Genomic DNA, 43,681 nt, shown 5'->3' with positions numbered 1-43,681 from the left:
CATTCTGTCGGATCGATCCCCCTCAACGCCCGAAAGTGCACAGGCGATGCGAAGGATTCGAGATCGACGTGCGCGATCGAATCCGGAGGCCACCCGCAGACGCGGGGCGGCGCAACTTCGCGTGTTAACGCGAAATGGCCACCCAGCGTTGGGTGGCCATTTCTCGAAAGAAGTCCGGCGGTGTCCTACTCTCCCACAGGGTCCCCCCTGCAGTACCATCGGCGCTGAGAGGCTTAGCTTCCGGGTTCGGAATGTGACCGGGCGTTTCCCTCTCGCTATGGCCGCCGAAACACTATTGATGTTTCATCGTTCATTAGCATGAGTGCCACACGCAAGTGTGGCGGTTGCTACATAGAGATGTAGCTCATGCGGTTCTCGACCGTACATCGAGAACCACTCAGTGGACGCAAGCACCAGAAACGGTGTGTTATCAAGTCATCGGCTTATTAGTACCAGTCAGCTGCACGTGTTACCACGCTTCCACATCTGGCCTATCAACCCAGTAATCTGGCTGGGAGCCTCTCGCCCGAAGGCATGGAAATCTCATCTTGAGGCCGGCTTCCCGCTTAGATGCTTTCAGCGGTTATCCATCCCGAACGTAGCTAATCAGCGGTGCTCCTGGCGGAACAACTGACACACCAGAGGTTCGTCCAACCCGGTCCTCTCGTACTAGGGTCAGATCCTCTCAAATTTCCTGCGCGCGCAGCGGATAGGGACCGAACTGTCTCACGACGTTCTAAACCCAGCTCGCGTACCGCTTTAATGGGCGAACAGCCCAACCCTTGGGACCTACTCCAGCCCCAGGATGCGACGAGCCGACATCGAGGTGCCAAACCATGCCGTCGATATGGACTCTTGGGCAAGATCAGCCTGTTATCCCCGAGGTACCTTTTATCCGTTGAGCGACAGCGCTTCCACAAGCCACTGCCGGATCACTAGTCCCGACTTTCGTCCCTGCTCGACCTGTCAGTCTCACAGTCAAGCTCCCTTGTGCACTTACACTCGACACCTGATTACCAACCAGGTTGAGGGAACCTTTGGGCGCCTCCGTTACTTTTTGGGAGGCAACCGCCCCAGTTAAACTACCCACCATGCACTGTTCCTGAACCGGATTACGGTTCGAAGTTAGATATCCAGAGTGACCAGAGTGGTATTTCAACAATGACTCCACCCGAACTAGCGTCCGAGCTTCACAGTCTCCCACCTATCCTACACAAGCCACACCGAACACCAATACAAAGCTATAGTAAAGGTCACGGGGTCTTTCCGTCCTGCTGCGCGTAACGAGCATCTTTACTCGTAATGCAATTTCGCCGAGTTCGCGGTTGAGACAGTTGGGAAGTCGTTACGCCATTCGTGCAGGTCGGAACTTACCCGACAAGGAATTTCGCTACCTTAGGATGGTTATAGTTACCACCGCCGTTTACTGGGGCTTAAATTCTCAGCTTCGCCTTGCGGCTAACCGGTCCTCTTAACCTTCCAGCACCGGGCAGGCGTCAGTCCGTATACATCGTCTTGCGACTTGGCACGGACCTGTGTTTTTAGTAAACAGTCGCTACCCACTAGTCTCTGCGGCCTCCAAACGCTTTCGGGAGTAAATCCCTATACGCCGAAGGCCCCCCTTCTCCCGAAGTTACGGGGGCATTTTGCCGAGTTCCTTAACCACGATTCTCTCGATCTCCTTGGTATTCTCTACCTGACCACCTGAGTCGGTTTGGGGTACGGGCGGCTTGAACCTCGCGTCGATGCTTTTCTTGGCAGCATAGGATCACCCACTTTTTATCCGCATCGTGTCTCAGCCTATGTGAGCGACGGATTTGCCTATCGCTCGGCCTACGCACTTGCACCAGGACTACCATCGCCTGGCTTGGGCTACCTTCCTGCGTCACACCTGTTAATACGCTAACCGCACCAGAATGGGGTCGTACGCTAGGCCCAGAGCGTCACCCCGAAGGGATCAGTCACTGGGATTCAGATACTTAGCACTACTGGATTAGCTTGGGCGGTTCTTCGCCGGTACGGGAATATCAACCCGTTGTCCATCGACTACGCCTGTCGGCCTCGCCTTAGGTCCCGACTTACCCAGGGAAGATTAGCTTGACCCTGGAACCCTTGGTCTTTCGGAGGACATGTTTCTCACATGTCTTTCGCTACTCATGCCTGCATTCTCACTCGTGTGGCCTCCACGGCTGGTTCACACCGCCGCTTCGCTGGCCACACGACGCTCTCCTACCCATCAATACGGCTGGACCACGAAGGCCTACCAATAATATCAATGCCACAACTTCGGTGGCGTGCTTGAGCCCCGTTACATTGTCGGCGCGGAATCACTTGACCAGTGAGCTATTACGCACTCTTTCAAGGGTGGCTGCTTCTAAGCCAACCTCCTGGTTGTCAAAGCAACTCCACATCCTTTCCCACTTAGCACGCGCTTAGGGACCTTAGATGGTGGTCTGGGTTGTTTCCCTCTCGACTATGAAGCTTATCCCCCACAGTCTCACTGCTGCGCTCTCACTTACCGGCATTCGGAGTTTGGCTGACGTCAGTAACCTTGTAGGGCCCATCGGCCATCCAGTAGCTCTACCTCCGGCAAGAAACACGCAACGCTGCACCTAAATGCATTTCGGAGAGAACCAGCTATCACGAAGTTTGATTGGCCTTTCACCCCTATCCACAGCTCATCCCCTCAGTTTTCAACCTAAGTGGGTTCGGTCCTCCACGACGTCTTACCGTCGCTTCAACCTGGCCATGGATAGATCACTTCGCTTCGGGTCTAGGACATGCGACTGAATCGCCCTATTCAGACTCGCTTTCGCTACGGCTACCCCACTCGGGTTAACCTCGCCACATATCGCTAACTCGCAGGCTCATTCTTCAAAAGGCACGCTGTCACCCCTACTAAGGAGGCTCCAACGGTTTGTAAGCAAACGGTTTCAGGTACTATTTCACTCCCCTCCCGGGGTACTTTTCACCTTTCCCTCACGGTACTTGTCCGCTATCGGTCATCTGGGAGTATTTAGGCTTATCAGGTGGTCCTGACAGATTCACACGGGATTTCTCGGGCCCCGTGCTACTTGGGATACTCTTCGCGTCAAGAGAGGCATTTCGACTACGGGGTTCGCACCCTCTATGACCGGCCATTCAAAGCCGTTCGTCTATACCTTCTTGTAACGCCGACAGATCGGCAGAACTGTCTGAAAAGTCCCACAACCCCGAATACGCAACTCCTGCCGGATATCACACGTACTCGGTTTAGCCTGTTCCGGTTTCGCTCGCCACTACTAACGGAATCGCGGTTGCTTTCTCTTCCTGTGGGTACTGAGATGTTTCACTTCCCCACGTTCCCTCTACCCGCCCTATATATTCAGGCGGGAGTCACTGGGTCGGCACGCCGCCCAGCGGGGTTTCCCCATTCGGACACCCTCGGATCAAAGTGTGCTTATCCACTCCCCGAGGCTTATCGCAGATTGCTACGTCCTTCTTCGGCTCCAGATGCCAAGGCATTCACCGTTTGCTCTTAAAGACTTGATTTCACATGAGTTTCATCAAAGAATCGGATCGGACAATAAAGTCCGTCTCGAAATTGATAATGATCTTTAAGATCATCTATTACGAGATGACCAAAAGGTCATCTCGAAGATGCTCGCGTCCACTGTGTAGTTCTCAAAGTACGGGCGGTACCCTCCCCCACCACCAGCACACGGCCGGCAACAGAAAAAGGTCCAGAGGTTCGTCTGTGCTCACCCCGTAGGGCAAGCGCATCCGGTCCCTCAGGACCCAACAGCGTGCATGTGCCACCAGTTCGAACAAGACTCTTCCAGCTGCAAGCAGCGTACTAAGCCCGGAACGTTCCAGACGGCACCTTGTCTAATGTTCCACCCATGAGCTACCAGTCGAGAACATACGTCTCGAATCTGGCGCCTGGACACTCCGAAGAGTGCCAGATGCTCCTTAGAAAGGAGGTGATCCAGCCGCACCTTCCGGTACGGCTACCTTGTTACGACTTAGTCCTAATTACCGATCCCACCTTCGACGGCTCCCTCCCACAAGGGGTTGGGCCACCGGCTTCAGGTGTTACCGACTTTCATGACTTGACGGGCGGTGTGTACAAGACCCGGGAACGTATTCACCGCAGCGTTGCTGATCTGCGATTACTAGCGACTCCGACTTCATGAGGTCGAGTTGCAGACCTCAATCCGAACTGGGACCGGCTTTTTGGGATTCGCTCCACCTTACGGTATTGCAGCCCTTTGTACCGGCCATTGTAGCATGCGTGAAGCCCAAGACATAAGGGGCATGATGATTTGACGTCATCCCCACCTTCCTCCGAGTTGACCCCGGCAGTATCCCATGAGTTCCCACCATTACGTGCTGGCAACATAGAACGAGGGTTGCGCTCGTTGCGGGACTTAACCCAACATCTCACGACACGAGCTGACGACAACCATGCACCACCTGTTTACGAGTGTCCAAAGAGTTGACTATTTCTAGCCCGTTCTCGTATATGTCAAGCCTTGGTAAGGTTCTTCGCGTTGCATCGAATTAATCCGCATGCTCCGCCGCTTGTGCGGGTCCCCGTCAATTCCTTTGAGTTTTAGCCTTGCGGCCGTACTCCCCAGGCGGGGAACTTAATGCGTTAGCTGCGTCACGGAGACCGTGGAATGGCCCCCACAACTAGTTCCCAACGTTTACGGGGTGGACTACCAGGGTATCTAAGCCTGTTTGCTCCCCACCCTTTCGCTCCTCAGCGTCAGTTACGGCCCAGAGATCTGCCTTCGCCATCGGTGTTCCTCCTGATATCTGCGCATTCCACCGCTACACCAGGAATTCCAATCTCCCCTACCGCACTCTAGTCTGCCCGTACCCACTGCAGGCCCGAGGTTGAGCCTCGGGGTTTCACAGCAGACGCGACAAACCGCCTACGAGCTCTTTACGCCCAATAATTCCGGATAACGCTTGCACCCTACGTATTACCGCGGCTGCTGGCACGTAGTTAGCCGGTGCTTTTTCTGCAGGTACCGTCACTTTCGCTTCTTCCCTGCTAAAAGAGGTTTACAACCCGAAGGCCGTCGTCCCTCACGCGGCGTTGCTGCATCAGGCTTGCGCCCATTGTGCAATATTCCCCACTGCTGCCTCCCGTAGGAGTCTGGGCCGTGTCTCAGTCCCAGTGTGGCCGGTCACCCTCTCAGGCCGGCTACCCGTCGACGCCTTGGTGAGCCATTACCTCACCAACAAGCTGATAGGCCGCGAGCTCATCCCTGACCGAAATTCTTTCCAACTGCCGACCATGCGGTCGCAGCTCATATCCGGTATTAGCAGCTGTTTCCAACTGTTATCCCAGAGTCAGGGGCAGATTGCTCACGTGTTACTCACCCGTTCGCCACTGATCCAGAAAGCAAGCTTTCCTTCACCGTTCGACTTGCATGTGTTAAGCACGCCGCCAGCGTTCATCCTGAGCCAGGATCAAACTCTCCGTGAAAGAATTTTGCTGCGAGAAGACCGGAATAGGTCAACCCGAGCGAGTTTGATCTGACGATCGGATGTCATTGCTGACATCTCGTTTAATCTCAAAGAAATCTCACCAGCCAACCGAAGCTGACTGCGAGGTTTTTTGGCATTTGACAAGTGCACGCTGTTGAGTTCTCAAGGATCGGATGCTCCTGCTGTTCGGCTTCTCAGCTCCACCCGCAGGGCAACTTCTCTATCTTAGCCCCNTTTTTGGCATTTGACAAGTGCACGCTGTTGAGTTCTCAAGGATCGGATGCTCCTGCTGTTCGGCTTCTCAGCTCCACCCGCAGGGCAACTTCTCTATCTTAGCCCCGCTGTCCGTGCCCGTCAAATCGACGAAACCCGAACCGAAACGCTCCAGACCGAAGTCCGGAACCGCTCCGAGGAGGCAGTCCTCCACCGCGACCCGAGGGCCGCAGACCTTCCGCGTCTCAGCCGAAGCTGCAGGACAGAAGAGGAGGTTGTTTTCCGCTTGAGGGGGGTGAGGCTCTCGGCCTCTCCGCATCCCTGTGGGGCGAACAAGTAAGAATTTACGTGGATCCCGACCACCTCGCAAATCGGATGCACACCCCGGGCGTGTCGCACCTCTCGCGCGGCCGCGGACCCCGCGCCAGGATGGGGATATGCCCTATGAGATTCCCGCTCCGATGCTCGCCAAGGCCGTGCCCGGCATCCCGGATCCTGCCAAGACTCCGGGGGGTCTGAGCTACGAACCGAAGTGGGACGGATTCCGCGGACTCGTCTCCTGGGACGGGCAGGACCTCGAGATCGGTAGCCGTGGAGCGAAGCCGCTGACGCGGTACTTCCCCGAGCTCGTCGAGGCGTTCCAGCGGCTGCTGCCCGAACCGTGCCTCATCGACGGCGAGATCGCGGTGCCACGCGGCGAACCGGGCGCCCAGCGCCTCGATTGGGAATCGCTGACGCAGCGCATCCACCCCGCGGCATCCCGTGTCGCCAAACTCGCCGTCGAAACGCCCGCGATGTTCATCGCATTCGACCTGCTCGCCCGCGGAGACCGCGACCTGCAGTCCGAACCGTTCGAGTTGCGCCGGGCCCAGCTGGTCGACCTGCTCTCGGCCCTCCCCCACCCCATCCACGTCACACGCACGACGACCGACCCCGATCTCGCGCGCCAGTGGCTGATCGAGTTCGAGGGTGCCGGCCTCGATGGGGTCGTGGCCAAACCCCTCGCCCAGCCCTATACGCCGAACAAGCGCACGATGTTCAAGATCAAGCACGCGCGGACGGCGGATGTCGTCGCGCTCGGGTACCGGATCCACAAGAGTGGCGCGGGTGTCGGCTCACTCCTGGTCGGGCTCTACAACTCCGAGGGACAGCTGCACAATGTCGGCGCGGTCTCCGCGTGGAGCGACGCGCGCCGGCTCGAGCTCGTCACCGAACTCGCGCCGCTCGTGCAGACGGACGAATCGGGCGAAGCGATGACCGGAGAAGGCGAGAAGTCGCGCTTCTCCGCGGCCGGGCGCGATTCGTCGTTCGTGAAGCTGCGCCCCGAGCGCGTTCTCGAGGTGCGCTACGACCAGCTCGAGGGGTACCGCTTCCGGCACACCGTGCAGTTCGAGCGCTGGCGCCCCGACCGGGAACCGTCGTCCTGCACCTACGACCAGCTCGAGACGGTGTCCGCGTTCGACGTCGGCGCCGTCCTGGTCTGAGCCGGACGCTGCGTCAGGCCCAGTTCTCGGGATTGATGCGGCTCGGCTGCACGCGGGGCGGCTCCCCCGGCATCTTCGGGAACTCGGGCGGGAACGGCAGTTCGCCGAGCCCGTTCGACACGTCGCGCTCCCACCACTGCAGGAGCGTGTCGATGCGTCCGGGCTTCTCGGCGAACGCGGCCCAGGGGTCGCCGATCTCGGCCAGACGCTCGGGCACCGTCCGGACGGTGAAGGCCGCCGGTTCCACCGCATCCAGTTCATCCCACGCGACCGGGGTCGCCACGGTCGCTGTCGGCAGCGCCCGCGGGCTGTAGGCGCCGGCCATCGTGCGATCGCGATTGGCCTGGTTGAAGTCGACGAAGATCCGCTCGCCGCGCTCTTCCTTCCACCAGTTCGTGGTCACGGCATCCGGCATCCGGCGTTCCAGCTCGCGCGCCGCCGCGATCACCGCATGCCGGACCTCGAGGAACTCGTGCGTCGGCTCGATCGGGCAGAAGACGTGGATGCCGCGGTTGCCGCTGGTCTTGACCCATGCCTCGAGCCCGGCCTCGCGCAGCACCGCCCGCAGCCCGTGCGCGGCCCGGATCGCGTCGCCGAAGTCGGTGCCCGGCTGCGGATCCAGGTCGATGCGCAGCTCGACCGGGTTGTCGGTGTTGCTCGCGAGCGAGGCCCACGGATGGAAAACGATCGTGTTCATCTGCGCGGCCCACACGATGGCGGCGGGCTCCGTGAGCACGAGCTGCGGATGCTTCCGCCCGCTGTTGTACGCGACGGTCACCGCTTCGACGTAGGCGGGAGTGCCTTTCGGCGGGTTCTTGGAGAAGAAGCTCTCGCCGCCGACGGCCTCCGGGAAGCGCTCCAGGGACACCGGCCGATTGCCGTTGGCCGCGAGGAACGGGGTCGCGACCGCGAGTAGATATTCGGCGAGCTCGTGCTTGGTGATGCCGAGCTCCGGCCACAGCACCCGGTTGGGGCTGGAGAGCCGCACCTCGCGATCGCCGTCGGGCCCGGGCACGGTCAGCATGATGAACTCGCTCGCCATGTTTCGACCCTAGGGGCGAGGTGCGACCCTCCGACACCCCCGGATCAGCGCAGGACCGGGAATCGCAGGTGCGTCACGCGCCGAGCCGGGATGACGGTCGTCGGATCGCCCAGACGCACGACCTCCGGCGCGATCCCGGCGAAGAACGGGTGCCCCTCGCCCATCACGATCGGCACGAGATCGATGGCCACCTCATCCAGCAGCCCCGCAGCGAGCGCCTGCCCGGCGATCGTTCCGGCGGCGACACCCACGATCGATTGCCCGGCGATCTCCTTCGCCAGGGCGATCGCATCGGCGATGCCTGTCGTCACGAAATGCGCGTTCCCGGTCGAGCCGTGCACCCAGTCCGTGGGTGCCTCGTGCGTCACGACGACGAAGGGAACGCCGAGCGGATGCTCGCCCTTCCAGCCGTCTGTGATGTCGAAGAGCAGTCGCCCGACCACGAGGCATCCGACCCCGTTCGTCCAGGATCGCCAGTAGTCCGCGCTCTCCGGTGTGAGGTGGAACGGCTCGAGATCGCCGGCGTTGATGATCTCGATATCGCCCGCCTGGTACCAGTCGAACAGCGCGCCGGGGTCGTTGTTCTCGTAGGCGACGAAGCCGTCGAGGGACATCGACGCCGCCGCGATGACCGGTCCGCTCATGATCCCGCGGCGAGCATCTCGTCGAGCTTCTCGTAGCCCTCGTTGATGCCGAACTCCATACCCTGCGCGACCATCTCCTCGAGTGCCTCTATGGAGCCGAACACCGCGTGGTCGACGATCCGGCAACGGCCACCGGGCAGCTCCTCGAAGCGCATCACGTCGAGGCTGATCTCATCCGGCGCGCCCTCGTACTCGAACGTCTGGATGATCAGCTCGTTCTCGCGCACCGTGTGGAAGACGCCGCGGAACGCGTAGCTGCCGTCTGTATCGCTCTGCTCGTAGCGGTAGCCGCCGCCGGTCCGGAAGTCCCACTGCGTGATGTTCGTCGCGAGGCCGCGCGGACCGATCCAGACGGCGAACAGCTCAGGATCGGCGTGCGCACGGAAGACGGCGGCGGGGGATGCCTCGAACTCGCGCGAGATGTCGGCGAAGGCCTGCCCGGGGGTCGCGTCGATGACGACGGGGTTGCTCATGATTCCTTCTCCTTCGATGTGTGCGTGGTCATACGGATGGTGGTGCTGCTGCCAGAACGGCGTCGAGTCGGCGGTACGCCGATTCGGCTTCGAGCCGGTAGCGGTCGATCCAGGAGGTGAGCGCCTCGAGCGCGGCCGCGTCCAGGTGGACCGGGCGACGCTGCGCATCGCGCGTCCTCCAGACCAGCCCCGCGTCTTCGAGCACGCGAATGTGCTTGGAGACGCCCTGCAGGCTGATCTCGAACGGCTCGGCGAGCTCGCTCAGCGTCGCCGGACCGCGGCTCAACCGGGCGATGATCGCACGACGGACCGGGTCGGCCAACGCGGCGAACGCGCGGTCGAGGTCGGCGTCGGGTGCGGCATCGGCGCTCACGTGTGTTCCTTTGTTCAGGCTCATGGTTTATAAACCAATAAGTTGACTAAAGGGTAGAACGGAGCACCGGCCGGGTCAACCCCCACCGGGTACGTCGCCCCGGACGCGTCAGCCGGCGAGGGCGATCACGGGCGCGAGGTCTGCGCGCGACAGCCGGATCCAGGGACCCGCCGGGTCCAGCAGCACACCGTCGAGGTCGGCATCGGAGTGCAGCGCCGCCGCAAGCTGCGCGACGGTGATCGGCACGGGCCGGTCGCCGCGACCCAGCGCGACGATCTCGAGCGGGTGCGTGAACAGCTCGAGGTACCGGGCGCCGTCCGGCGTCCGTGCCTCTGCGATGCCGAGCTGCTCCCCGTCGCCGGCGCGGTTGGCGGCGATCCACAGCGGCGCTTCGGGAATCGCAGCCACGATCCGGGCGGCGGTGTCGGCCGAACGGGTGGCGGCGAGCATCGCCTTGATAGACGGCCCCGTGGGAGCGTCATCCACCGCGCGCTGCAGCAGGTCGCGCGTGAGGGTGAGTCGTGCCGGCGGCGAGGTGTGGTCCAGGATGACGCCGGCGTAGGGCTGACTCAGTACGCGGCGCAGCACGGTGAGTGCCGGCTGGCCCATCGCGGTCGTGTCGGTGATCCCGTCGCTGAGGACGCTCGCCTGCAGCGCCGCACCCCCGCTGTAGATGAGCACGAACTGCTGGTCGCCCTGGGTGGCCACGGCGAGGGCGGGTTCCTTGCCCTCGGCGAGCACCGCGCGCACATCACCCTTGACCCGCAGGTACACCTGTCCCTGAAGCAACTGGCGGACGACGGTGAGGATCTCCTGCGGCACAGGCGGCTCCGACAGTCCGGCCAACGCGTCGCGCAGCAGCACGTTGTCGCGCAATCCCGGCACCGTCTCGGTGGGTGCGGGCGATTCCGCCGGCGGAGTCGGGGCGGGCGCGGCGGCGGGTGCCGGCGGTACCGCGGTGGCGCCGACGCCTCGGAAGGCCGAGACCGAGATCCCGACGGATGCCTCGGCTGCGGGCTGCGCCGGGTCCGGCGTCGCGGTGTCCACTTCATCCGGCGCGGCGACGGGCGCGGCAGCGGCCTTGTCCGGCGTCGTCACCGGCTCGGCGTCGCCGGGTGTCGTGGTCGGATCGGACCGTTTGCGGGAGAAGAGTGCCACCCCGCGAGCCTAATACCGGCGGGCGGAGGCCACGCCGCGGCAACCGCTTCGTCGGAGATAGCCACACAGTCGGATCAGATCGACTCCCGGCATCCGACACCGCGGCGAAATCCGACATCGTGAAGCCGGCGGCCCACGCCGCGGCAACCGCGGCGTCGGAGATAGCCACACAGTCGGATCAGATCGACTCCCGGCATCCGACCGTATGGTGAACGCCGACGTCGTGATGCCGATTCCCGGCCCGCGAGCTGCCGCTCGCCGGGTCAGATCTTCTCGATCGGAGCGATCTTGATGAGCAGCTTCTTGGCGCCGGCCTTGTCGAAGCGGACGTGCGCGACGCGCTTGGCACCCTCGCCGGTGACGGCGTCGACCTTGCCCTCGCCGAAGTCCTCATGACGGATGCGGTCGCCCGAGGCCAACACCATGTCGCCGTTGTCGCGGACCCGCGCAGGGATCCGGTTCGGGAAGCGGTCGAGCGAGGTCGACTTGGGCACGAGGGCGTCGCCGAAGCGACGGTTGCCTTCGATGGCGCGCGGACCGCCGCCCTGGCCGCCGGGGCGGCGCGCGTTCAACGCGCGGGACTGCGTTCCGCCGCGCGAATTGACGTCGCCGGGCGACTGTCGCCAGTCGATGAGCTCGGCCGGGATCTCCTGCAGGAAGCGGCTGGGCATCGCGACCGACACCTCGCCGAACTGCGCGCGCGTCATCGCCAGCGACAGGTAGAGCCGCTTGCGGGCGCGGGTGATGCCGACGTAGAACAGCCGGCGCTCCTCCTGCGGACCGCCCGGCTCCCCCGCCGAGATCCGGTGCGGAATCAGGTCCTCCTCGACACCGGTCAGGAACACCGCGTCGTACTCGAGGCCCTTCGCGGTGTGCAGGGTCATCAGCGACACCGAGCCCGAGGCATCCTCGAGGTCGTCCGCATCCGAGACCAGCGAGACCTCGGTGAGGAAGTCGATGACCGTGCCGTCCGGGTTGTTGCGGGCGAACTCGCGCGTGACGGCGATGAGCTCGTCGAGGTTCTCCAGCCGCGCTTCGTCCTGCGGGTCCTTGCTTCGTCGCAGCGCGGTCATGTAGCCGCTCTTCTGCAGCAACAGGGTCAAGCCCTCGGCCACCGAGGTCGGCGGCGGGATCTCACCGGAGGCGGGGAGCAGGATGTCGGTCGCCTCGGCGAGCACCGCATCCAGCTCGGCGATCGCGGCCTGGATCTTGGGGCCGACGCCGAGCGCCGAGGAGTTGGCGAGCGCGTCCCGGAACGTGATCTGCTCGTCGGCCGCATAGCGCGCGATCGCGGACTCGGTCACATCGCCGATCCCCCGCCGCGGCCGGTTGAGGATGCGGCGCACCGCCATCTCGTCGGCCGGGTTCACCACCGCGCTCAGGTACGCCATCGCGTCCTTGATCTCGGCGCGCTCGTAGAACTTCGTGCCGCCCATGATCTTGTACGGGATCGCGGAGCGGATGAAGATCTCTTCCAGCGCGCGGGACTGCGAGTTTGTGCGGTAGAACACGGCGATCTGCGAGTAGTCGACGCCGGCACGGCGCAGCACCTCGATCTCATCGGCGATGAACTGCGCCTCATCGTGCTGCGAGTACCCGGTGAAGCCGATGATCTTCTCGCCGGGACCGACGTCGGTCCACAGCTTCTTGTCTTTGCGGTCGAAGTTGTTGCCGATGACGGCGTTGGCCGCCGACAGGATGTTCTGCGACGAGCGGTAGTTCTGCTCGAGCAGCACCACCTTCGCGCCCGGATAGTCGCGCTCGAACTCGGTGATGTTGCGGATGTCTGCGCCGCGGAACGCGTAGATCGACTGATCGGAGTCGCCGACGACGGTGAGGGATGCCGCATCCCCCGGCTCGGGCTCGGCTTCGAAGATCATCATGCCGCCGGATGCCTCGAACGGCTTCGCGTCGGAACCCACCGGGCGCGTCAACTCGCGGATCAGGGCGTACTGGGCGTGGTTGGTGTCCTGATACTCGTCGACCAGGATGTGCTTGAAGCGGCGACGGTAGGCGTCGGCGACGTGCGGGAACGCACGGAACAGGAACACCGTCTGCCCGATGAGGTCGTCGAAGTCGAACGCGTTCGCCTTCTGCAGTGCGCGCTGGTAGTCGCCGAACACCTCGACGAAGACCCGTTCGGCCGGGTCTTCCATGTTCGCCGTGCGGGCGTAGGACTCGGCATCCGACAGCTCGTTCTTGAGCTTGGAGATCTTGCCCATCACGGCGCCGGGCGTCAGGCCGAAGGCATCCGCCTCGCGTTCCTTGACCAGGCGCTTGATGAGGGCCCGCGTGTCACCGGAGTCGTAGATCGTGAACGACTTGGTGAAGCCGAACTGATCGGCCTCGCGGCGCAGGATGCGGACGCACGCGGAGTGGAACGTGGAGATCCACATGCCCTGGGCGTGATCGCCGATCAGCTGGGTGACGCGCTCGCGCATCTCGCCGGCCGCCTTGTTGGTGAACGTGATGGCGAGGATCTGGCTCGGCCAGGCGTCTTTGGTGCGCAACAGACTGGCGACGCGGCGCGTGAGCACGCTCGTCTTTCCCGAGCCGGCGCCGGCGACGATCAACAGCGCTTGACCACGGTAGATCACGGCCTCGCGCTGGTGGGGGTTGAGCCCCTCGAGGAGGTCTTCGTCGGGGCGCGCGGAAGCTGCGGACGCGCCGACCTGCGGGCCACGGGCTCCGCTCACGATCAATGGTCTGGATGCGTCGGTCATGGCCTGTCAAGTCTAGGCGTCGGACCCGACACGGTCACGGACCGGGGCTCTCCCAGCGCGAGCCGACAGAATGGGCTCGTGCGCACCGTTCTCAACGTCATCTGGCTGATCCTCGCCGGCTTCTGGCTCTTCGTCGGCTACATGGCCGTGGGAGTCCTGCTCTGCATCCTGATCCTCACGATCCCGTGGGGAATCGCCTCGTTCCGGATCGGGCTCTATTCGCTCTGGCCGTTCGGCCGCACGATCGTCTCGAAGCCGACCGCCGGAGTCGGATCGTTCCTCGGCAACGTGGTCTGGGTGATCCTCGCGGGCTGGTGGCTGGCGCTCGCGCACATCGTCTCGGGCATCGCGCTGTGCATCACCATCATCGGGATCCCGCTCGGCATCGCCGACTTCAAGCTTGTGCCCATCTCGCTCATGCCCCTCGGCAAGGACATCGTCCCCACGACCGGCGCCGGGGCGTTCGGGACGGCCGCACCGCGGGTGTGAAGCCCGGCCGCCGCTGCGCTGACGCAGCGGCACCGGGCTCCGCGCCCGTCGGTCACCAGACGCGGGCGGCCTCCCACATCCGGGTGTACGCCTCGGCGCTGTTCATCAGCAGCTCCTTCAGCGCGGGCCCGTCGGCACCGGCCGCCAGCACGACATCGGCCGTCCAGTCGGCGAGCAGGCCGTAGTTGGCCATGCCATCGGTGTTCAGGTCGTACGTGCGCTGACCGACCATCTCCCGGTCGACGGTCGCGCCATTGAGAGCCGTGAACGGGTAGACCAGCGGCAATTCGGCCGAGTTGGAACGAGCCGCCGCCTGGTTTCCGAGGCCGTTGACGTCGGTGCCGAAACCGTAGCCGGTGACCGATCCCGGGCTCATCGCCGCGCTGTTGTCACGCCAGTCGTTGAGGAAGCCCCCGCGACCGGCCTGGGGTTCCGCCGAGTTGGCGTAGCTCGCGACGAATCCGCCCGCGTCGGCGATCCGCGCGATGATGCTCGTGTCCGACCAGGAGTGGGTCGTCGCGACGCCGGAGTAGCCGGCCGCCTCGGTCTGATCGAGCACCGCATCGGCCGTCTTGATGCCCATGTGGTCGATGTTGATGACCATGCCGCGATCCATCATCTGGTCGATCAGGTAGCCGCCGAGCTCGGTCAATCCGCGGATGTTGCACACGCCGCCCTGCGGGTAGACCGGCGCGACCGTGCCGTGCGGCAGGCCCGTGACGGTCTTCAGCAGCGCCGCGATCTCGTCGCTGCGCAGCGGCTGCTCGTTGTCGGTCGCGCCCTCGCAACTCTCGGCCTGCCAGAAGTGGCCCGTGCTGATCCGGTTGCCGATGTTCACCGCCGCGCCCTGCGCGCCCGAGTCGAATCGCGTGCCGCCGAAGGCGTTGTCGAACTTGTGCACGGGATACAGCCCGCTCACCCCGAACGACTGCAGTTCGTCGAGCCCGGCGTCGATGTCGGCGGTCGTGCACTGCGCGACGTCGTTGATCTCGCGGCATCCGAACAGCTCGGAGTTCTCCGCGCCGACGATCACGGCGAGCTTGCCCTGGGCGGCGATGGCCCGCACATCCTCGGGGGTGGCGGCGATGCGGAACCAGCCCATGCCCGGTCCGCCCGACTGCGCGTCGACGTAGTCCTGCATGTCGCGCAGGTACTGCGCCTGCAGCCGCAGCTGGTCCATCTCGTTGCAGCTGGTCACCCGGTCGGGGTAGATCTCGCAGATCACGCGGTTGGCGACGAGGAGCGCGTTGTGCACGCGCTCGCCCGATTCCCACGCCCGCTGGATGCCGCGGAAGTACGCCTGCTCGTGCAGCAGAGTGGTCGGGGTCGGCCAGTCCTCGAACGTCGGCCATCCCTTGGGATTCATGAACGGGTCGGTGCCCGCGATGAGCGCGCCGCCGTAGCCGCCGAGGCCGAGTGCGGAGTGCGAGAGGCAGCCGGCGAGGGCGACCTCGACGCCGCCTTCCGCGAACGGCGTGCCGCAGCGCAGCCCGCCGCCGAACGCCTTCGCGGCGGTGATGTGCGCGTGCGCGTCGATGAACCCGTTCAGTGTCCCGTCGGCGTTGACCGCGGGCTCAGGCGTTCCCGAGACGCCGGTCGCGACATCCGCCGCGTTCGCGCACCCGGTGGCGGGGGTCAGCGTGACCGAGCCGCTGCCGGCGACCCACCCGCCCAGGAGGCTGCGGGTGCCCTGCCCGGTGAGGGTCGAGGAGATGCTGTAGTTCGCGCCGGTCTTGGTGATGGTCCAATCCGCCCGCGTTCCGTAGCTGCTGCCCGGCATGACGGTGCCGAGCACGCTCATGTAGAGCTGGCCGCCGCGCGCGTCGATGAGCCGGTAGCGCCCGAGGTCGGTGGCTTCGAAGCGGATGGGGACGGCGGATGCCGCGCTCCCCCGCGTGCCGTAGCCGACGCTGCCGCGCGTGACGTGCGTGGAGGCGCCGCTTCCGGTGCGCAGGATGGCGCATGTACCGTCCAGGTCGTTCGCCGGTTCGGCGGCGACCGCGCCCGCGGGGAGCTGGGGAGCGATCACCAGCGCGACGGCCGTGGCGACGGCGAGAAAGCCGCCGATGACGCGCCATCGGCGCTGATGTGTGGTGCGGATGTGGATCTGGGGGTTCACTGCATCCTCCTCGTACGTCGTTGTCGAGATCGTCCGGAGGCTACTGCCAACCTGTGAGTCGGCTATGGAATCTTGTGGGAATATCACAAATCAGAACGGTCAACCGCCGTCCATCCATGCCTCATCGCGCATATCCGGGCCGGGTGGGCCCGTGGCTCACTCCGTGGCGGAGGGAACGGTCGCGCGGCGTCGCCGCGGCAGCGCGAGGAGCGTGCCGACGATGGCGAGCAGGGCGCCGAAGGCTGCCGCGTACCAGGCGGTGGACGCCGGGATGTCGAGGTACACCGTGATGCCGAGGATGCGCGCGAGACCCCACGGCAGCAGCCCGAGCTGGTCGTTCCAGGCGGTGAGCGCGGTCTCCAGTCCGATGGCGGCGACGACCGTGGCCGGCACCGCAAGCCCGGCGCCGACAGCCGCGAGCACTGCACCCGTCGCTCGACGAGCGCCGATCTGCGCGGCCATCGCCCATCCGGCGGCGACGAACACCCAGATGAAGAGGGCGAACGCGACGGCGATGTAGAGCGTGCGGCGGACCGGGTCGGTCCAGAACGCGAACCAGTACCCTCCGGGGCCGGTGAACGACAGGGCAGCGAGCACCAGGATGCAGCGCAGCATGACGACACCGCCGACCGCGGCGATGAGCGGCCACGGCGAACGCCCCCATGCGAAGAAGCGGGCGACGAGGGCGAACACGACCCAGGCGCTGAGGACGACGGCCAGCTGCACGGGCGCGAGGAAGGAGGTCTGCACGGCGCGCGTGATGACCAGCAGGCCCGCCGGAACGATCAGCAGCAGCCAGCGGTCCAGCAGCATCATGCCGAGCGTGGACTCCCGCGCGCGCCAGGGGCGCGTCGAGGCGAGCCACGACGCCCTGGCCGCGGCGGCGCCGGGGCGGCGCACCAGTCGCGTGCGGGCGGCGAGGATGCCGATGAAGACCCAGGCCAGCGCGAGCACGAGCAGCACGCGCGCGATCCAGGCCATCGCCAGGTCGCGGTCGGCACGCTGCACGCCGAGTTCGGCCGCGGTGAGATTCCACGCCGGGTAGTCGATGTTGCCCTGGTAGGTCTCCAGGTGGGCAGCCGCGAGCTTCTCGAACTCCGCGCGGTCGGACGCCCAGGCATCGTGCGCGGCGGTGGAGAGGGTGTCATGCCACTGCGCCTGGTGCAGCACCATGGCACGGTACGAGGAGAGCATGCGCAGCACGTCGACCTCGTAGTCCATGGTCTGGACGAACGCGTCGCGCATCTGCGGGTCGTGCCAGGCCGCGGCATCCGTCGAGGTGACGAGGTCCCGCATGCGCTCGGCGTCCGCGACGGCCTGCTCGCCACCGGCGATCGCCTCGTCCAGCCGGTCCCGCGCGATCGCGTAGATCACGTCGAGTGCGGCGGAGTCGCCGGTGAGGATGTCCCACTCGAAGATCCACATCATCGGCGGCGGCTCGAGACCGATCGCGGCCACCCGCTGGTCGGCGTACGGCTGGATGTAGAGCCCCTGCTCGATCGCCGAGCGCGACAGGGCCATCGCCTCGAGGATCGCCGACACCGTGGCCGGGTCATCCGAGAACCACTCCCGCGCCCAGTCGAGGGTGACCTGCTCGACGTCCGTGTCCGGGTTGCGGGCGAGGGATGCCGCGATCTGCGTGTCGAGTTCGTACAGCTGCCAGAACCCGGCCTTGAGGTACAGGGTCATGGGTCCGGCCCGCCATGGACCGCCGTCCTGGGTCCAGGTCCAGATGCCCTCGATCTTCGGGTTCGCCGCGAGCAGCTCCTGGATCGCCCACTTGTACTGCGACCCCAGGTCGTTCGGGAACGACCCGAACGCCTCGAACTCGCGCCGCGACTGGAATTCGACGATGCGGCGCTGGTCGCCCTGCTCCAGAGTGTCGTTCAGCGGCAGCCAGCTGTAGAAGTCGCCGAGCGTGTATTTGGTCGACACGATGAGCGCCGGAGAGTCGATGCCGCCGAGCACGGCCTCGTACGACGCGGCGCTGGTGTGCATGTCGCCGACCGCGCCGACGCCGACGCTCCACGTGCGGAAGATCACTTCGCGATCGGATGCCTCGGCCTGAGCCGTGAGCGTGGTGAGCATGGTCCGCACGGCATCGACGCTGGTGACGGCCAGCGCCGAGTAGTAGTCCCAGCCCTCGACGTCGTACACCCGGCCGGCCTCGCCGATGCGGATGAGCACGCCGTCGAGCGCGGGCTCCGCCGCGTAGAGCTCGTCCAGACCAGAGGCGTAGACATCCCAGAGCTCGGGGTTCTCTGTGTCGAGCGACCCGAACCGGTTCTCGAGGTACTGCTGGAGCGGGGTGGTCAGGGTGAGCATGTCGGTGCGCAGGAACACCTTCATGCCGAGCTCGTCGGCGCGGTCCCAGAACGGACCGAAGGCCTCGCGCAGGGCGAGTGCCTTGGCGGTGTGGTCGTCGCCTTCGGGGTACACCGGGCCGTCCGGCGCATCCGCGAACGTCGTGTACTCGACGAATCCGGGCCAGGCCAGGGCGTTGTACCCGTTCGCGAGGGAGTGCCGGACGAACTCGTCGAAGTCCGCATACGCGTCGGCGAGCGCGGCTTGATCGATGTACGGGGCTTCGGGCAGCAGGACGTCGGTGAACGCCTTCGACGCGTGCGAGTAGTCGGTACCGTCCTCCCACTCCGCCGGGTCGGGGTCCACGCCGACGGCGCCGAGGTCGACCATGCGGAACGGGAGACGCGAGGTGACCTCGGCGCCGAGCGACTCGGTGATCGAGCGACCGCCGCGCACAGCGGCGGCGAGGTCGTAGATGCCGCGCACGGCTCCGGCTTCGCCCGCGGCATCGATGCGCAGCGCGGTCGACGTGCCGGTCAAGGAATACGCCTCGTCCGCCGCGGCGCCCTCGCCGACGACGACGGTCAGGGATGCCTCGCCCGCACGCGCCGGGGCGGCGGCCGTGGCATCCATCAGCTCTTCGAGTGCCACGTCGTATCGCGGGCCCGTGGGCACCTCGACGGTGGTGAAGCGGGGCGGGGCGACGGCGGGCGCCACCGCGGGAACGACCGCCGCGGGTTCGCCCATCGTCTCGGCCGGTTCGGCGGTGATGCCGAGTGCATCGCTGACGACGACTCCGAGCCCGACGCTCAAGGCGATCAGCACGAGGGCGGTCGCGACGGCGAGAACTCCCCGCCGTGTCGCCGTCGCCATGGTGCAACGTTAGTGGAGCGCGCGGCCCGCCTCCGTCACACCTCAGGGCTCGGGGGTCGGTGTGGGCGTCGGCCCGAACAGCGTCCACTCGCCCGCGGTGCATTCGTAGAACTGCAGCAGCGTCGTGTCGATGTAGACATCGCCGTCCGATTGGCAGGTCTCCGACTCCGGCGCTCCGACGCCGAGGCTCAGCTGCGTGCCCGCCTCGCCCGGTGCACCTGAGGCACCCGGAGCACCCGACGCACCCGGAGCACCTGCGGCCCCGGCCTCACCGGTCGCCCCGGTGAGGTTGGCGGCCGCGGACTGGCGGATGTTGCCGGCGAGCACCCACTCGCTGTCCCGGAAGACGTACACGTCGCTCGTCGAGATGTCGATGTACACCTCTCCGGCGTAGCCCTTGCCCGCTTCAGGAACGCCCGAGCCCGCCCGCACCGCGGCCCCCGCCGGCAGGATCTCCTCCAGGGCGGCTTCGTAGTCGATCTCCGCCGAAGGCGTGGGCGTCGACGCGACGGACGCTACAGGTTCGGCCTCGTCCATGGACCGCGCCAGCGAGGCACCGAGGAAGGAGGCGACGAACGACAGCAGAACCACACCGACACCGGTCCAGATGATGGCCGCGAGACCGATGCCTTTGGACTTGGGCGGCTCGACCGGCGCGGTCTGGGGAGTCATCGGCTGCGTCTGGTCGTCGCTCATGGGGTGCCTCTCGTCTGCGCTCCGCCGATCGGCGTCGGGAGCGTCCTGACCGAAACCGTAGTGCGCGACTGGGCGGGACCCCTCACCCGGAGCGGATGATCTCGTCGGCCTCCGGATGCCCCTCGGCTACAGCAGCCGCCGCGCGGTGGCCCAGGCGGTGAGCTCGTGGCGGGAGGACAGCTGAAGCTTGCGCAGCACCGCCGACACGTGCGTCTCAACGGTCTTGATCGAGATGAAGAGATCGGCGGCCACCTCCTTGTAGGAGTATCCGCGGGCGATCAGCCGCATGACCTCCTGCTCGCGCGCCGACAGGCGGTCCAGCTCGTCGGTGGCGACGGCCGTCTCCCCCGCGACCGCGCCGAAGGCATCGAGCACGAAGCCCGCCAGCCGCGGCGAGAACACGGCATCGCCGCCGGCGACCGCGTGCACGGCGCGGCTCACGTCCGCACCAGAGGAGCCCTTCGTGATGTAGCCGCGCGCCCCGGCGCGGATGACGCGCACGACGTCTTCTGCGGCATCCGAGACGCTGAGCGCGAGGAAGCGGGTCTGCGGCGCGCGGGCTCCCGTGGCCCGGAGTACGGCCTCGCCTCCCGTGGGGGCGGCGCCCTCCGCACCCGGAAGATGCACATCCAGCAGCACGACGTCGGGCTGATGCTCCTCGATCATGCGGACGGCGGATGCCACGTCCTCCGCCTCCGCGACGACCTGCACCGACGCATCCAGGTCGGCGCGCAGGCCGGAGCGGAAGATGGAGTGATCGTCGACGATCACCACGCGCACCAGATCACCCATGTGCGCCGTCCGCTCGCTCGAATCGCAGGTGGACCTGCGTGCCGGCGCCGCCCACGCCGGGGCCGACCGTCGCCGACCCGCCGACCCGCCGCATCCGTCCGATGATCGACTGCCGCACCCCGAGTCGGTCGCCCGGCACCTCGGCGAGATCGAAGCCCGGACCCCGATCGCGCACGTATACATCGACCGTGGCACCGGCGCCTTCGATGTACACGGATACCTCGCCGCCGGCATGGCGGGAGGCGTTGAGCATCGCCTCGCGGGCGGCTGCGGCCACCTCGCCGCTCGCCCGCTCGGTGGAGGTGCCGGCCGAGACGACCTCGATGTGCACGGGATAGTCCAGCTCGAGGGCGGCCGCGTAGTCACGGAGGTCGGTGGCCAGGTCGCTGTCGGCGGGAGTGTCGCCGTCGAAGAGCCAGCTGCGCAGTTCGCGCTCCTGCGCGCGGGCGAGGCGGGCGACCTCGCTCGACGCCCCGGCACGGTTCTGGATGAGCGCGAGCGTCTGCAGCACGGAGTCGTGCAGATGGGCGGCCATCTCGCTGCGCTGCTCCTCGCGGATGCGGCGCACCCGCTCGCGCGACAGGTCGCGCAGCTTGTCGATCAAGGTGGAGGAGTAGACGGCCGCGATGCCGAGCAGGGTGAAGATGGCGGCGAAGAAGGCCAGCCAGGGGGCGCCGCGGAAGCTCGTCAACAGGGCCAGGAGGACCACCGCCAGGACGATGGTCACGACGACGCGGATCGCCCGCTCGTGCCGCAGCCCCCGCGAGGGATCACGCCGGTCGATGAGCGTGGCCCACAGGCCGGCGCCGACGGCGCACGAGACCGTGACGACGTTCGCGGCGAGCCACGACGGCGAATCGCCGCTGTCGATTCCGATCGCTCCGAACATGACCACGGCGCTGATCGCGGCGACCGTGGCGAGAATCCAGGCGACGGGCGCGCGATGGGTGGTCGGCTGGTCGACGGCGACGGTCGGGTCGGACTCGACGACCGGCATCAGCGCCCAGAACCAGAGGTAGAGCAGGACGCCCGCGCCCCAGAAGAAGCTCAGCACGACGAAGAGGGCGCGCACCGCGGGCCGCGACCAGCGCAGGTGCGCGGCCAGCCCCTCCGCCACGCCGGTGACGAGCACCGCACGCGGACGCCGCAGCGCGGGGCGCGGCATCCGCTCGGCATCGGGCGCGACGGCTACGGCGTCGGCGGTGGTCGTCATGCTCACATCCAATCACCCTCGCTCCCCCGACCAGGGGGGACGGGGCTCAGGATCAGGGACGGATCAGGGTTTCACCCCATAGCGACGCTCGAGCGGCGCCGCCAGGCTGGATCCATGACCGATACGACGTCCCCGTTTCTCACCGACCCCGGTCCGCCGCCCTCGGCGCCGGCGGGGATGCCGCACCCCGAGAACCGCTTCTTCGCGTGGATCCGGAGCCTGGGCATCCCCCGCACCCGCGGCTGGCTCGGCGGTGTGTGCAGCGGGATCGCCGCGCGCATCGGAATCGACCCCCTCATCGTGCGGGGCATCTTCGTGGTGGCGGCCCTCATCGGCTTCCCCGCACTGCTGATCTACGCGATCGCCTGGGCACTGCTGCCGGACCTGAACGGCCGGATCCCGCTGCAGCAGCTCGGCCGCGGCGTGTTCGAGCCGTCGCTCGTCGCGATCGCGATCATGGCCCTCGTCAGCTTCGTGCCGGTCGTGCCCTGGATGTGGGCGGTACTCGGATGGCCGTTCCAATACATGGGCGACGGTGCGTGGAGCACGATGGGATGGGCGGTGTCCGGGCCGATCGCGGTCCTCAACACCTTGTTCACGGTGCTGGCCGTGCTCGGCGCGATCGGCCTCGTCGTGTGGCTCGTGGTGCGCGCCGCCAAGACCCCCCGGGGCGGGACTGTGTTGGATCCGCAGACGGCTTCCGCGGACCCCGCCGCCCCGGGGCCGTTCCCCGACACCGAAGCGGGCCCCGCGGCTGCCTGGGTCGCCGAATCCGTGCCGGTCGCTGCACCGCTGCCGGTGGCCGAGCCGTCCGCGCCCGTGGCCGCTCCCACGGACGCCTCGGCCGACGAGCTCGCGGCCTGGCGGGTCCGGCACGAGGCATGGCGGGTGGAGCACGAGGCGTGGCGTCGCCAGCAGGCGGATGCGGATGCCGCGGCACGCGAGCAGTCCCGCCGTGAACGCGAGACAGCCAGCGCCGCCTTCGCCGCGGAGTCGGCCGAGCGCCGTCGCGTACGACGCGCGACCAAACCGCGGGCCAGTGCTGTGGCCGTCCTCGCCATCGTCGGAACAGCACTGATCACGGGCGCCCTGACGACGCTCGTCGTGGCGGAGCCCGCCGGGGTCGTGAGCGCCGCGACGGCCGGGCTCCTGGCCGCGGCGATCGTCTGCGCAACCGGGATGGTCGTGGTCGGCCTGCTCCGTCGGCGCAGCGGCTTCCTCGCGTTCGTCACCATCCTCTTCCTCGGCGTGGGTGTGATCACCGGCGTGACGACGACGACCAGCACGCTGCTGTGGCCCGGCGCATCCCTGTCGACGGTGAGCACGGCGGACCAGCGATTCATCCAGCCGTTCGGCGACACGTCGATCTCGATCTCACCCCTGAGCGATGAGAACATCACGACGGGAGCCATCGTGCTGCGCAAGGGCACCGGGCCGACCACGATCGAGGTCTGGCCCGGCACCGAGCTCGACCTGGATGCGAGGCTCGCCAACAGCGGGACCGTCTCGTTCACGCGTGTCGACTTCAACGACGGCGCAGCGATCAGCGACGGCGACGTCGCCCCCGATCGACTCGAGGACGGGCTGCGCAGCTACAGCTGGCAGATGCCGAATCGGCGCGGCGACGAATCGCTGACGACGGTGCCGATCACCATCGAGCAGGCCGGCAACGTGCACGTCATCATCTACGAGCAGTGAGGCACGACATGGACACCCCCGACACGTTCGACACCACCCCTACACTCGAGATCCCGGATGCCGCGACCACATGGTCGACGGCACCGGTAGTACCCGAGCCGCTCCCCCGCCCCCGGATCCGGTGGGCCGCCGTCATCTGGGGCATCGTCCTGGGCGCGATCGCGGCCGGCGCGTTCTGGATCGTCATCGATCCCGACCGCGGCGCGGCGGTCGGCGATTGGCTGACGAGCCTGACCGCGCTCTCGACGGTCTCCTACTCGATCCTCGCGATCGGCGGACTGGCCCTGGTCACCGGGCTGGTCGGACTCGCCCGACGCGCGCAGCGCCATGCCGAGGCATCCGCTCGCTGACAGGCAGGCCTTCGGGTCAGCCGCCGCCGAGCGAGCCGCGCACGATCCCTGCCGCGGCGAGCGCCTCGGCAGCGAGCTTGCGCTTCAACTCGATCGACTCGCCGATCTCGCGGGCGAGCAGCGGGCGTGCGCGCACGAGGGCGTCAATCGTCTCCAACGGCACGATGAGCACGGTCGTGACCGTCGCGGCGACCGCCACGGTGAGCGTCGGCTCACGCGTCAGGGCCGTCTGACCGATGTAGTCGCCCACCTCCGCGACGCCGAAGTCGATCCGGCCACCGCCGGCCTCGACCGCGACGCGGACCGATCCTTCGGCGATGAACAGGATCTCGGAGGGCACCACACCGGACCGCAGGACGACCTCGCCCATCCCGAACCGCTCGAGGCGCGCGGTCGCGAGCACTGCCTCCCGCTCGCCGTCGCCGAGATGGAGGGTCGGCCCGACCACATCGACGGCACGTTCGAGGCGCCCCGGCTCGGCGATCGGGTCGGTCGAGTCTCCGTCGAGCGCGAGCCCGCGCCGGCGTGCGGCGTACCAGAGCCACGCGAGATACAGGCTCATCGCCTGTTGCACCACGGCCGGGCCCTGCACGGGCAGGGTCACCGAGTACGCGCCGGCGCCCAGGTAGTCCGCGGACGCGCGCTCACCCCTCGCCCGCATCGGCAGCGAATCGGCGACCTCGATCAGGAGCGCGATGACCTCGTGCGGCGGATCGTCGGTCGTGAACTTGAGCGACGTCGACGTGAAGAAGGGACCGTCGGGCTGACTCATGTTGGTGAAGGATGCGCCGGACAGCGTCGAGTTCGGGACGATCTGGATGCCCGACCCCGTGTCGATGTGCACAGCGCGCCAGTTCACCTCGATCACGCGCCCCTGCACGCTGCCGATATCCAGCCAGTCGCCGATCTTGAACGGCTGCTCGAACAGGAGGAGCAGACCGGAGATCACGCCACCGACCGCGTTCTGCAGGGCGAGGCCGATCACGATCGATGTGACGCCCAGCGCAGCGATCAGGCCACCGACATCCGCCTCCCACACCCAGCTGAACAGCAGCGCCAGGCCGACGACCACCAGGACGAGTCGGGCGATCTCCACGAAGATCGAAGGAATCCGCTTGCGCCACGATCCCTCCTTCGCGTTGGCGAAGAGTGCCACATTGAAGGCGCTGAGCAGCAGCAGGATGACGAGGAACCCGAGGATCGTCGCCACGACGCGGGGCCAGACGTTGTCGGCGTCCGAGCGGAGGGCGAAGGCGAGCAGCGCGAAGAGCGCGGCGAACGGGATCACCCAGTTGCGCAGCAGCCGCAGTGGCCCGGCCGCGGGATTGCCCCGCCGGGTCATCGCGCCGATCAGCTCAGTCAGAACGACGAGGAGGATCGGAACCCCGATGGCGATCGCGAGCGCCCACCAGAGCCACGCTTCGGACAGGATCTCCATGGCTACTCGACCCGCCACACCGTCTGGGTCTTGCCCTGCAGCTCGACCGTGCCGGCTTCGGCGAACACGACCGAGTCCTGCATACGGTCACGCACCGACTGGCTCACGAAGATGCCCGGCTGGCCGGTCACCGAGCGGACCCGGTAGGCGAGGCTCACGGCATCCCCCCACAGGTCGTAGGCGAGACTCGTCCGCGCGACCAGGCCGCTCGTCACCGTGCCGGTGTCGACGCCGGCGCGAAGGTCGAGCGATGTGCCGTTCTGCGAGTTGAAGCGCTGCACGACCGCGCGCATCTCGCGGGCGAAATCGACCGCGCGCCGCACGTTGTCCACCCGCGGCACGATGAGTCCGGAGCTGGCGAGGTAGCCGCCGCGGAGGCTGCGGACCTTCTCCACCCCGGTCTTGGTCGCGGCCTCGTCGAACCCGCGCATCAGGATGTTGAGCTGCGCGATCTCCTGGTCGCTGGTCAGCGCATCGGCGAACTCGTCGAACCCGACAAGCTCGGCGAAGACGACCGACACGTTCTGGTGGTCTTCGGCGATGGTCTCCTCGCCTTGCCGATACCGCTCCGCAACGGTTTCCGGCATGAGGGTGTGCATCAGCTTCTCGTTCTCGACGCGTTGATCGTCGATGAGGTCCTGTTTCAGGCGCAGGCTGGCGGCCATGTCGTTGAAGGCCACGCCCAGGTCGCCGAACTCGTCCCGTGAGCCCTGCGGCACCTGCACCGCGAGGTCGCCCCCGGCGACGCGCCGCACCGCATCCACGAGCTGTTTGACCGGCCGCGTGAACACCTGCGCCAGCACGAGGGAGAGCAGGCTCACGCCGAGGAGGATGGCGACCATCGAGAGCACGAGGTTGCGCGTGAAGTCGGTCACCGGGGCGAATGCCTCGCCTGATTCGATGCGGGCGACGGCCACCCAATCCAGGCCGTCGATCTGGAGCGGCGTGTAGGCCGTGATGCTCTCACCGCCGATGTAGTCCTGCGAGATCGACGTTCCGGTCTTGCCGAGGATCGCCTGCTGCGCCGAGTACTTGTCCACGGGCTGCAGCAGGACGGTGCCGTTCACCTCCATGATCCGCTCGGCGGTGGTGGGCGAGGTCCCGTCGGCGACGACCTTCTTCGCGTAGGTGTCCGGATGCTGGATGAGCTCGCGGGAGCTGCTGCGCATCAGTCCGTCGCGACCGGCGAGATACACCTCACCCGTGTTGCCGAGGCCCTGCTGCTTCCACTGATCCGAACCGGTCATCGTGTTGTTGATAGCGGCGATCGGGATCTGCGCGGCCATGACGCCGGTGATGCCGGAGTCATTGCCGACCGGCGACACGACCCAGAGCGTCGGCATCCCGAGCGACGGTGTCCACCGTTCGAAGTCGGTGGTCTGAAGGGAGTTAACCGAGTTGGTCGCGATCGTCGCGCGATACGCGTCGGCGAGGAGGCTGTCACGGTACGGTCCCGTGTTGAGGTTCGTGCCGAGGTCCACGCCCTTGTACGCGGAGTAGACGACGTCGCCGTCGAGATTCATCATCAACAGGTCTTCATAGCCCACGGTCTGCACGAGACGGGTGAGGTAGTCGCCGTACTGCTCCGCAGCCGCCGAGTACGGCGTGCCGTCGTTTCCGTCGTTGGTCACGAGCGCCGTATCGAAGTCCGACATCTGCGCGGTGAAGTGGTACTGCGCCCAGCGGCCGGCGTTGGACTCGGGGATGAAGGCCGTGTCGCCGTACTCGTCGCCGGTGCGCGCCTCGAGATCAGGAATGAAGGTGTCGACGTAGTACGACTCGAGCTCCGCTGCCTGGTCGGGAGTCAGCTCCCGCGTCTGCAGTTCGTCCCAGCCGGCGTTGAGCGCCTTGGAAGCGGTCTGCGCGCTCAAGTTGCGCGAATCGAGCGTGACGCCACGCTGCATCCCGGCCATCACGCTTTCGATCTCATACGCTCGCAGCTCGCGGATCGTCGTGAGCTGATCGATAGCCGCCGCCTGCAGCGATTGGCGACCGCTCACGAAGCCGATGGCTCCGACGATCAGCGAGGAGACCAGACTCACACCCAGCAGCATGATGAGCAGCTTCGATTGGATGCTGAGCCCGGCGCGGCGAGGTCGTTTCGGAGGCGAGGATACGAGCGCAGGCTCGATCGTCGTCGTGTCTGCGTCTGGCACTAACTGCCCCTTTGGTCGACTCGTTCGTCACTCTAGCCACAACTGCACCGGGAGCGCTGCCCCCCAAATGGCTGTCTTCCTGGGGTATTCCTCCGGGATCCGGGATCGCGCCCGCCGATCGCGGACATGAACGGTCCTGATATCACGCCAGAATCGACACATGTCCGACACCACGACGCGTGCGCTCTCGCTCCTGAACCTGCTGCAGACGCACCGTCACTGGCCCGGCTCGGAGCTCGCCGTCCGACTCGGGGTCACCGAGCGCACGGTGCGCCGCGACGTCGAGCGGCTGCGCGAGCTGGGCTACCGCATCGAGTCCGCACCCGGGGTCGCGGGAGGGTATCGACTCGAAGCGGGCACCGCTGTGCCTCCGCTGCTGTTGACCGATGAGGAAGCCGTCGCGATGGCGATCGGGCTGCGTGCCGCGGCGACCCAGCGGCTCGTGGGCGGCCCCGAGACGACGCTGACTGCGTTGGCGAAGCTCGAACAGGTACTCCCCGCGGATTTGCGACGACGCGTCGCCGCGCTGGCCGAAGTGGTTCAGCCGATCGGCGTCGGGCGCGGCAGCGCGGTGTCCCCCGACATCCTCGGCGACCTCGCCCTGGCGATCCGCGATCACGAGCGCATCCGTTTCACGTACACCTCGGGAGCGGATGCCACGACCACACGCCGGGTCGAACCTCACACTCTCGCGCCCGCCGACCGGCACTGGTATCTGCTGTGCTGGGACCTCGACCGGGAGGACTGGCGTACGTTCCGTGTCGATCGGCTGACCGAGGTGTTCCACACCCGCGTGCTCTTCGAGCCCCGCGCGTTGACCCCTGAAGAGGTGGACGAGCTCTTCCTGGGGGTGGCTTCGTGGACCCCTCGGGCGGTCGCGACCGATGTCGTGATGGAGCTGCCGATCGCCGCCATGCGCGAGCACTTCGGCGAGTGGTCGCAGGGCTCCGAAGCCGAGGACGCCGATCGCACCCGATGGCCGATCGGCGGTCGCGACATCCGCGAGACGATGTACGGGCTGTCGTACATCCCGGAGGGCGTCGAGTTCACGACCGACCTCGCCGATCCGGACCGCACCGAACTGCGCGAGATCCTGTCGCGCATGGTGCGAGCACTGGATGCCCCGCCTCCGCCGGACCGCCGGTCCGCCTGATTCCGAACCGCCCGTGCGGAGGGGGCATCCAGGATCCAAGATGGTCCCCATGGACGAGCAGACTGCCGAAGAGCTCCGGGCGCTGCGTGCCAGGGCTTACGGCCCCGAGGCGGATATCGCCGACGACCGCGATGCGCTGCGCCGGCTGCAGGAGCTGGAGGCGGCCTCGCAGCCTGCGGTGCTGGACGTCGAGGAAGTACCGGCGGCTGTTGCTCCGGTCGGCGTCGATTCAGGAGAGCCGGATGCTGTCGAGCCAGAGGCGTCGCAGCCCGGGCTTGCGGAGGAGGAGCCTGCCCCCGCAGACGCGACTCCCTCCGACGATACGCGCTCGACGTGGTGGAGCCCGCGCCGGGTGGCCGCCGCGTGGATCGCCTCCCTGGTGGTCGCGATCGTGGTGGCCTCGTTGGTCTCGTGGGCCGTGACGCGGCGAGTGCAGGCCGACCCGTTGGAGGTGGCGGTGCTCGGAGCCATCCCGGGCAAGGCGCTGCCGGGGTTCATCGGCGGCCAGCAGGATGTCGAGGGCAGCGTGCATGCCGACTTCTACGGCCTCACTCCCGTGTCGATCACCGGAGCGAGCTGGATGCCGGCCTCCGCCAACGATTCCTGCCTCTACGTCGTGCCCACCCCCGCGATCGACTCCGACTCGGACGCCATCTCCGGTCCGATGTACGTCGGGTGCGGCGCCGGCCCCTTCCCGGCGAGCGCCGAGTTCATCGTGACCGCCGACTCACCGGCTGAGCTCCGCGAGGTCTTCCCGATCGGGACGGCGTTCCAGTTCGTGCTCGAGGAGCACGACGTCGTCGTCCTCCGCGCCGAGGTGGCGCCGTCGTCATGAACCGTCGCATCACGAAACGTTCGGCAACTCGTTGTGCGGATGTCACCGCCCCCGGTTAGCGTCGAGTCATCGCGGCGATCCGGGTGGTCCCGGGCTCCGGTTCATACCCGGCAGTTGTGTGGGTTCGACTCCCGCCGTCGCGTCTATGTTGAAGGGGCCGCGATCCCAGTGTTTTCAATGGGGTCGACGGCGGCTTTCCCCCGGAACAGCATGGGACTGCAGTCCTGACGATAGGGCCTGGCGGCTCTCTTCGATGCTGGCCGAGTCGATCGGATGCGTGGCCAGCTTCGCTACCCCGTGCCCGCGCAAGGAGGCGCATCGTCAGCGCTGTGCGGCCGCGATCTCCTCGCGAACGATGTCCGCGCCCGCACTGAGCGCGCTCAGCTTCCCGAGTGCGACGTCACGAGGCAGCGGCGCCATGCCGCAGTTCGTGCTCGGGATGAGCTTGTCCGCGTCGACGAACCTGAGCGCGTTGCGGAGGGTGTCGGCGACCTCCGCCGGGGTCTCGATCGTCTCGCTCGCCACGTCGATCGCCCCGAGCATGACCTTCTTGCCACGAATGAGCTCGATGAGGTCCATCGGAACATGGGAGTGCTGAGACTCCAGCGAGACGGTGTCGATGATGGAGCGCTGCAGAAGCGGGAACGTCTGCTCGTACTGCCGCCACTCCGCCCCGAGGGTTGCCTTCCAGTCGGTGTTCGCCTTGATCCCGTAGCCGTAGCAGATGTGCACGACGGTTTCCGCGCGCAGTCCCTCTGCCGCTCTTTCCAGGGTCGCCACCCCCCAGTCCTGCACCTCATCGAAGAAGACGTTGAACGAGGGCTCGTCGAACTGGATGATGTCGACTCCCGCAGCCTCGAGCTCCTTCGCCTCCTCATTGAGGATCGTCGCGAACTCCCACGCCAGCTTCTCGCGGCTCTTGTAGTGCCGGTCGTAAAGCGTGTCGATCATCGTCATCGGACCCGGGAGTGCCCACTTGATCGGCTGATCGGTCTGCTGGCGGAGGAATTTCGCGTCCTCGACGAACACGGACTGCTCGCGGCTCACGGCACCGACGACGGTCGGCACGCTCGCGTCATACCGGTTGCGGATTCGAACCGTCTCGCGCTGCTCGAAGTCGACGCCGCTGAGGTGCTCGATGAACGTCGTGACGAAGTGCTGGCGGGTCTGCTCCCCGTCACTGATGATGTCGATGCCGCGCCGGCGCTGCTCTTGGACTGCGATGCGGAGCGCATCCTGCTTTCCCTCGACCAACGCATCACCCTCCAGCTTCCACGGAGACCAGAGGGTCTCCGGCTCGGCGAGCCACGACGGCTTCGGCAGACTGCCGACGATGGAGGTGGGCAGGAGCGAGTTCATGATCGACGATTCTCCGCTGGTCATCGGACGGGCGTGGGGTAGGTGGCGGCCCACTGCTCCAGGACCTTCTTGTGGGGCTTCATGAAGTGTTCCTCCGTGTACTTCCCCTGCTTCGTCGCCAGCTGATTGCGCTCGACGCGGTCGTAGGCGATCTGCGTGCGCGAGTAGTCCTGCTGCTCCAGGCTCGGTCGGTAGACACTCGGTGCGGCCGAGTTCGCGTTGTAGATCTCCGGGCGGTAGATCTTCTGGAACGTCTCCATCGTGCTGATCGTCCCGCTGAGCTGCAGATCGGAGTAGTCGCCCAGCAGATCACCGCGGAAGTAGAACGCGAGCGGCGCGACGCCGCCGGGTGGCATGAAGTATCGCACCTGCAGCCCCATCCGCCCGAAGTACTCGTCGGTCAGGGAGTAGTCATCCTGCTGATACTCGACACCGAGGACCGGGTGGCGGGTCTCGGTGCGGGTGTAGGTCTTGCTCGTCGAAACACTGATGCAGATCACGGGCGACGTCAGGAACCGCTCCTGGTACGCCGGAGAATCGAGGAAGTGCTGGAACAGCTTGCCGTGCAGATCGCCGAAGTCATCGGGAACGGTGAACTTCCCCGCCGCCTCGGTGGCGGCCGGTAGCAGCACGCTGAAGTCGAAATCGCGGACATACGACGAGAAGTTGTTCCCTACGATCCCGTGGCTGCGTTCGCCGGTCCGCCTGTCGACGATCTGAATGTCGAGCACCTCGAGAAGCGGGAACTCCTGATCCTCGCCTCCCGCGGTGAACTCCAGTTCGACCGAGACGATTTCGAGCTCCACGCCGTAGCGGTCCCTGTTCGGGTTGTCTCCGTGCGCAAGCTCGTTGAATCGGCGGTCGATCATCGCCAGGGCGTTGCGGAGGTTCTGCTGACGGTGCTCGCCTCGGGCCAGATTCGCGAAGTTCGTGGTGATCCGAGAGCTGTCAGACGGTGCGTAGTCCTCGTCGAAGCGGGTAGTGGTGATGTTGAACGTGAACTCGTTCGCCATGAGTGGCCAATCTGGTGGCTGATCGGCCGGGCTCGGCCTTGCGGAAGTCTGTACAGCCATCGTGCAGGCGCAGTGCGACTATCGGGTAACTCGACCTGACTATGCCTTGATATAGGCTCTGCCTATGGCTCGGGGATCAGGCGGGATCACACTGCAACAGCTCCACTACTTCATCGAGGTCGCCGCGGAGGGGTCGATCAGCGCCGCGGCAGACCTGCTCTATGTCTCCCAGCCGACCATGTCGGCAGCGATGAAGGACCTCGAGACCCGGGTGGGCCACGCCCTCCTCCTCCGCTCGGCACGCGGGGTGACGCTCACCGCCGACGGTGCAGAGTTTCTGGGGTATGCGCGGCAGGTCACCGAGCAGGTGGCGCTCCTAGAGCAGCGCTATCTCGGCCGGCCGCCGTCGCGACGCCTGCTCGGAGTGTCGGCGCAGCACTACTCGTTCGTCGTCGACGCGTTCGTCCGGATGGTGAAGAGCAGTGGCGCGGCCGAATACGAGTTCTCGCTGCGTGAGACGCGGACATGGGACATCATCGAGGATGTCCGGACGCTCCGCAGCGAGCTCGGCATCCTTTATCGCAATGACTTCAACCGGAACGTCATCGACAAACTGCTCCGCGACTCCGGGCTCACGTTCCGCCCGCTCTTCCTCGCTGAGCCGCACATCTTCATCTCCCGGAAGAACCCACTCGCCTCTCGAGATCGTGTCACCCTCGCCGATCTCGCCGACGTGCCGCGGCTGACCTTCGATCAGGGGGCGAACAACTCGTTCTATTTCGCCGAGGAGATCCTCTCCACCCTCTCGAGCCCGCAGGAGATCCGGGTTTCCGACCGCGCTACCATCTTCAACCTCATGATCGGACTCGACGGCTACACGATCTCGACGGGCATCATCAGCGACGACCTCGATCCCGCGATCGTCGCCATCCCGCTCGACGTCGACGAACGCATCGAGATCGGTTGGATCGGCCATTCCGTGATCCCACTCACCGAGCAGGCGCAGCGTTACCTCACTGAACTGCGTGCTGTCGTGGCCGGTTTCGGTGTGGCGCTGCTCGGCTAGCCCCCAACGCACGGATCGCCTCCCACAGAGGTATCAGCATCCCTCCCCTGCTGCTCCTCCCTTCCGAACAGCCGACCACTATGCCGGCTCAAGGGACGGAGAGTGTCATGTCGGCGATCACAGGAATCCTCGTGCAGATCATCACGGGGGACGTCGAGAACGCGGGTACCGACGGCAGGGTCTATCTGGGCTTGGGTGGTAGGGAGTTCCGGCTTGACAGCGAAGCCGACGACTACGAGCGCGGCTCATGGCGCGAGTATGTGCTCGGGCGCGGTCCGAAGGAGCCTGACCTGCCGAGTCCGCAGGTGCGCGTCGAATGGCCAGAGTTCAACGACCCACGGGTGGGATTCGCGATCGACACCGTGAACATCATGAAGAGCCCCGTCTATCTTCGGTTCGAACCCGAGGGAGACAGTCCAAACTGGAACGTGAAGACCGTGTTCGCGCTCGTCTACATCGGCAAGAGCACCTTCTACATGTACTTCACCACGCCGCCAGGTTTCGACAACCTCTGGATGGGCGACCCGATGGGCAAGATCGTCTATCTGACCGACTTCTGGCGCCCGGAGCGCAAGCGGGAGCTGCCCGACAGCATCGGCGCGCACATCCCTTCCGCCCAGCCTGCGGGGCAGTGAACCGGGATCGAGATCACTACAGCGCGGGCATCTCGCTACTCGATGGTGCCGCCTACGAGCGTGACCACGATCGGTCCCGCCACGAGAGCTGCGTTGATCACGATCACTCCGAGGCCTAGACCGAGCACCGTCCGGCGTGCGCGGACGGGGACCGTTTCCTCCTGCGTCACGGCAATCGCCACGACCGCGAGCACTGCGGCGAACACGCTGGCCAGCACGCTCATGAACCAGGCCGAGAACGTCGCCATCCCCTCGATCGGGTTGCTGAGCGCAATCACCACCGCAAACCACAGCAGGAGGCCCGCTACCGCAGTCGGCAGAGCAGAGACCGCGAGCAGGACAATCCCCGGAACAAGGCGCCCCCTGTTTCCTCTACTCCCAGCGGACGTCTGGGAAACGGAATCAGACGCATAGCCGTGCGATCCGTAGACGTGGTCGGACCAAGCTCGACCATCCCACCAACGCAGGTCGAAGCGCCCGGTCGGATCGGGAAACCACCCAGCAACAAGGACCGCGGCCAATGCATCGGGCTGAGACACAAGATCACGCTACCGAGCTTCGACCGCGGCGGAGCAACGATTGAGTATCCTTGCGAGCCTTCCTGAATCTTCCTCGGCCTAGGTAAGACGTTCCCACAGAGTGATCAGTGCTTCATTCGTTCCTGGCGCACCCAAGCCGCCCAGCGATACCGCATTCAGGAGGACCGCCCCAAGGGCGCCATTCGGACGCCTATGGGCGGGGCATGGTTCTTGGATGGCGAGCCGGCTGCGACTCCCCCAGAGGATCTGCCACGGATAGTGTTGGCATCCAGTCGTCCACGGAGCGACGTACTGGCGAGACCGCTGCGGGGAGGGGAAAGATGCAGACGGGGAGCCTGGTTGTTGCTGCCGCCGTGGGTCTGCTGACGGCGCTCATCTTCTCGGCTCTCCACCTACGAGCTCGTCGATGGAGGCGGACGTTGTGGTTGGCGATGACCGCACAAGGCTCTCGCGACACCGCCGCGGTCGGGCTGCTCACGGAAGGCTCGTTCGCCGCACCGGGCCTCCTTGCTCAGCGACGGTTCCCTCATGAAGGGCCACTCTCCTGGGTGGGAGTTGTCGTTCGTGACGGGTGTGTGGAGATCTGGGAGCTGCAGCGTCCATTCGGCGGCCGCCCACTGAAAGTCGAAGCGACGCCGACGCGCATATTCAGTCTTGGTGCCGACAACGCAGTCGCCGCCGATGTTCGCGCTGACACCGACCGACTGTTTCCGCGGCTATGGATCAGATGGATGGCACGGGAGCAGCTGGCTTGCGCTGGATTCGTTCCTGTGCGCGAGAACGCGCTCGTTCGGCGCCCTCTGGAAGAATCGAGGTTCTCCAGCCTTGCAACGGCCCTGACCGAGGTGCTGCCCACGCGCCTCAGTGAGACGAGACCGTAGATCGCCTCGACCGAGTTGACGCGGGTTCTCTGTGAGTGAGCCCGTACCGATGGCCCCGCTTCCTGCCGAACCCGTCCTCGACGAGAAGGACTATGCGACGGCCGGGTTGGCGGTCGGAGTGGTCGTGACGGGTCGTTCGTCGGCGCCCTTGATGACCCAGTAGACGACGGCGAGCGCGAGGATTCCGACAACGGGCCCGAGGATCGATCCGAGTGCGGCCGAGACGGGTGCGTGCCCGACGGCGAATACGGAGACGTCCCAGAGGCCGTGCAGCAACATCGCCCAGACCAAGGATCCAGTGACGCGGCGCACGATGTAGAACGCGGTACCGGATGCGAATGCGAGACCGGCCTGCGCGAGTGACGCGAGCAACGGTGCGCCGAGAACGGCGTTCGCCAGGTGCATGAGACCGAACAAGAGGCTGGAAAGGAACCACGCCCATCCTTCGGCGAACCGTGCGCGGAAGGAGGTGAGCACGAGGCCGCGCGCCATCAGCTCCTCGCTGAATCCGACCAGCACTCCTAGTGCGAGGAGTGAGAGGAGGAAGGATGCATCGAACTGCGCCCAGTCCGTATTGAAGATGTTCATGATGGCCGCGATGAACATGATGATCGGCACGAAGATCGGCCACTTGTGGTGGGCCCGCGTGCGCTCGAACAGGGCTGGACGCCACCACCCGAGCACGGTTGCGAGGATCGCCAGAAGGGCCCCGCCGACGGCGAGATCCAAGACGGCACCCCGCCACGTTGATTCTGCGGATGTGCCGATGTCTGGGTACGGGACACCGCTGAGCAGAGTGACGCTGATGATGACAAGGACGTAGCCGGCCCAGATCGCGAAGCCGATCCAAGCCCGGGGTGTCACGCGCATGCTGAGCCTTCCGTGGTGGAGTGGTCGTTCAACCCTAGGGTTCCGCTCGCGCGAATGGACGTGATCGTGTCCGTGATGAACAAACGGTGCGGGACGACTTTCCGCCCAGCGCACGCAAGCAGATGCTGTGGCAGATCGTCAGTGCCGCTCGAGACGCCACACGCGCTGCTCGCATCGCCCAGATCGTTGACGAGGCGGCCGGCGGTCGCCGCGCTCACGGCTGAGGGGGCATACCGCACTACTTCGTGGTGAACGTCACGTGGGGGTACCGGTACGGATTGGCGTCGTAGCCGAACGGCTCGTCGACGTCGCCCCCTTCCTCGCTCACGAGGATGATCCCACCGCGGAGGCCGTAGGAACGCACCTTCTCCGTACCCTCGCAGTTGGGCGAGAGGGAAGTCCCGACATCCAGCACGACACACGTCATCTGTCCGTCGTTGGTCGTGCCGGCCCACACCGTCGAGGAGTTCACGGCCCCCAGAAGGCGGAGGGAACCGTCATCCCACTCTGCCTGCGTCGCGGCCCGCTGCTGGGCTTCCTGCAGCTGATCCGGCATCGCGTCGACATCCGCAGCCTCGATCAGGTCATCGGCATTCGCCGCCGTCAACAGCGCACCGGCTCCGAAGCCGATCGCTGCGGCGACGACGGTGCACGCCCCAGCGATCAGCAGCGTGCGGCCACGGCGTCGCGGCGGTACGGCGATCGGATCAGGCGGTGACGGTGCGGGTGCGTCATCCACCACCCTCTCGTCCTCCGCTTCCCCGACGCCCTCCTCGACAAGCACCGGCGAACCATCGGGCGCACCCTCGAGCTCCTGCAGTCGCGACAACTCGGCGGGCGTGATGCCGCCGCCCGGTCCATACGCACGTTCCCGCAGAGTGGCCAATTCTCCAGACTCGTCGATCGGGGTCACACGTCGCATCCTGACAGTCGGGTCGGTACCGCGGCAAGCCGCCCCGGGTCGCCACCGACTCCCGGGGCGGCTCGCGTCCGCCTTACTTCAGGCCCGACCGGACGAAGGCATCCACGACGTAGCGCTGCAGGAAGATGTAGATCAGCAGCACCGGGATGCAGGCCATGCCCGCCGCCGCCATCGTCGCACCCCAGTTGTTGCCCTCGGCCGAGAGAAAGCTGCGCACGCCGACCTGCACGAGCGCGTCGCCCTGGCGCATGATCAGCGTCGGCCAGAGGTACTCGTTCCAGGCCGAGATGAAGGCCATGATCCCGAGGGCGGCGAGCGCCGGCTTCATGTTGGGCACGACCACCGTCCACAGCGTCGACCAGCTGGATCGGCCGTCGAGCTGCGCCGCTTCGAGCAGCTCCCGCGGGAACGCCCGCATGTGCTGCACCATCAGCAGAACCGCGAACGCACCCGCCAGCTGCGGCACGACGACGCCGCCGATCGTGCCGAGCAGGCCCATCTGCGACACCAGGATGTAGTTCGGGATCATCGTGACCTGGAACGGCACGAGCCACGATCCGATGAACAGGAACATCAGCAGCTTGCTGCCGACGAAGTCCCAGACCGCGAACCCGTAGGCGGCGAGGATGGCGATGAAGAGCTGCGCGCCCGCGAGGATCAGCGACATCACGAATGTGTTGAGCAGCATGTTGCCCATCGGGATCGTGTCCCACACGTAGGCGAAGTTCTCGAAGCTGATCGGCCACGGCAGCAGGGTCTGGTCGAGCGCGTTCTCCGGCGCCCGCAGCGCGGTGGCGAACATCCAGTACACGGGGAAGACGCTGAACAGCGCGAGCGCGATCAGGATGACGTGGCCGACGATCACGCCGCTGCGGGTGCGCGAGGCCACCGCGAGATCCTCGGCCTTGGACTGCACGCGGTTGAGCGTGCCGGATGCGACGGCCGGTGCCGTGACGGTGACGAATGCCATGATCCGATTCCTAGTTGTCGTAGAAGCTGAGGCGGTCCTGCAGCTCCAGGAAGATGAACGCGATCAGCCCGAAGCCGAGGAAGAAGATGACGCCCGCCGCCGAAGAGATGCCGGCATCGAAGTTCTGGAAGCCGAACTGGTAGAGCAGGTAGTAGATGTTGGTCGTCGAGTTCGTGGGTCCGCCCTGGGTGAGCAGGTCGATGATCGGATACGTCCACTGCGCCGCGAGCAGGATCGTCATCAGGGCGAGGAACACGATCGTCGGCGACAGCAGTGGCAGCGTGATCTTGCGCGTGATGGTGCCTGTTCCGGCCCCGTCGAGCGAGGCCGCCTGACCGTACTCCGGACTGATTCCGGCGAAGCCCGCCGCGACGACGAGCACGCCGAACCCGAGCATCTGCCAGCCCACGATCACGATCACCGCCCAGATGGCGAGGTCCGCATCCCGGAAGACGTTGGGCATGTCGATGCCCATGCCCCCGAGCACAGTGGCGATCGCGCCCTGCTCGGCGAAGAGCCAACGCCACACGGCGCTGGTCGCGACCGGGGTGATCAGGAACGGCACGAAGATGAGCGCCTGGTAGAAGGTGCGCAAGCGTCCGCGCGCCTGTCGCGCCATCAGCGCGATGGCGATCGGCAGCACCAGGGAGAACACGAAGAACGCCGCGATGTAGATGACGGTGTTGAGGATGGCGGTGTGCATCTCGGGCAGCGCGATCACCTCGCCGTAGTTCTGCAGACCGACGAAGGTCTTGGGGCTCGTGGGCAGCAGGTTCCAGTCGTAGAACGAGAGACCGAAGGTCTGCGCGAGCGGGCTGTAGGTCCAGGTGATGAGGAGCACGACGCCCGGCAGCACGTAGAGATACGGGACGAGGTCCTGGCCCCGGAACCGACGCCGCTTGCGAGGCGTCGGATCCGGGGTCGCAGGCGCCGTCTGCCCCGCGGCAGCGGTTGATCGCGTGGGTGGGGGTGTGACGGCGACGAACATCGGGCTGACCTACTCCTGGACGGACGCGTTGACGGCGGCGAGCTGCTCATCGGCGCTCATCGCCATGAACTTCTCGAGCATCTCGGGCGTCATCTCGTAGACGGTCGGGAAGCTGCCGATCGGAACGACCGAGTGCAGCACGCGGTCGCCGTACACGTGCACGAGGTTGTACGACTGCGCGCCATCCTGACCACGCGCACCCGGGTACTGGACCGTCAGGTCCTGCGTGTAGCAGGTGGCCGACGCGACCGACACGGGGATGCCGGCGAACATGCTGTGCGTCGAGTAGTGCAGGTGTCCACCGAGGATGCCGCGGACATCGGTCCCCTCGATCACCTGAGCGAAGCGGTCCTGGTCCTTCAGCTCGACCAGCGACATCAGACCGAGCGGGCTCGGCACCGGCGGGTGGTGCAGCGCGATGAGCGTGCCATCCGGTGCGGGCACCTCGAGCTCGCGGGCGAGCCACTCCAGCTGAGCCTCGGTGAGTTCGCCGTGGTGGTGGCCGGGAACCGTTGAGTCCAGCGCGATGATGCGCAAGCCGTTGATGTCGAACACGCGATCGACGGGCTCGGACTGGTCGCGCTCCTCGTCCAGCAGGCCGCGGCGGAACGCGACCCGCTCGTCGTGGTTGCCCATGACCCAGATGACCTCGGCGCCGAGCCGCGCGGCGGCCGGCTCCACGATCGCCCGGAGGCGCTCGTAGGCGTCCGGACGCCCGGTGTCGGCGAGGTCGCCGGTGAAGATGATCGCCTCGGGCTTCGCGTTCGAGTTCTCGAATCCGGCGAACAGCTCGGCGAGGTTCTTGTCGGAGTCGATGCTGTCGTGCAGGAGGTCGCCGTCGCCCACGAAGTGGGTGTCGGAGAGGTGCAGGATGAAGTGCTCGGGGGCCGAGTACTGTCCGGGAATCTGGTTCATTTTCTTTCCTTGTCGTGTCGGTGTGTCAGTCGACGAGTGCGGCGGTGAGCAGGTCGAGCTCCGCGGGAGTCAGCCCCTGGGCGAGCAGGTACGCGCGCATCGAGCCGTACTCGAGATCGATGCGCTGGAGCAGGTCGTCCATGACGGCCGCGGGGCTCGCGGTGACGAGTTCGACGATCTCCGGGCTCAGCTCGTGCCCGCTCGCCTCGAATCCGCGCAGCATCCCGTCGGCCCATTCGCCGCGCAGGTTCTCCTCGGTCGCGGCGTAGTCGGCCACGATCTCGTCCCGATCGACACCGGCGGCACGCAGCGCGAATGCCACGACCAGGCCGGTGCGGTCCTTGCCTGCCGTGCAGTGCACGAGGACGGCTTCGTCATCCGCCGCCGTCGCGATCACCCGGATGGCGGCGGCGAGGTGGGCGCCGCGCTCGTCGACGATGTGGTCGTAGACGGGCACCAGACCGATGTTGCCTCCGGCCTGGGTGACCGGTGCCGCATCGTCGAAGACGGGGAGATGATGCACGGTGGCGCCGACGTTGTCGAGTCGGCTGGGCGCGCCCCGACGCTCATCGGTGCCGCGCAGGTCGACGACGTGGGCGATGCCCAGCTCGACCAGTCGCGCCTGTCCGGCCTCGTCGATCTTGTGCAGGGCGTCGGAGCGGAACAGTCTCCCCCACCGGGAGGCGCCATCCGCTGCGGCATAGCCACCGGTGTCGCGGAGGTTGTAGAGCCCGGGCAGTTCGTGCCGCCGGACCGGGGTCGCGGCATCCGTCAGGTCGATGCTCATTCGATGAGTCCCTGCGCGCGCTCGGCCGCGGCCGTCATGGTCGCCGAGACATCGGCGCCGTAGAAGACCGACTCCTCGATCGCCGTGGCCAGCACCTGGTCGACCTGCGCGTAGCTGTCGCCCGGGTAGGAGACCCACGGCTGCAGCGCGTCGAGCTGGGTGAGGTTCGGCACCACGAGCGGGTTCTGCGCCACCCATTCGGCGAGCGGGCCGTCACCCTCGGTCATCGTGGTGCGCAGCGGCAGGTAGCCGATCTGCGTCGAGATGACCTCGTACGCGCGGGGGCTCGTCATCCACTGCATGAGCGCCCAGGATGCCGCCTGCTTGGCGGGGTCCGTGGCGAACATCGCGAGCATCGAGCCCGAGTTGGTCGGGACGACGGGCTTGTCGCCGAAGGCGGGCAGCGTGCGGGCGTCGAGCGTCCAGCCGCCGGCCTGCGCACCGCCCATGAACGCGCCCTGCAGCGCCGAGGTGTTGATGTGGATCGCCGTCTTGCCCTGGGCGAATGCCTCGTACTGCGTCGTGGTGTCCTCGTTGGTGAGGATGCCGCCGTCGAACATGTCGCGGAACGTCTGCACGGTGTCGACCGCGGCGTCCGAGCCGAACCCGATGGTGCTGCGGTCTTCGCTCAGCACCTGCGCGCCGTTGGAGAGGAACAGCCCCTGCATGCACCAGTTGCCGCCGGTGTTGACGCAGGAGACACTCATCGACGGCGTGCCGCTGCTCGCCGTGATCGTCTCCGCGGCAGCGGCCACGGCATCCCACGTCGACAGATCGACCGTCGCCGGGTCGAGACCGGCAGCTTCGAACAGGTCCTCGTTGATCCACAGGATCGGCGTCGAGAACACGTACGGCAGGCCGTAGGTCGCGCCCTCCCAGTCGGAGAGCACCTTCGCACGCTCGTGGACGGGGTACTCGCCGCCGAACTGCTCGGCGAGGCCCTCCTCGCCGATGAGGGTCGTGAGGTTCTGCGCGCCGAGGGTGGTGGCGGCGAAGTCGAGCTCGTTGAAGGTCAGCTGTGCGACGTCGGGAGCCGCGCCGGCGAGGACCTGCTGCTGCACGCTGGCCGCGGTGCTGGCCGACGCGCTGGGCTGGCCGACGACCGTGATGTTCGGGTTCTCCTCCATGAACTCGTCGAGGAGGGCGTTGATGGCGTCGGACCACGTGCCGACGTTCGCGAGGTTGTACGACTCGAAGACGATCTCGACCTTCTGGTCGTCGGCGAGCTCGGTGAGCGAACCGGCGGCGCCGGGGCTCGCGGTGGCGCTCGCGCAGCCGGCGAGGGCGACGCCGAGGATCGCGAGGGAGGCGATCCCGGCGCGACGAATACGGGTGTTCATGTGCGGTGTTCTCCAGGTGTGTTGAGGGTGGGAGATGTCAGGCGGAAACGAGGAGGTCGTGGGGCGCGACGGCGGGGACGTCGTCGGGCACCCATTCGAGGCGGCGACCGGAGCTGCGGTCGAAGAGGTGCACGTGCTCGGGCAGCGCGTGCAGCGAGATCTCGTCGCCCGCCGCCACGCGGATTTCGCGCGAGGTCCGCACGTGCACACGCCCGATGCCCGTCGCGCAGGTGACGATCTGCTCGCCTCCCAGGTTCTCGACGATCTCGACGCGGCCGATGAGCGTCACGCCGAGGCCGGTGCGCGAGGCATCCGTGATCTCGAGATGCTCGGGACGGATGCCGAGAACGACGTCGATCTCACGGGTCGTGCCCGTCCAGAGATCGCCCGCGATGCCGTCGGCGGTGACGGCGACCATGCCGCCGAGGTCGATGACCCGTGCGTCGAGGAGGTTCATGGCCGGCGAGCCGAGGAAGCCGGCGACGAACACCGACTCGGGCCGGTCGTAGACCTGCTCGGGGGTGCCGTACTGCTCGATGCTGCCGGCGTTGAGCACGACGATCTTCGTGGCCATCGTCATCGCCTCGACCTGGTCGTGGGTGACGTAGACGAAGGTCGCGCCGAGGCGACGGTGCAGGGCGGTCAGCTCGTGCCGTGTCTGCGTGCGCAGCTTCGCGTCGAGGTTCGAGAGCGGTTCGTCCATGAGGAACGCCTTCGGTGCCCGCACGAGCGCGCGTCCGACCGCGACGCGCTGCCGCTGACCGCCGGAGAGCTCCTTCGGCTTCCGGTCGAGCAGGTGCCCGATCTCGAGCGAATCGGCGACCTCCTGCACGCGACGCTGGACCTCCTCCTTCGGCAGCTTCTGCACACGCAGCGGGAAGCCGAGGTTCTTGCCGACGCTGAGGTGCGGGTAGAGCGCGTAGCTCTGGAACACCATCGCGAGGTCGCGCTTCTTGGACGGCAGGTCGGTGATGTCCTCACCGTCGAGCAGGATGCGGCCGGTCGTGGGCTCGAGGAGCCCGGCGATCATCCGGAGCAGTGTGGTCTTGCCGCAGCCCGAGGGGCCCAGCAGGACGACGAACTCGCCATCCTCGATCGTCAGATCGATATCGCGGGCGGCAACGGTGCTCTTGAAGCTGCGACCGATGCCGGTGAGCTGGATCGTGCCCATGAGTCGCTTTCCGCAAGCGACTTACTTAGCGGGGCGATCCCGTGAAATCCGCTTGCGAAGCGATTCAACGATGTGGAAGTGAATTGCAAGGAAACTGCGCCTCAACGGAACGCGGTTGCCAGGGAAACGTCGTCACCGACCCCCGGCACGGTCCTCCGCGACCAGTCCGACGACCTCGTCGCGGACTGCGGCCTGCGCGTGCTCCGCGGCATCCTTCATCCGCTCCGCGACCGCCATCTGCAGGGCCGAGAGCAGCAGATGCTGCACCAGCACGCTGCCCGCCATCCCCCGGTCCCACGCCTGGAAGCGCGCGCCGGCGATCAGGAGGTGGGTCGCATGCTCGGCCAGCGGGGCCCGCGCGAAGCTCGTGACGCCGATCACGGTGGCCCCGGCCTCCGCGGCGGCGGCGGCCACCGCGAGGGTCACCCCGTTGCCGCCGCTCGAGCTGACGACCAGGCAGACGTCGTTCGGGCCGAGGACGCGCGCGGTGAGCTGCTGGACGACGCCGTCGCTGGGCG

34 protein-coding genes, 1 tRNA gene and 3 rRNA genes (1 of these 38 cut by a window edge) are annotated in these 43,681 nt (G+C 66.5%); 10 read left to right on the top strand and 28 right to left on the bottom strand.

Going from position 1 to position 43,681, the window contains the following annotated elements; genetic code table 11:
* Positions 1 to 172: 172 nt before the first annotated feature.
* The 3 genes from rrf to ASD65_RS16305 all read right to left on the bottom strand — a co-directional run bounded on the left by rrf (position 173) and on the right by ASD65_RS16305 (position 5,479).
* Positions 173 to 289, bottom strand: a 5S ribosomal RNA gene (gene rrf / locus ASD65_RS16315).
* Positions 290 to 426: 137 nt separating this feature from the next.
* Positions 427 to 3,531: ribosomal RNA gene (locus ASD65_RS16310) — 23S ribosomal RNA — on the bottom strand.
* A 424-nt stretch (positions 3,532 to 3,955) separates the two neighbouring features.
* Positions 3,956 to 5,479 (bottom strand): 16S ribosomal RNA (locus ASD65_RS16305).
* Together the 16S, 23S and 5S rRNA genes form the textbook arrangement of a ribosomal RNA operon.
* A gap of 652 nt (positions 5,480 to 6,131) precedes the next feature.
* Between ASD65_RS16305 and ASD65_RS16300 the strand changes: the two genes are divergently transcribed.
* Positions 6,132 to 7,178, top strand: coding sequence for an ATP-dependent DNA ligase (locus ASD65_RS16300; protein WP_056224287.1), 1,047 nt, complete (start codon positions 6,132 to 6,134; stop codon positions 7,176 to 7,178).
* A gap of 13 nt (positions 7,179 to 7,191) precedes the next feature.
* Here the strand turns inward: ASD65_RS16300 and ligD are convergent, their stop codons facing one another.
* The 6 genes from ligD to ASD65_RS16270 all read right to left on the bottom strand — a co-directional run bounded on the left by ligD (position 7,192) and on the right by ASD65_RS16270 (position 13,591).
* Positions 7,192 to 8,220, bottom strand: a complete 1,029-nt coding sequence (ligD, locus tag ASD65_RS16295; protein ID WP_056224285.1) for a non-homologous end-joining DNA ligase — start codon at positions 8,218 to 8,220, stop codon at positions 7,192 to 7,194.
* A gap of 44 nt (positions 8,221 to 8,264) precedes the next feature.
* Positions 8,265 to 8,864 carry a dihydrofolate reductase family protein gene (locus ASD65_RS16290; RefSeq protein ID WP_082561838.1) on the bottom strand — a complete coding sequence of 200 codons (600 nt, stop codon included), beginning with the start codon at positions 8,862 to 8,864 and terminating at the stop codon, positions 8,265 to 8,267.
* Positions 8,861 to 9,337 carry an SRPBCC family protein gene (locus tag ASD65_RS16285; protein WP_056224284.1) on the bottom strand — a complete coding sequence of 159 codons (477 nt, stop codon included), beginning with the start codon at positions 9,335 to 9,337 and terminating at the stop codon, positions 8,861 to 8,863. Before ASD65_RS16285 ends, ASD65_RS16290 begins: the two co-directional genes overlap by 4 nt.
* Before the next feature lie 28 nt (positions 9,338 to 9,365).
* On the bottom strand, positions 9,366 to 9,710 hold the full coding sequence (locus ASD65_RS16280; protein ID WP_235566745.1) for an ArsR/SmtB family transcription factor: 345 nt from the start codon (positions 9,708 to 9,710) through the stop codon (positions 9,366 to 9,368).
* Between the two features lie 108 nt (positions 9,711 to 9,818).
* Positions 9,819 to 10,868 carry an SseB family protein gene (locus ASD65_RS16275; RefSeq protein ID WP_082561837.1) on the bottom strand — a complete coding sequence of 350 codons (1,050 nt, stop codon included), beginning with the start codon at positions 10,866 to 10,868 and terminating at the stop codon, positions 9,819 to 9,821.
* Between the two features lie 263 nt (positions 10,869 to 11,131).
* Positions 11,132 to 13,591, bottom strand: a complete 2,460-nt coding sequence (locus tag ASD65_RS16270; RefSeq protein ID WP_056224279.1) for an ATP-dependent helicase — start codon at positions 13,589 to 13,591, stop codon at positions 11,132 to 11,134.
* Positions 13,592 to 13,669: 78 nt separating this feature from the next.
* On the opposite strand from ASD65_RS16270, the gene ASD65_RS16265 reads away from it, so the two are divergent.
* Entirely contained in the window at positions 13,670 to 14,080 is a 411-nt protein-coding gene (locus ASD65_RS16265; RefSeq protein ID WP_056224277.1) for a YccF domain-containing protein, read from the top strand.
* Between the two features lie 52 nt (positions 14,081 to 14,132).
* On the opposite strand, the gene ASD65_RS16260 is transcribed toward ASD65_RS16265, so the two are convergent.
* The 5 genes from ASD65_RS16260 to ASD65_RS16240 all read right to left on the bottom strand — a co-directional run bounded on the left by ASD65_RS16260 (position 14,133) and on the right by ASD65_RS16240 (position 22,077).
* Entirely contained in the window at positions 14,133 to 16,199 is a 2,067-nt protein-coding gene (locus ASD65_RS16260; RefSeq protein WP_200948686.1) for a hypothetical protein, read from the bottom strand.
* A gap of 156 nt (positions 16,200 to 16,355) precedes the next feature.
* Complete coding sequence (locus ASD65_RS16255; RefSeq protein ID WP_056224275.1) at positions 16,356 to 19,376, bottom strand: hypothetical protein; 3,021 nt, start codon at positions 19,374 to 19,376, stop codon at positions 16,356 to 16,358.
* Between the two features lie 42 nt (positions 19,377 to 19,418).
* Positions 19,419 to 20,072: a hypothetical protein gene (locus ASD65_RS19115; protein WP_056224273.1), complete on the bottom strand. Its 654-nt coding sequence runs from the start codon at positions 20,070 to 20,072 to the stop codon at positions 19,419 to 19,421.
* Between the two features lie 126 nt (positions 20,073 to 20,198).
* On the bottom strand, positions 20,199 to 20,864 hold the full coding sequence (locus tag ASD65_RS16245; RefSeq protein ID WP_056224271.1) for a response regulator: 666 nt from the start codon (positions 20,862 to 20,864) through the stop codon (positions 20,199 to 20,201).
* Positions 20,857 to 22,077 carry an ATP-binding protein gene (locus ASD65_RS16240; RefSeq protein ID WP_056224269.1) on the bottom strand — a complete coding sequence of 407 codons (1,221 nt, stop codon included), beginning with the start codon at positions 22,075 to 22,077 and terminating at the stop codon, positions 20,857 to 20,859. Before ASD65_RS16240 ends, ASD65_RS16245 begins: the two co-directional genes overlap by 8 nt.
* Positions 22,078 to 22,191: 114 nt before the next feature.
* On the opposite strand from ASD65_RS16240, the gene ASD65_RS16235 reads away from it, so the two are divergent.
* Both ASD65_RS16235 and ASD65_RS16230 read left to right on the top strand, forming a co-directional pair.
* Positions 22,192 to 23,775 (top strand): PspC domain-containing protein, encoded by a 1,584-nt coding sequence (locus ASD65_RS16235; RefSeq protein WP_056224268.1) that lies wholly within the window; start codon positions 22,192 to 22,194, stop codon positions 23,773 to 23,775.
* A gap of 8 nt (positions 23,776 to 23,783) precedes the next feature.
* Positions 23,784 to 24,125, top strand: a complete 342-nt coding sequence (locus ASD65_RS16230; protein ID WP_056224266.1) for a hypothetical protein — start codon at positions 23,784 to 23,786, stop codon at positions 24,123 to 24,125.
* A 16-nt stretch (positions 24,126 to 24,141) separates the two neighbouring features.
* Here the strand turns inward: ASD65_RS16230 and ASD65_RS16225 are convergent, their stop codons facing one another.
* Together ASD65_RS16225 and ASD65_RS16220 are read right to left on the bottom strand one after the other, a co-directional pair.
* On the bottom strand, positions 24,142 to 25,563 hold the full coding sequence (locus ASD65_RS16225; protein WP_056224264.1) for a mechanosensitive ion channel domain-containing protein: 1,422 nt from the start codon (positions 25,561 to 25,563) through the stop codon (positions 24,142 to 24,144).
* Positions 25,564 to 25,565: 2 nt separating this feature from the next.
* Positions 25,566 to 27,719, bottom strand: a complete 2,154-nt coding sequence (locus ASD65_RS16220) for an adenylate/guanylate cyclase domain-containing protein (protein ID WP_056224263.1) — start codon at positions 27,717 to 27,719, stop codon at positions 25,566 to 25,568.
* A 160-nt stretch (positions 27,720 to 27,879) separates the two neighbouring features.
* On the opposite strand from ASD65_RS16220, the gene ASD65_RS16215 reads away from it, so the two are divergent.
* From ASD65_RS16215 to ASD65_RS19110, 3 genes are all read left to right on the top strand, one after another.
* Positions 27,880 to 28,872, top strand: coding sequence for a helix-turn-helix transcriptional regulator (locus ASD65_RS16215; protein ID WP_056224261.1), 993 nt, complete (start codon positions 27,880 to 27,882; stop codon positions 28,870 to 28,872).
* 49 nt (positions 28,873 to 28,921) lie between these two features.
* On the top strand, positions 28,922 to 29,707 hold the full coding sequence (locus ASD65_RS16210; RefSeq protein WP_156378904.1) for a hypothetical protein: 786 nt from the start codon (positions 28,922 to 28,924) through the stop codon (positions 29,705 to 29,707).
* 70 nt (positions 29,708 to 29,777) lie between these two features.
* Positions 29,778 to 29,850, top strand: a tRNA-Met gene (locus ASD65_RS19110).
* A gap of 178 nt (positions 29,851 to 30,028) precedes the next feature.
* Here ASD65_RS19110 and ASD65_RS16205 read toward each other — a convergent pair.
* Both ASD65_RS16205 and ASD65_RS16200 read right to left on the bottom strand, forming a co-directional pair.
* Positions 30,029 to 31,066: a methionine synthase gene (locus ASD65_RS16205; protein ID WP_056225105.1), complete on the bottom strand. Its 1,038-nt coding sequence runs from the start codon at positions 31,064 to 31,066 to the stop codon at positions 30,029 to 30,031.
* Positions 31,067 to 31,086: 20 nt separating this feature from the next.
* Complete coding sequence (locus ASD65_RS16200) at positions 31,087 to 32,079, bottom strand: DUF1852 domain-containing protein (RefSeq protein WP_056224257.1); 993 nt, start codon at positions 32,077 to 32,079, stop codon at positions 31,087 to 31,089.
* Positions 32,080 to 32,203: 124 nt separating this feature from the next.
* On the opposite strand from ASD65_RS16200, the gene ASD65_RS16195 reads away from it, so the two are divergent.
* A complete protein-coding gene (locus ASD65_RS16195) occupies positions 32,204 to 33,145 on the top strand; it encodes a LysR family transcriptional regulator (protein WP_056224254.1) in 942 nt (313 codons plus the stop codon).
* Positions 33,146 to 33,276: 131 nt separating this feature from the next.
* Positions 33,277 to 33,780 carry a hypothetical protein gene (locus ASD65_RS16190; RefSeq protein WP_156378903.1) on the top strand — a complete coding sequence of 168 codons (504 nt, stop codon included), beginning with the start codon at positions 33,277 to 33,279 and terminating at the stop codon, positions 33,778 to 33,780.
* A gap of 35 nt (positions 33,781 to 33,815) precedes the next feature.
* Here ASD65_RS16190 and ASD65_RS18860 read toward each other — a convergent pair whose 3' ends face one another.
* Both ASD65_RS18860 and ASD65_RS16180 read right to left on the bottom strand, forming a co-directional pair.
* On the bottom strand, positions 33,816 to 34,319 hold the full coding sequence (locus ASD65_RS18860) for a DUF2510 domain-containing protein (RefSeq protein WP_082561834.1): 504 nt from the start codon (positions 34,317 to 34,319) through the stop codon (positions 33,816 to 33,818).
* Positions 34,320 to 35,290: 971 nt separating this feature from the next.
* Positions 35,291 to 36,070: a CPBP family intramembrane glutamic endopeptidase gene (locus tag ASD65_RS16180; RefSeq protein ID WP_056224248.1), complete on the bottom strand. Its 780-nt coding sequence runs from the start codon at positions 36,068 to 36,070 to the stop codon at positions 35,291 to 35,293.
* 86 nt (positions 36,071 to 36,156) lie between these two features.
* Here ASD65_RS16180 and ASD65_RS19460 point away from each other — a divergent pair, with 86 nt between their 5' ends.
* Positions 36,157 to 36,294, top strand: coding sequence for a YdeI/OmpD-associated family protein (locus tag ASD65_RS19460; RefSeq protein ID WP_200948685.1), 138 nt, complete (start codon positions 36,157 to 36,159; stop codon positions 36,292 to 36,294).
* A 14-nt stretch (positions 36,295 to 36,308) separates the two neighbouring features.
* Here the strand turns inward: ASD65_RS19460 and ASD65_RS16175 are convergent, their stop codons facing one another.
* The 8 genes from ASD65_RS16175 to ASD65_RS16140 form a co-directional block, all read right to left on the bottom strand.
* Positions 36,309 to 36,983 (bottom strand): hypothetical protein, encoded by a 675-nt coding sequence (locus ASD65_RS16175; RefSeq protein WP_056224246.1) that lies wholly within the window; start codon positions 36,981 to 36,983, stop codon positions 36,309 to 36,311.
* An 82-nt stretch (positions 36,984 to 37,065) separates the two neighbouring features.
* Positions 37,066 to 37,962, bottom strand: a complete 897-nt coding sequence (locus tag ASD65_RS16170; protein ID WP_056224244.1) for a carbohydrate ABC transporter permease — start codon at positions 37,960 to 37,962, stop codon at positions 37,066 to 37,068.
* A 10-nt stretch (positions 37,963 to 37,972) separates the two neighbouring features.
* Entirely contained in the window at positions 37,973 to 38,950 is a 978-nt protein-coding gene (locus tag ASD65_RS16165) for a carbohydrate ABC transporter permease (protein WP_056224242.1), read from the bottom strand.
* Positions 38,951 to 38,959: 9 nt separating this feature from the next.
* Entirely contained in the window at positions 38,960 to 39,865 is a 906-nt protein-coding gene (locus tag ASD65_RS16160) for a phosphodiesterase (RefSeq protein WP_056224240.1), read from the bottom strand.
* A gap of 25 nt (positions 39,866 to 39,890) precedes the next feature.
* Positions 39,891 to 40,652 carry a tyrosine-protein phosphatase gene (locus ASD65_RS16155; protein ID WP_056224238.1) on the bottom strand — a complete coding sequence of 254 codons (762 nt, stop codon included), beginning with the start codon at positions 40,650 to 40,652 and terminating at the stop codon, positions 39,891 to 39,893.
* Complete coding sequence (locus tag ASD65_RS16150) at positions 40,649 to 41,992, bottom strand: extracellular solute-binding protein (protein ID WP_056224237.1); 1,344 nt, start codon at positions 41,990 to 41,992, stop codon at positions 40,649 to 40,651. Before ASD65_RS16150 ends, ASD65_RS16155 begins: the two co-directional genes overlap by 4 nt.
* A 37-nt stretch (positions 41,993 to 42,029) precedes the next feature.
* Positions 42,030 to 43,163: an ABC transporter ATP-binding protein gene (locus ASD65_RS16145; RefSeq protein WP_056224235.1), complete on the bottom strand. Its 1,134-nt coding sequence runs from the start codon at positions 43,161 to 43,163 to the stop codon at positions 42,030 to 42,032.
* 132 nt (positions 43,164 to 43,295) lie between these two features.
* A protein-coding gene (locus ASD65_RS16140) for a MurR/RpiR family transcriptional regulator (protein ID WP_056224234.1) crosses the window boundary here: on the bottom strand, positions 43,296 to 43,681 show its 3' end. 496 nt of this gene lie beyond the right edge of the window; 386 of the gene's 882 nt are visible here — the last part of the coding sequence; its start codon lies off the right edge, out of view — the gene reads right to left on this strand; it ends in the stop codon at positions 43,296 to 43,298.

The organism is Microbacterium sp. Root61, from assembly GCF_001427525.1.
Taxonomy (GTDB): Bacteria; Actinomycetota; Actinomycetes; order Actinomycetales; family Microbacteriaceae; genus Microbacterium.
This window is presented reverse-complemented; position numbering and strand designations above follow the sequence as displayed.

Excerpts from the sequence above, each read along its gene's own strand:
- ASD65_RS16300 (WP_056224287.1), top strand. The coding sequence starts at position 6,132 with ATGCCCTATGAGATTCCCGCTCCGATGCTCGCCAAGGCCGTGCCCGGC.
- ligD (WP_056224285.1), bottom strand. The coding sequence starts at position 8,220 with ATGGCGAGCGAGTTCATCATGCTGACCGTGCCCGGGCCCGACGGCGAT.
- ASD65_RS16290 (WP_082561838.1), bottom strand. The coding sequence starts at position 8,864 with ATGAGCGGACCGGTCATCGCGGCGGCGTCGATGTCCCTCGACGGCTTC.
- ASD65_RS16285 (WP_056224284.1), bottom strand. The coding sequence starts at position 9,337 with ATGAGCAACCCCGTCGTCATCGACGCGACCCCCGGGCAGGCCTTCGCC.
- ASD65_RS16270 (WP_056224279.1), bottom strand. The coding sequence starts at position 13,591 with ATGACCGACGCATCCAGACCATTGATCGTGAGCGGAGCCCGTGGCCCG.
- ASD65_RS16255 (WP_056224275.1), bottom strand. The coding sequence starts at position 19,376 with ATGGCGACGGCGACACGGCGGGGAGTTCTCGCCGTCGCGACCGCCCTC.
- ASD65_RS19115 (WP_056224273.1), bottom strand. The coding sequence starts at position 20,072 with ATGAGCGACGACCAGACGCAGCCGATGACTCCCCAGACCGCGCCGGTC.
- ASD65_RS16245 (WP_056224271.1), bottom strand. The coding sequence starts at position 20,864 with ATGGGTGATCTGGTGCGCGTGGTGATCGTCGACGATCACTCCATCTTC.
- ASD65_RS16240 (WP_056224269.1), bottom strand. The coding sequence starts at position 22,077 with ATGACGACCACCGCCGACGCCGTAGCCGTCGCGCCCGATGCCGAGCGG.
- ASD65_RS16235 (WP_056224268.1), top strand. The coding sequence starts at position 22,192 with ATGACCGATACGACGTCCCCGTTTCTCACCGACCCCGGTCCGCCGCCC.
- ASD65_RS16230 (WP_056224266.1), top strand. The coding sequence starts at position 23,784 with ATGGACACCCCCGACACGTTCGACACCACCCCTACACTCGAGATCCCG.
- ASD65_RS16225 (WP_056224264.1), bottom strand. The coding sequence starts at position 25,563 with ATGGAGATCCTGTCCGAAGCGTGGCTCTGGTGGGCGCTCGCGATCGCC.
- ASD65_RS16215 (WP_056224261.1), top strand. The coding sequence starts at position 27,880 with ATGTCCGACACCACGACGCGTGCGCTCTCGCTCCTGAACCTGCTGCAG.
- ASD65_RS16210 (WP_156378904.1), top strand. The coding sequence starts at position 28,922 with ATGGACGAGCAGACTGCCGAAGAGCTCCGGGCGCTGCGTGCCAGGGCT.
- ASD65_RS16205 (WP_056225105.1), bottom strand. The coding sequence starts at position 31,066 with ATGAACTCGCTCCTGCCCACCTCCATCGTCGGCAGTCTGCCGAAGCCG.
- ASD65_RS16200 (WP_056224257.1), bottom strand. The coding sequence starts at position 32,079 with ATGGCGAACGAGTTCACGTTCAACATCACCACTACCCGCTTCGACGAG.
- ASD65_RS16195 (WP_056224254.1), top strand. The coding sequence starts at position 32,204 with ATGGCTCGGGGATCAGGCGGGATCACACTGCAACAGCTCCACTACTTC.
- ASD65_RS16180 (WP_056224248.1), bottom strand. The coding sequence starts at position 36,070 with ATGCGCGTGACACCCCGGGCTTGGATCGGCTTCGCGATCTGGGCCGGC.
- ASD65_RS16170 (WP_056224244.1), bottom strand. The coding sequence starts at position 37,962 with ATGGCATTCGTCACCGTCACGGCACCGGCCGTCGCATCCGGCACGCTC.
- ASD65_RS16165 (WP_056224242.1), bottom strand. The coding sequence starts at position 38,950 with ATGTTCGTCGCCGTCACACCCCCACCCACGCGATCAACCGCTGCCGCG.
- ASD65_RS16160 (WP_056224240.1), bottom strand. The coding sequence starts at position 39,865 with ATGAACCAGATTCCCGGACAGTACTCGGCCCCCGAGCACTTCATCCTG.
- ASD65_RS16155 (WP_056224238.1), bottom strand. The coding sequence starts at position 40,652 with ATGAGCATCGACCTGACGGATGCCGCGACCCCGGTCCGGCGGCACGAA.
- ASD65_RS16150 (WP_056224237.1), bottom strand. The coding sequence starts at position 41,992 with ATGAACACCCGTATTCGTCGCGCCGGGATCGCCTCCCTCGCGATCCTC.
- ASD65_RS16145 (WP_056224235.1), bottom strand. The coding sequence starts at position 43,163 with ATGGGCACGATCCAGCTCACCGGCATCGGTCGCAGCTTCAAGAGCACC.